The organism is Prosthecobacter sp. Pr1 (assembly GCF_057652315.1).
Map to the genome: position 1 here is coordinate 1 of NZ_JBYFBS010000022.1, position 57,671 is coordinate 57,671.

General features: G+C 61.6%; 47 protein-coding genes and 1 pseudogene (1 of these 48 running past the window's edge). 28 read left to right on the forward strand and 20 right to left on the reverse strand.

Going from position 1 to position 57,671, the window contains the following annotated elements; all coding sequences use genetic code 11:
• The 3 genes from AC24GY_RS25445 to AC24GY_RS25455 all read left to right on the forward strand — a co-directional run.
• The coding region (locus AC24GY_RS25445) for a hypothetical protein (protein ID WP_487688757.1) at positions 1-283 on the forward strand (283 nt) is incomplete at its 5' end.
• A gap of 150 nt (positions 284-433) precedes the next feature.
• Positions 434-2,182 carry a hypothetical protein gene (locus AC24GY_RS25450; protein ID WP_487688759.1) on the forward strand — a complete coding sequence of 583 codons (1,749 nt, stop codon included), beginning with the start codon at positions 434-436 and terminating at the stop codon, positions 2,180-2,182.
• Positions 2,183-2,281: 99 nt separating this feature from the next.
• The gene (locus AC24GY_RS25455) at positions 2,282-3,202 is read left to right on the forward strand and encodes a hypothetical protein (protein WP_487688761.1); all 921 of its coding nucleotides are present in this window, start codon (positions 2,282-2,284) and stop codon (positions 3,200-3,202) included.
• 207 nt (positions 3,203-3,409) lie between these two features.
• Here AC24GY_RS25455 and AC24GY_RS25460 read toward each other — a convergent pair whose 3' ends face one another.
• The 3 genes from AC24GY_RS25460 to AC24GY_RS25470 all read right to left on the reverse strand — a co-directional run bounded on the left by AC24GY_RS25460 (position 3,410) and on the right by AC24GY_RS25470 (position 5,207).
• A complete protein-coding gene (locus tag AC24GY_RS25460; protein ID WP_487688764.1) occupies positions 3,410-4,447 on the reverse strand; it encodes a lipid A deacylase LpxR family protein in 1,038 nt (345 codons plus the stop codon).
• A 220-nt stretch (positions 4,448-4,667) separates the two neighbouring features.
• Positions 4,668-4,811 carry an entericidin A/B family lipoprotein gene (locus AC24GY_RS25465; protein ID WP_397385764.1) on the reverse strand — a complete coding sequence of 48 codons (144 nt, stop codon included), beginning with the start codon at positions 4,809-4,811 and terminating at the stop codon, positions 4,668-4,670.
• 90 nt (positions 4,812-4,901) lie between these two features.
• A complete protein-coding gene (locus AC24GY_RS25470) occupies positions 4,902-5,207 on the reverse strand; it encodes a hypothetical protein (RefSeq protein WP_422321849.1) in 306 nt (101 codons plus the stop codon).
• 289 nt (positions 5,208-5,496) lie between these two features.
• On the opposite strand from AC24GY_RS25470, the gene AC24GY_RS25475 reads away from it, so the two are divergent.
• The 3 genes from AC24GY_RS25475 (at position 5,497) to AC24GY_RS25485 (ending at position 7,794) form a co-directional block, all read left to right on the forward strand.
• Positions 5,497-6,297 (forward strand): hypothetical protein, encoded by an 801-nt coding sequence (locus AC24GY_RS25475; RefSeq protein ID WP_487688767.1) that lies wholly within the window; start codon positions 5,497-5,499, stop codon positions 6,295-6,297.
• Between the two features lie 180 nt (positions 6,298-6,477).
• Entirely contained in the window at positions 6,478-7,341 is an 864-nt protein-coding gene (locus tag AC24GY_RS25480; RefSeq protein ID WP_487688770.1) for a hypothetical protein, read from the forward strand.
• A gap of 6 nt (positions 7,342-7,347) precedes the next feature.
• Positions 7,348-7,794: a hypothetical protein gene (locus AC24GY_RS25485; protein WP_487688773.1), complete on the forward strand. Its 447-nt coding sequence runs from the start codon at positions 7,348-7,350 to the stop codon at positions 7,792-7,794.
• Positions 7,795-8,030: 236 nt separating this feature from the next.
• Here the strand turns inward: AC24GY_RS25485 and AC24GY_RS25490 are convergent, their stop codons facing one another.
• On the reverse strand, positions 8,031-9,725 hold the full coding sequence (locus AC24GY_RS25490) for a hypothetical protein (protein ID WP_487688775.1): 1,695 nt from the start codon (positions 9,723-9,725) through the stop codon (positions 8,031-8,033).
• Positions 9,726-9,938: 213 nt separating this feature from the next.
• Between AC24GY_RS25490 and AC24GY_RS25495 the strand changes: the two genes are divergently transcribed.
• The gene (locus AC24GY_RS25495; RefSeq protein ID WP_487688778.1) at positions 9,939-13,043 is read left to right on the forward strand and encodes a tetratricopeptide repeat protein; all 3,105 of its coding nucleotides are present in this window, start codon (positions 9,939-9,941) and stop codon (positions 13,041-13,043) included.
• 703 nt (positions 13,044-13,746) lie between these two features.
• Here the strand turns inward: AC24GY_RS25495 and AC24GY_RS25500 are convergent.
• Positions 13,747-14,352 carry a hypothetical protein gene (locus AC24GY_RS25500; RefSeq protein ID WP_487688780.1) on the reverse strand — a complete coding sequence of 202 codons (606 nt, stop codon included), beginning with the start codon at positions 14,350-14,352 and terminating at the stop codon, positions 13,747-13,749.
• Between the two features lie 253 nt (positions 14,353-14,605).
• On the opposite strand from AC24GY_RS25500, the gene AC24GY_RS25505 reads away from it, so the two are divergent.
• From AC24GY_RS25505 to AC24GY_RS25515, 3 genes are all read left to right on the forward strand, one after another.
• Positions 14,606-15,751, forward strand: coding sequence for a transposase (locus AC24GY_RS25505; protein ID WP_487688782.1), 1,146 nt, complete (start codon positions 14,606-14,608; stop codon positions 15,749-15,751).
• A gap of 264 nt (positions 15,752-16,015) precedes the next feature.
• The gene (locus AC24GY_RS25510; RefSeq protein ID WP_487688785.1) at positions 16,016-19,120 is read left to right on the forward strand and encodes a tetratricopeptide repeat protein; all 3,105 of its coding nucleotides are present in this window, start codon (positions 16,016-16,018) and stop codon (positions 19,118-19,120) included.
• Between the two features lie 298 nt (positions 19,121-19,418).
• Entirely contained in the window at positions 19,419-19,829 is a 411-nt protein-coding gene (locus AC24GY_RS25515) for a hypothetical protein (protein WP_487688787.1), read from the forward strand.
• 35 nt (positions 19,830-19,864) lie between these two features.
• On the opposite strand, the gene AC24GY_RS25520 is transcribed toward AC24GY_RS25515, so the two are convergent.
• The 3 genes from AC24GY_RS25520 to AC24GY_RS25530 all read right to left on the reverse strand — a co-directional run bounded on the left by AC24GY_RS25520 (position 19,865) and on the right by AC24GY_RS25530 (position 22,037).
• The gene (locus tag AC24GY_RS25520) at positions 19,865-20,281 is read right to left on the reverse strand and encodes a type II toxin-antitoxin system VapC family toxin (protein WP_487688790.1); all 417 of its coding nucleotides are present in this window, start codon (positions 20,279-20,281) and stop codon (positions 19,865-19,867) included.
• A gap of 1 nt (position 20,282) precedes the next feature.
• Positions 20,283-20,531, reverse strand: a complete 249-nt coding sequence (locus tag AC24GY_RS25525; protein ID WP_487688792.1) for a hypothetical protein — start codon at positions 20,529-20,531, stop codon at positions 20,283-20,285.
• 141 nt (positions 20,532-20,672) lie between these two features.
• Positions 20,673-22,037 carry a DUF1501 domain-containing protein gene (locus AC24GY_RS25530; RefSeq protein ID WP_487688795.1) on the reverse strand — a complete coding sequence of 455 codons (1,365 nt, stop codon included), beginning with the start codon at positions 22,035-22,037 and terminating at the stop codon, positions 20,673-20,675.
• Between the two features lie 3 nt (positions 22,038-22,040).
• On the opposite strand from AC24GY_RS25530, the gene AC24GY_RS25535 reads away from it, so the two are divergent.
• The 4 genes from AC24GY_RS25535 (at position 22,041) to AC24GY_RS25550 (ending at position 24,347) form a co-directional block, all read left to right on the forward strand.
• Positions 22,041-22,226, forward strand: a complete 186-nt coding sequence (locus tag AC24GY_RS25535; protein WP_487688798.1) for a hypothetical protein — start codon at positions 22,041-22,043, stop codon at positions 22,224-22,226.
• Between the two features lie 231 nt (positions 22,227-22,457).
• Entirely contained in the window at positions 22,458-23,678 is a 1,221-nt protein-coding gene (locus tag AC24GY_RS25540) for an SGNH/GDSL hydrolase family protein (RefSeq protein WP_487688801.1), read from the forward strand.
• A 75-nt stretch (positions 23,679-23,753) separates the two neighbouring features.
• Positions 23,754-24,047, forward strand: coding sequence for a ribbon-helix-helix domain-containing protein (locus tag AC24GY_RS25545; RefSeq protein WP_487688804.1), 294 nt, complete (start codon positions 23,754-23,756; stop codon positions 24,045-24,047).
• A gap of 3 nt (positions 24,048-24,050) precedes the next feature.
• Entirely contained in the window at positions 24,051-24,347 is a 297-nt protein-coding gene (locus tag AC24GY_RS25550) for a type II toxin-antitoxin system RelE/ParE family toxin (RefSeq protein WP_487688806.1), read from the forward strand.
• 106 nt (positions 24,348-24,453) lie between these two features.
• On the opposite strand, the pseudogene AC24GY_RS25555 reads toward AC24GY_RS25550, so the two are convergent.
• Positions 24,454-24,627, reverse strand: a pseudogene (locus AC24GY_RS25555) (addiction module protein); the annotation flags it as partial.
• A 426-nt stretch (positions 24,628-25,053) separates the two neighbouring features.
• On the opposite strand from AC24GY_RS25555, the gene AC24GY_RS25560 reads away from it, so the two are divergent.
• The gene (locus AC24GY_RS25560; RefSeq protein WP_487688809.1) at positions 25,054-25,269 is read left to right on the forward strand and encodes a hypothetical protein; all 216 of its coding nucleotides are present in this window, start codon (positions 25,054-25,056) and stop codon (positions 25,267-25,269) included.
• 107 nt (positions 25,270-25,376) lie between these two features.
• Here the strand turns inward: AC24GY_RS25560 and AC24GY_RS25565 are convergent, their stop codons facing one another.
• Entirely contained in the window at positions 25,377-25,844 is a 468-nt protein-coding gene (locus AC24GY_RS25565; protein ID WP_487688811.1) for a hypothetical protein, read from the reverse strand.
• Positions 25,845-26,337: 493 nt separating this feature from the next.
• Here AC24GY_RS25565 and AC24GY_RS25570 point away from each other — a divergent pair, with 493 nt between their 5' ends.
• From AC24GY_RS25570 to AC24GY_RS25580, 3 genes are all read left to right on the forward strand, one after another.
• Positions 26,338-29,226: a hypothetical protein gene (locus AC24GY_RS25570; RefSeq protein WP_487688814.1), complete on the forward strand. Its 2,889-nt coding sequence runs from the start codon at positions 26,338-26,340 to the stop codon at positions 29,224-29,226.
• Positions 29,227-29,550: 324 nt separating this feature from the next.
• The gene (locus AC24GY_RS25575; RefSeq protein ID WP_487688953.1) at positions 29,551-30,600 is read left to right on the forward strand and encodes a Fic family protein; all 1,050 of its coding nucleotides are present in this window, start codon (positions 29,551-29,553) and stop codon (positions 30,598-30,600) included.
• Positions 30,601-31,134: 534 nt separating this feature from the next.
• A complete protein-coding gene (locus tag AC24GY_RS25580; protein ID WP_487688816.1) occupies positions 31,135-32,172 on the forward strand; it encodes a hypothetical protein in 1,038 nt (345 codons plus the stop codon).
• 151 nt (positions 32,173-32,323) lie between these two features.
• Here the strand turns inward: AC24GY_RS25580 and AC24GY_RS25585 are convergent, their stop codons facing one another.
• The 3 genes from AC24GY_RS25585 to AC24GY_RS25595 all read right to left on the reverse strand — a co-directional run bounded on the left by AC24GY_RS25585 (position 32,324) and on the right by AC24GY_RS25595 (position 34,784).
• Complete coding sequence (locus AC24GY_RS25585) at positions 32,324-32,677, reverse strand: hypothetical protein (RefSeq protein ID WP_487688819.1); 354 nt, start codon at positions 32,675-32,677, stop codon at positions 32,324-32,326.
• A 16-nt stretch (positions 32,678-32,693) separates the two neighbouring features.
• On the reverse strand, positions 32,694-33,002 hold the full coding sequence (locus tag AC24GY_RS25590; protein ID WP_487688821.1) for a hypothetical protein: 309 nt from the start codon (positions 33,000-33,002) through the stop codon (positions 32,694-32,696).
• Between the two features lie 432 nt (positions 33,003-33,434).
• The gene (locus tag AC24GY_RS25595; protein ID WP_487688823.1) at positions 33,435-34,784 is read right to left on the reverse strand and encodes a hypothetical protein; all 1,350 of its coding nucleotides are present in this window, start codon (positions 34,782-34,784) and stop codon (positions 33,435-33,437) included.
• A 192-nt stretch (positions 34,785-34,976) separates the two neighbouring features.
• Here AC24GY_RS25595 and AC24GY_RS25600 point away from each other — a divergent pair, with 192 nt between their 5' ends.
• The gene (locus tag AC24GY_RS25600) at positions 34,977-36,248 is read left to right on the forward strand and encodes a hypothetical protein (RefSeq protein WP_487688826.1); all 1,272 of its coding nucleotides are present in this window, start codon (positions 34,977-34,979) and stop codon (positions 36,246-36,248) included.
• Positions 36,249-36,834: 586 nt separating this feature from the next.
• Here the strand turns inward: AC24GY_RS25600 and AC24GY_RS25605 are convergent.
• The 7 genes from AC24GY_RS25605 to AC24GY_RS25635 all read right to left on the reverse strand — a co-directional run bounded on the left by AC24GY_RS25605 (position 36,835) and on the right by AC24GY_RS25635 (position 44,408).
• A complete protein-coding gene (locus tag AC24GY_RS25605) occupies positions 36,835-36,990 on the reverse strand; it encodes an addiction module protein (protein ID WP_487688829.1) in 156 nt (51 codons plus the stop codon).
• Between the two features lie 74 nt (positions 36,991-37,064).
• Entirely contained in the window at positions 37,065-37,994 is a 930-nt protein-coding gene (locus tag AC24GY_RS25610; RefSeq protein ID WP_487688831.1) for a hypothetical protein, read from the reverse strand.
• Between the two features lie 2 nt (positions 37,995-37,996).
• A complete protein-coding gene (locus tag AC24GY_RS25615; RefSeq protein ID WP_487688834.1) occupies positions 37,997-38,329 on the reverse strand; it encodes a co-chaperone GroES family protein in 333 nt (110 codons plus the stop codon).
• An 80-nt stretch (positions 38,330-38,409) separates the two neighbouring features.
• Positions 38,410-39,138 (reverse strand): hypothetical protein, encoded by a 729-nt coding sequence (locus AC24GY_RS25620; protein ID WP_487688836.1) that lies wholly within the window; start codon positions 39,136-39,138, stop codon positions 38,410-38,412.
• 297 nt (positions 39,139-39,435) lie between these two features.
• Positions 39,436-41,025: a hypothetical protein gene (locus tag AC24GY_RS25625; RefSeq protein WP_487688839.1), complete on the reverse strand. Its 1,590-nt coding sequence runs from the start codon at positions 41,023-41,025 to the stop codon at positions 39,436-39,438.
• A 107-nt stretch (positions 41,026-41,132) separates the two neighbouring features.
• Positions 41,133-42,254, reverse strand: a complete 1,122-nt coding sequence (locus tag AC24GY_RS25630; RefSeq protein WP_487688842.1) for a hypothetical protein — start codon at positions 42,252-42,254, stop codon at positions 41,133-41,135.
• A gap of 264 nt (positions 42,255-42,518) precedes the next feature.
• Positions 42,519-44,408, reverse strand: coding sequence for an alpha/beta hydrolase family protein (locus AC24GY_RS25635; RefSeq protein ID WP_487688845.1), 1,890 nt, complete (start codon positions 44,406-44,408; stop codon positions 42,519-42,521).
• A gap of 291 nt (positions 44,409-44,699) precedes the next feature.
• Between AC24GY_RS25635 and AC24GY_RS25640 the strand changes: the two genes are divergently transcribed.
• From AC24GY_RS25640 to AC24GY_RS25680, 9 genes are all read left to right on the forward strand, one after another.
• Complete coding sequence (locus AC24GY_RS25640; protein ID WP_487688848.1) at positions 44,700-45,029, forward strand: arsenic metallochaperone ArsD family protein; 330 nt, start codon at positions 44,700-44,702, stop codon at positions 45,027-45,029.
• 205 nt (positions 45,030-45,234) lie between these two features.
• The gene (gene arsD / locus AC24GY_RS25645) at positions 45,235-45,567 is read left to right on the forward strand and encodes an arsenite efflux transporter metallochaperone ArsD (RefSeq protein WP_487688851.1); all 333 of its coding nucleotides are present in this window, start codon (positions 45,235-45,237) and stop codon (positions 45,565-45,567) included.
• Positions 45,564-47,375: an arsenical pump-driving ATPase gene (gene arsA / locus AC24GY_RS25650; RefSeq protein WP_487688853.1), complete on the forward strand. Its 1,812-nt coding sequence runs from the start codon at positions 45,564-45,566 to the stop codon at positions 47,373-47,375. The genes arsD and arsA overlap by 4 nt, the downstream gene beginning before the upstream one ends.
• Positions 47,376-48,382: 1,007 nt before the next feature.
• Entirely contained in the window at positions 48,383-52,009 is a 3,627-nt protein-coding gene (locus AC24GY_RS25655) for a hypothetical protein (protein WP_487688855.1), read from the forward strand.
• Between the two features lie 414 nt (positions 52,010-52,423).
• Positions 52,424-52,633: a hypothetical protein gene (locus AC24GY_RS25660; RefSeq protein WP_487688858.1), complete on the forward strand. Its 210-nt coding sequence runs from the start codon at positions 52,424-52,426 to the stop codon at positions 52,631-52,633.
• 169 nt (positions 52,634-52,802) lie between these two features.
• A complete protein-coding gene (locus AC24GY_RS25665; RefSeq protein WP_487688860.1) occupies positions 52,803-53,342 on the forward strand; it encodes a hypothetical protein in 540 nt (179 codons plus the stop codon).
• Positions 53,343-53,937: 595 nt separating this feature from the next.
• Positions 53,938-57,462 (forward strand): hypothetical protein, encoded by a 3,525-nt coding sequence (locus AC24GY_RS25670; protein WP_487688863.1) that lies wholly within the window; start codon positions 53,938-53,940, stop codon positions 57,460-57,462.
• 15 nt (positions 57,463-57,477) lie between these two features.
• Positions 57,478-57,627 (forward strand): hypothetical protein, encoded by a 150-nt coding sequence (locus tag AC24GY_RS25675; RefSeq protein WP_487688866.1) that lies wholly within the window; start codon positions 57,478-57,480, stop codon positions 57,625-57,627.
• Positions 57,628-57,653: 26 nt separating this feature from the next.
• Positions 57,654-57,671 carry the beginning of a putative polyvalent protein kinase domain-containing protein gene (locus tag AC24GY_RS25680; RefSeq protein WP_487688870.1) on the forward strand. 498 nt of this gene lie beyond the right edge of the window, so the window shows 18 of its 516 coding nt (coding positions 1-18); it begins with the start codon at positions 57,654-57,656; the stop codon falls past the right edge of the window.

The following is a 57,671-nucleotide window of genomic DNA, read 5'->3' on the forward strand; positions in this document are numbered from 1 at the left end:
GCCACAGGGAGAAACCCCGCCGCAGGAAATATTGCCCCTCATCTCCCGCCTCTGGCCGCACAGTGCTGGCGCCGATGCCACACACACCGCACTGCGCCATGCCATGGCCCGGCGCACGCACCAGATCCTCACAACCCATTTGAAATCCCACCCGCTGGACGAGCCCCTGCGCAAAGCCCTGCACCCCCTCGCCACCCAGCTTGCCACAGACCCCGCCCCCGACTGCGCCACCGCCCTGCGCGCTGTGCAGACCGCCCTGGCGACGGGTGAAAAAGCGCGCTGATTTTGCGCCCCCGCCAGCAGCGGCCAAGCGGCAGGCATCCTCATGCCCCATCATCTCCACCGGCATTCCATGCGCTTTTTTTTACCACATCTTACCATTCTCCGGTATTTTTTCACTTGCACCCCCAAATCCAGGCCCAGGACTTTGAGCATGGCCTTCATCTTCTCCACCTCCCACCTTCCTGAATCCCGAGTCCGCCGCCCAGATCACCTCGAAGACGAGGAGGAGGAAAACGACGTCATGCAGCTCATGCCCCGCGCTGGAGGCGTCCGCGCCTTCAGCCACCTGCCGGTGCGTGACAATCCTGCACCTTCCACCGGCCCGCTCCGGGAAGACAGCCCACGGAGAGGGATCGCCCCGATCCCTCCGCGCTCCGCCACACCCTCCACATCCGGATCGTCCATGGCAGAGGCGCAGGATGATGCCCCTCCGCCAGAGGCAGACTCCGCCCCGCAAGACCACGCTGACGACAGCCCCTGGTACATGCCCCGCATCACCGCCCAAGACCTGCCCCCGCAGGACCACCCTGAGGACGCACACGCCCCCGCCCCCAAACCGTGGGAAAACACCGCCCGCAGCTCCGGCTTCGCCGATACCCCTCCCACAGACCGCAGCACATCCAGCACCCGCAGCAGCGGCTTCTCCCCCTCCCCACAAGACCTCCGCGATGCTTTCCACTCCCCCAGAGAGAAAGTCCCAGCCCAGCAAGACCGCCCAACCCTGCCCTACGGCCGCCTGTTTGAAAAACGCCTGCCTCCCGGCTTCAGAGATCCGGGCGCAGTCCTGTTCCAAAGCTTGGCTGACCAAGGCGCATCTCACGACCTTGTGCATCGCTTCAGGGGCAGCCCTGCAGATGCCCAAAGCCGCCTCAAAGACTATTCCCAGCCTGTGGCTGACACCCGTCGCGCTGCGCCTGAAAGGCTCGCGGCCAGGACAGAAGCCTTTGCACATGATGAAGGCCAGCAGCAGCAGCAAGCGTCGGGCTCTGGGACAACGCAGAGCGGCACATCTGTCAGCCGAACATCCGCCGTGAGCCCCAATGCAGACGGGTCTGGAGTGCAGTTTCTCAATAGAGTCCAGCCGCGCGATGAGTCGGCCTACAACAACAACAAGCCGCCAGTTCAAAGGCTTGAGAACCAGGGATCTTCCACCAGGAACAAGTCTCCGGAACAGCATAAAAAAGAAATGGACGCCTTTAAACAGGCCCAGACCAACCATGAGTGGAATGCAAACTCGCAAACACTGAAGGCCTGGGAGAACTTTGACCGGGCTGTTGAACTCATGAAAAGAACTCCAGAAGGAAGGGCGGTGTGGGATCGCCTGAACAATGATAAAGGCAGGTCCTTCCAAGTCATGATGGTCAAAAGCAACGGGGACGAAAACATCTACCCGGAACTCATGCGCCTGGGCATCCGTCTGCGTCAGGGGGAAAACGGCAGATATTCGTATGTGACCACTGTGAATGGCAAGGAGCAGCACGTGATCCTTCTGCTGGAATCCGCCATGTCGGGCCACACGCTCAATCCCGATGGAACCATCAACCCTGATGCAGAATCTTTGGAGCATGTGTGGCATGAGCTCTATCATGCGTCTGAACTCCACCCAAGCGGCGGCATCGACCCTTTGAAGGTCGGCACATCCAGCCCCACAGACTGGGAGAAAAATCCAACGCAGCCTGACAAGGCACCGACCCTTCACCCTCAGGCACATGAAAGGCGCGCCGTAAGATTTGAAAACATCATCCGGCGCAGAAATGGAGGCACACGCGTCAAAAAGCTATACGGTGGAGAGTTGAAAAAAAATCGAGATGGCACCTCGAGCATTGTGAAGCAGTTGAAAGTAACCGACCCCGTGCCGCCACGGCCTCCCCACCTGCCGCCGTTTCAGGTTGTTCCATGAGTGGCAGGCAGCACAGCGACCTGACACACAGGGACGGATGACGGAAAGTGCTCTTGCGCACCTGCAGTGCGCAGGCAGACTGCCCTCATCATCGCACTCATGAAAAACACCGGACATTTCATGCCACAGTTTGTGCTGGCATTCCTCATCGCCTGCGGCAGCGCCACGCTCCGCGCGCAGTCAGATGCTGAACTGCTCGCCGCGGCACGCAAAGAAGAGCACGCCCGTCTCCAAAGTAAGATCGAAAGCAGAGACCCGAAGGACCGGATGCGGGCAGTGGTGGGACTCGACTCTCTTTTCATGGACTATGATCAGCTTTGGAAGCTGATGAATGACACAGACATCGAGGTGCGCACGGCAGCCATTGAGACGCTCCGCCTGTACTTCTGCACTCACCAGGGCGCCCGGCCTCTCCCTGCCGGCCTCGCCAGGGAAATGACCCTCATGCTCGAAAAGGAAGTGACCCAGAAGCGCATGGACGAGGCTTTTCAACCCGGCGCTGTCAAAATGCGTCCCGCATTCCTGGTGGTCAGCTCCGCCATGACGCTGAATCATCTGTACCTGTTTCATTCATTTTCAGGATGCGCCTACGACTACACCTTATGGCAAGGCAACGTACTGCGGCCTCTGGTCACCCTGCTGGTCCATCGAAGCGGGGAGATCGAAGGAGCCCTCTCCACCGCCCAGAATGAGCTGCTCGGTGTCATCAGTGATCCCTCGACGCTGATGAAGACCCTGCAGGTGGTCATGGAAGGGCTGGACAGCAAAGACCTCCCCCCATCTCATTTGCAGGAGACATTGGGGTCTCTCTGGTCCCATCCGCTGCTGGGCAAGGACGCACCGCTGGAGCTCATGCTGGTGGTGCAGCTCAGCCCGCGCCTGGAGCAGCTGGCAGCGCGAATCCTTGGCCCCATGAACAAGGAGGGCAACAAAGATTATGCCGGGCAGTTGATCAACGAGATCACCGCAGCCGTCGTGGCGGCCCGTCAGAAACTGACCCCTCAGCCCGCAGCGAAGTGAGCGCCGCCGCCCGGCCAGTAGCGGCTCAAAAGGCAGGCCCATGACAGTCCGGGGCACCGTTGTTTCCCCGGCCATCGTTCTCGCACTGACCGCCCCCAAGATGGGGTCAGTGTGCAAATTCTTGACACATTTTCACGCCATGATCCTCTCCATTTCAAAGCCCACGGAGCACCTCATTACAATCCGAGAGCCCGCCCGCGCACGCGGCTAAAACGTCCAGTTCAGCGACACGGTGCCAAAGAGCTGCGGCGCGATCTGCGCGTTGAACTCCTTGGTGCGGTAGACCACGGCGTAGGACATCTTGGTGTTGCGCCAGTTGATGACAAAGCCCGTGCTCAGGTCCGCCACGAAGACATTGTGCCCCACGGAGGGGCTGTCGCCAAAGGTGTTGCCGTCCAGAAAGATGTTGTGTGCCACGGCGCGGCCGTCTGCACGCGCAAAGACGTGGAAGCCCAGCGGGAACCAGGAGCGGTCTGCGCCCAGTGCGCCATCCACCGGAGTGGAGGCGGCGGAGGACGGGCCGATGGAGGGCGTGCCGTAGTCGTCCGGCAGATTGAAGCCCATGCGGAATTCACCGCCCACATTGGCGTAGTCCTTCACATTCCCCGCCGTGGCGCCGGCATGCGGGAGGAATTCCCACTCCGCGCCGCTGCGCTTCACGATGTGCGGCCAGCGCCAGGTGCGCTCATACGCCAGGGTGACGCCGATCTCATTGTGCAGCTGGTTGTCCCAGCCGTTCGGGTGGTCAAAGCCGCGCGCATCATGCACGTAGCGCTGCGCCTCCTGCGCATAGGAATACGAGCCCACCACGCCGATGTCCATCACCAGGATGTTTCGCACGCGGTCCGTCTTCCACACCACGCCGTTGGACACATAGAGCCAGCCTGCATAGGGGCGGTCGTTCAGCGCCGGGGTGAAGGTCTCCGTGTTGTCAGGCGTGTAAATGTCCTGCCCGATGGAGTGGATGACGTTCTTCTGGTAGTTGGCGTCATGAATGCCGGGAATCAGGTCAAACAGCGGCAGCATCATGCGCGCATGCGGCGTGCCGCTGAGGCGGGAGAGATCCGGCGAGGTCCAGCTGAGCTTCACCCCGCTGGTGTAGTAGCGGTCCGTGCCGGCAAAGAGATCGTTTTCGAGGTAGATGCCCATCGTGCCGCCCGTATTGGGCGCCTCGGCCCGGGCAGAGGCAGGCGCCAGCGCCGCCAGCAGTAGAGTGGCGGAGAGCGTGGAGAATAAGTGTTTCATGGGTGAATGCAGAGGCGGGGGTGTGTGTTTTGAGAGGCGGTGCGGCGCGCGGATGAGTTCAGGGGGGAGCAATAAAGCGCCAGGCACCTGTCCCAGCGGATCAGGAAATCCTATGAGGAGCACGGTACTGTCCCTCACGCGGCCGCTTTGCCAAGCAAAAGCGTTGCTGAAAAGCCTTGGCGGCTTTCCAACAACGCTTCGAATGCTTGCGCGCTCTGGATTAGCGGGAGGCGTGCTCGATGTGGCCGCCCACATGCTCCACGTCCTGGCCGAAGCCGCGAACGGTGCGGCAGCTGGTGCCGACGAGGGTCAGGGCTGCGGATGCGAAGACGAGAAGGGCGATGCGTGTGATGGATGTTTTCATAGGAGTGGTGTGTGTGTTGTTGGGGTCGGAAGAGGAGAGAGAGATTGAAAAGAGCAGGCCCACGAGGTGGGCGCGCTCCGGGGCGGCAGATTACTTCTGCACGGCATCCACACGGGCCTTGGCGGCGGCGGCTTCGGCATCAGCCTTCTTCTTGTCGGCATCCAGCTGGGCCTGATCCACCGCCTTGTTGGCCTCGATGTTGGCCTTGGCGATCTTGGTGTCGATGTCCACCTGTGTCTTGGCTTCCTTGGCATCCGCAGCCACGGCATCCTTCTGGTGGTCCAGCGCGGTCTGGGTGGCGTCATTTTGCGCGTCGATGGCCTGCTTCTGCTTGTTGCAGCTCACGGTCAGGAAAGTGGCGGAAGAGAAGAGGAGGAGGAAGAGGAAGGGTTTCATAGTATTCGGTTGGTTGCTCAGTTTATCGTTAGTCGAAGGACTGATGCATGGGTGCACTCTTCCGCATATACCCTGCCCTGCCTATGGGGTATAACCCTACCCCCCTCAGGCATGGCCTCCGTCGCGCAGCAGCGGCATTCACAGCTGAGAATTTACCATTATATCAGCGGCGGTGCAAACCGCACGTCCTTCGCGGCAAACCCGCGTCCCGGGTTCAATGCATACCATCAGATACCACATTCCATCACTCTTCACTTGCACTCCGCCAAACGGGCCCAAGCTTTGGAGCATGTCCTATCTGTTTGCCACCTCCCACCTCCCCGAAGCCGAACACCCTGAGCCGCACGAAGCCGGGGAGGAAAATGCGCACGCACACGCGCAGCCCCGCAGCGGCGGCGTGCGCGCCTTCAGCCACCTGCCCGCCGCCCCACGCCGCCCCCGGCCCGCAGGCATGGAGAAGATCCAGATCGATGACGGCGATCCCCGCTTTGTGAAGCTCGTGCGCGCAGCCCTCAGCGCCGAGGCCGCCGAATCCCCCACCGCCGCCGCCCTGCTGCGCCATGTGAGCAGGCTGCCAGGCACCATCACCGTTAAGCAGCAGGAGCACGGCATGTCCCAGACCGTGACGGATGAGGGCGGCCACGTGACCATTCACCTCAATCCCAGCGCGCTGACCGGAGCCACGCTCTCGCACGAGCTCGCGCACGTCATTCAGCAGGTGCACACCCACCACGCGCTGCAGCACCACCAGCGCCAGCGCAGGCAGATCACGCATGCAGATTTGGAAGACGCCATCATGGCCGGGCGCGATGCCCTTCACCAGATCGCCCCCGTGAAGGATGAGCGCGACCCCGGCCCTGAGCACAAGGAAAACGAAGCCATGCGCATCTCCAACATCGTCCATGCCGAGCGCACCGCCGCACAGATGCAAAACCTCCCCGCCGACCAGCGCACCCCCGCCGAGTTCCGCCGCCGCCAGAGCCGCTGTGAAAGCGCCCCCCAGCACCAGCACAACCACCACCCCCTGCCCCCCGGCAGCCTGTATGGCGGGTACGACTTCCACCATGTGAAGCAGCTCCTCGGCCTCTAGGATGGTAGGGAACCGCTGCGCCGGGTCCCAGTTTCCGGGTCTGCAGCCCCCGCAGGCAATCCAAGCAGTGCGCCGTCCTCAAAGCTCCCGGCAGCCGCATCCGTGTCTCCTCACACCATATCCTACCCCGTCATACCACTTTCCACTTGCATCTCAAAAACCGGACCCAACACTTCCCTCATGCACTCTCACTCAAAGCCCCGCCCCCTCATTTTCACCCCCCGCAGCCCCTGGGGCAGACTCCCCCTGAAACGCACCGCCCAGAACCACATGCGCGCGTCTGAGAACAGGGGTACGGTGCCAAACACCAAGCCGGGTGAGTCATTCCGCCTGGCACCGCCCAAGCATCCGGAAAAGGTTAATGCCGCTCTTTACAAGGTCACCGGTGATCCCAAGACACTCGTTGGAACCGCCACCCCGGTGAACCCGAAAGACATCGATCCGAAAAATGCCCAAATCTGGATCAATGGCATGAACAATGATCTCGACCATGCAACCAGACTGGGGCTGGACCACACCGGCAAATCCGAATTCTACATGATCCACAACCCAACCAATGGCTTTGTTCCCGATTCGCTGGAGAGCGGCGCTCAGAAGCTGGGGCTGCGAACACACGTTGCCAATTCAACACGGGATCTGCTGCGCCATTTTGATCTGCCTTCGGCCACTGTCACTTCGCACAGCCAGGGGACCATGATTTTGAACAGCGCCCTGGAAGACCTGCACAAGGAGGGCAAGGACATGAAGGGAATGACCCTGAACCATCACGGTGCGGCCGCCAATTCGGTGCTCACCGCCATGCTGGCTCATCGTATCGGGGCGAACAAGCCGCATTTTGAAGGTCATCCGCTGGACCCAGTGCACAATGTCATTGGGATGAACACGCGTAATCCGCTGAGGATTGCCGGTTCATTGCTGGCAGCCCCGCTGGTATTCAGTTCAGATCCAAACTTGAGCCCGCATACAAGACAAAACGGACATGCCACCAAGCTGCCCAAACTTTTTCAATCCAAGCTTTTCAACGCGCTGGACCCCACCCAATAATGCGGCATGAGACGACTGCTGCGAAACTTGTGCCTTGCTCTCTTCGCCTGCCACGGACTGGTCAGCTGCGCCTTGATTTTATGCGCCATTGATACCAACATCACCCACCAGCCACGATTTGCGCAGGTGACGGGTCGTGAGATACACACCCGGAAAAAGCTTTACCTCTTTGAGCCTAGCATCAGTGGGTCTGAAAGGATGCGTCTGTTTTACGCTCTGAGCGAGGACAAGGTATATTACGGCCAGCAACTCTTCGCGGAAATACCCGCCGGGCACCCGCTGAGGTTTGACAAGGTGATGAGGAAGCATCACATCGAAACAAGCTGGGATGACATGTATGGCGAAATATCCCTCAATGGCAGAACCTATCCGTTGAGACTCTCCCTGGGAGGATCGCTTCGCCCCGATGAATGGCGCCACATTCTCTTCAACTGTTTCGGCATCCGCGAATAAGGCACCTGCCCACTGCGGCGGGGGCCCTGCTGCTTGCCACCCTCCTCACAGCCACAGCAGCGGACGGCCACGACAAAACCAAAGCGGCGGCAGGCACCCCCGCCAGAAGTGCCTGCGGCTGGTGCATCAACTGAGCAAGCCTGAGACCAAGACCTGTGACGATGAAAAGTGAGCCTCGCATCCTGGCACACCCTGATTTTCTCCCGAGCACGCATCACACCGGACACGCATGCCTCCTACCGGGTTAAAGCCTCCAGAGCCTTCTTTTCCGTGCCCTCCGCAGCCCCTGACTGGAGCAGCTCACCGGCAGGCGCAGTCCCTCGCAACTCCTGAGCGTGGTAGAAGCGATCCATCCTCATCATCACCGCCTCCGGCACATGCTGCCGCCATTCAGGAAAGGAGATGAGGCACATGCCGAGGCCGAGGAGCAGGAACGTTCCAGTTGCCAGACTGCGCACTTTAGTGAGCGCGTTCATCATCCACAGATGCTTCGACATCCCGCTCTGCGCATAGCTGTCCCAGTTGTCATTGCGCTTGTGGCTGCAGGCAGCACCAGAAATCGCCAGCATACCCAGACCGCTGCTCGCGATGAAGAGCATCGCCACATGCCACGGCGGCAAGTGGGACCACTGCATGCCCAGAACCAGTTTCAGCGGAACCGGCACAGCATCCGCGTTTTGATACTTCTGCCACATTTCGAAATCAGAGTACCTATCAATCAAGACGGCGCACATGAGAGCCGCCGGCACGAAGATGAGCAGCCTCTGCCAGGGATCATCCCAAGGCCAGCACAGCGCCTGTTTTTGCCGACCTGTTTGATCGGCCTTCGGCACTGGTTTCAACAGATACGCCAACGGCCACCAGAACCAGCAGGTAGCCTTAATGTTGAGACGGTAGAGCAAGGCTGGGAGGAAGAGGCAGACAAGAGCTGATGGCCAGACCACCCACTTCCATACCAGCCTTTCCTCGTGACGCATCCTGTGCACAATGCCATCGAAGGTAAAATGCTCCTTACTTTCGCGTATGCCCGGCAGGAGCTCGGCGGGTACGCAGGAGTCAACCCAGATATTGTTTTCCTGCCAGTTCTCCGCCAGAAGGCACAGTCCTTGAGGCAGATGCTTAAGAGTGGCTGCGACACGAAAAAACAAGGCACGCAGACTGGCCCCAATACCCAGACCTACGCCTGCCATCGCCATCGTCATCGCCACCACAGCTGTACTCGCATCCACACCTACAGTCGCAATTGCAATCGCAATCGCAATCGCAATCGCAATCGCAATCGCAATCGCAATCGCAATCGCAATCGCAACCGCCCCACCAACCATAACCGTCCCCACAACAGCATGCGTCCCCGCAAACGCACCCGCAGCCACACCAGCGACCATGCCAGCAAACACACCGGCCCCCACCCCTTGCCCCTCGCCCACCCCCTCATCCGCACCCGCAAACATACCCGCAAGGGCAAACGCAGTCGCAAAAACAAATGCCAGCGCCAAGCAGCCTGTGAGAGCCGAGCAGACCCATAAATCCCACCCAGCCTGCCCCATCAGCCACAGTCCACACAACCAACGGCCAAACGTATAGGTGGCCACGCCAGTCAGAGCCGCGACTCCCCCCAGCCACAACCAGCGTCGATCCCGTGGCCATTTCTTGTAGCTCCCTAATCCCAACCAATCCTTCAAGAACCACCGCACCCCCAGCTTCATGGACTCCGGCGAGCGCAGCAGCAACAGTGGCGCGATGAAGACACTGCTCAGCAGATGCCAGTGCGTGTCCCAGCGGATGGCGATCCACCAATAGAGCGCGACGGCCACAAACGTCTCCACGCAGGCGAGGACGGACACCTTTCCGGCGGCGCGGCTTTCCACCGTGGCATGCCAGACCCACGACCGTGCGGCGGTATCCGGGGCGCTGGGGGCGGGTTCAGGCATCTTTAAAAACTCCTACGGGAGATACCGCCATCCAAACGAAGCGCGAGCAGGGTTTCAAGCTGAAGGTTGCCAGTTCACAAAATCACCCAAAGACTGGCCTGAATAGCATTCTGTTTCCTGCATGGGTTCGTTTGATATCACTCTTGTCGTCCCCATTATCATCTTGCCACCCATCCGCTCATCCTTCACTCTGGAGCAGCCAGCCCTTCTCCTATGAAGTTTCTCCTATCCACCTTTCTGCTGCTGCTTGCCTCCCTCGGCCCGGGCACGGCCCCTGCGGCAGAGGCCAAAGAAACCACCAAGCCGGCAGCAGACACAGCACCGGACATCAGCCAGAAAGCCTATGACGCCGCCATGGCGCTGCACGACGCGGGCAAAGATGCCGGGGCGGAGCAGGCTTTTCGGACCCTCGTGGAGGCACGCACGCAGGCGCTGGGTGCGGAGGCGCGGGAGACTTTGCTGGCCAGAGCGGCGCTCATCCGCATGGAGATCTACCGAGGCAGGGACACCACGGCGGCATCCCGCATGCAGGCCTTGCTCCCGATCCTCCAGCGTGTCCTCGGCGCGGAAGACCGCGAGACACTGATCTGCCAGCGGCGGCTGATTTACGCCACCTGGGACCAAGGCCGCTACGCCGAAGCAGAGCAGGCATGCCGCAGCCAGCTCCTCATCGACACTCGCGTACTCGGCCCGGAGGATGCGGAGACCCTGGGCACACGCATGCTGCTGGCGCTCGCCCTGTTCAACCAAATGAAGCGGGAGAAACTGGAGGAAGCCGAAAGAGAGCTCCACCAGCTCCTGGCCATCCATGAGCGACTGCACGGAGCCGAGGGCAAGGAGACCTTGAGCGTCCGGTACAATCTGGCGGCGCTGCTGCTGAAGCAGGACAACTGCGAAGCGGCGCAGCCTCTGCTGCGCGGCGTGATCGCCAGCCGCACGCGCACGCTCGGCCCTGAACACCGCGACACCCTGGACAGCCGCTATGCCCTGGCGGTGGCGCTTCGCGACGCAGAAAAATATGCCGAATCAGAAAAGGAGCTCCGCAGCGTGATCCCCATCCAAGCACGCGTCCTCGGCCCGGAAGACCCGGACACCTTGTGCAGCCGGATGAATCTGGCCACAGCGCTGGAGGAGCAGGACGAGCACGCAGCCGCAGAGGCCGAACTGCAGGCGCTGCTGCCCCTGCTCACACGCGTCCAAGGAGCGGAGCATCGCGAGACGCTGAGCACACGCGGTCATCTTGCCACGCTCCTCTTCCATCTCGGAAAATACACCGACTCCGAAACTGAGTACCGCCAGGTGCTCGCCATCCAGCAGCGCGTACTCGGTGCCGAAGATCTGGGCACACTGCTCACACGTAGAAACCGTGCAGCCCCCCTGATCAAACTCGGGAAACTTGCTGAGGCGGAAACCGTATGCCGCCAGGTGCTTGCCATCCATGAGCGTGTGCTGGGCGCGGAAAATCGCGAGACACTGCGCTCACGGGATCTCCTTGCGGCAGCCTTGTACCAGGGCGGGAAATTCACGGAGGCCGAAGCCGAGTGCCGCCGGGTGCTCGCCATCCGCGAGCGCCTGCTGGGGGCCGAGGACAAGGCAACCCTGGACACCCGCTTCAAGCTCGCCAAGACCCTCAGCGCCCAGGATCGGTACGCCGATGCCGCCCCCCTGCACCGCGCGCTGCTGCCGCTGCTCACACGCATCCACGGCGCGGAGCATGAGGACACCCTCGAGTGCCAGACCTACCTCGCCGATTCACTCTCCCATCTGGATCAAAGTGCCGAGGCGGTGGAAATCTGCCGCCGGGTGCTCCCCATTCTCACACGCCTGTGCGGCCCCGGAAGCGAAGACACCCTGCGTCCCCATTGGACTCTTGCCGCAGCCCTGTCGAAGATGGGAAAGAAGGAGGAGTCCGAGCAGGAATTCCGCAAGATACTCGCCATCAGCGCCAGCAGCCAGGGCACAGACACCCCCTACTCCATCGCCACGCTAAACACCCTGGTGGAGACTCTCAGCAAGCAGGGAAAACATGCCGAAGCCGGGCAGTTGGCCGGCAAGCTCATCGCCATCCGCACCCGCGTCCTCGGGCCCACGCACGCCGAAACCCTCAGCGCCCGCACGATTCTGGCACGCGAACTCGCCGCGCAGGGCAAAGCCCTCGAGGCCGGGCAGGAGCTGCGCGCCATCCTTGCCATCCAGGAGAAGGAGCCCGGCGCCCAGACAGATGCCGCCACCTTGGAAAACTACCACACTCTGGCATTAAACCTCAAGGCCCGGAACCAGACCGCAGAAGCCCTGACCTTCGCCCGCCGTGCCCTCACCGGCCGCATCAAGCTCCTGGGCAAAGACGCCAATGACACCGATGCCTCCCAGCGCCTGGTCAACCAGCTCACTTACGCCTCCCCGCCAGGCCCGGAGCTGCAGGCACTGCCCCCCAAGACCCGGCCCGTCGCCATGGTGGATGGCGCGCTCATCTATGCCGCCGAGGTGCAGCAGACCATCGCCGCGCAGCAGGAGGTCATCCGTTACCAGTATCGGAACGATTCTGACAAGATGGAGGAAGAGCTCGCCAAACTCAGCCGCACCCCCTTCGGCGGTCTCATCGACAAGCACGTCCTCCTCAACGAGTTCAGGCGCATCGGTGGCGTCATCAAACAGGAATCCATCGACAATGACCTGAACACCATCATCAAAGACAGCTTCAAGGGAGACCGCGACCTCTTCCTCGCAGATCTCAGCAAAAACGGCCTGACCTTCGAAGAGTTCCGCACCTTGCGCGAGCACATGGCCATCATGCACGCCATGCGCTCCCGCTTCACCGGCGTGGTCACACTCACGGATGAAGAAGTGCGCGACTACTTCGAAAAAAACAAGCAGCGCTGGCTTGCTCCGGAGCAGATCAAGATCCGCACCCTCTCCATCCCCAAGACCCAGGCCGATGCCCGCGAGACGGCCGAGAGCCTGCGCACGAAAATCCTCGGCGGCGCGGACTTTGCCGAGACCGCCCGCGCCAGCAGCCAGGACAGCCATGCGGAAGACGGCGGCGCCTGGGACTGGATCACGCTCTCAGACCTCAGCGATCACGTGCGCAAAGCCGCCGCCAAAACGCCGAAAGGCCGGCTCGGCGAACTCATCGAACAGGAGAACACCTTCATCATCCTCCGTGTGGACGACCGCCGCGCTCCCCCGCCCCCGCCCTTTGAAAAAGTCAAAGCCGAAGTCACCCAGGCCCTTGAGACCGAGGAGGCCGAGCAACGCAACGCCGCCCGCATCAAAGAACTCCGCGACAAAGCGGACATCCGGATGCTGGGTGCGCTGTGAAAAGGCTCGCACCATGCGTTTGACGGACCGCTCTCTTTCACAGTGCCCGTCAGCTGCCCTGTCTTCAACGAGAAGCGTTGCATGAAACCCGCCCCATGCCGGCCGCCGGAAACCACGACCACGGACTCATCCTCCTCCGCAAAGTCCCAGTCCCGGATAAACGGCAGCGCCGTCTGAAAATCCAGCCAGCGTGAGTTTGTGATCATCACACGCAGCACATTGTTCACGGGTTCTCCATACGAGTTGCGGCGGGTGAAGCGTGACCAGCCCACTTTGCCAGAAGCCGACCGCCGCAGCTCCATGCAGCGCCCCAGGCGCGTCCACATCTCAGCGTGCCCGTCCGCAAACCTCACCCGCACATTGCCGATCGGCAGTCCCCAGTCCCGCCGCTCTGCAGGCACATCCACCATCTCCGCCGCCACCGGCCTCTCAGCGGCAGCTCCAGTGAGGACCGAGGCAAGGAACAGAAAGCAGGTGGTGAGCAGTCGTTTCATATGACAACCATCCCATGGAAGGAACGAACGCAGCAACCGCTTTTACGCAGGTCTGTCAGCTCCCGCATGCCATGAGGCACTCGAAAGCGGCAGCTACCGCAGCCGCACACCCAATACGCCTCGCATGGCCATGCCCTCATGTCTCAACACCACAGAAAACGGGGCCCGGGCCTCCCGCCTCTCACAGCATCCCAGGCACGAGCATCAGCTCAAGAAACAGCCGTCATGCGCTCCCCCGTCACCACCCAGGCGCCGTCGATTTTTTTGAGGACATAGGTGTAGGACGCCGCGCGCTCAGGGCTCCTCCACCATCCGCCGGTCACCTCGGCCTCCGCAGCATTCAGAAAGCGGATATCGCGCACGATGAGAAGCACACAGCCGCCCTCTCCACTCGCCCGGTCCTTCACGCCTTTCCGGCTGATGACGCATTCAGAGACACTCGCCACCTTTCGCCCGGCAGCCCGCAATTCCTCAAAAAGGGCATCCGGAATGAAAACCTCCTCCATCACCGGCTCGCGGGGAGGATCTGGAATCTGGGAGCCATGGGAAAAGCGCAGTGGCTCCGCAGGGCGGGTGAACTGCGCCCGGAGAAAGCAGCGCTTCCTGCCCTCAGGCTTCGTCAGGTGCAAAAAGGTGGCCCGCCGGATGGCCCATTCCTCAGCCTTCTGGTTTGGCACCGTGACGCCGGGCTCCTGGACCCGGCACCAGACCACATCGGATTTTTTCTCCGCTCCCGCCGATTTTTGCGGCGTCTTGTCACGGCCACAGGAAACCAGCCAACAACAGATCAGTCCCACCAGCAGGCATGCTTTCATGGCACCTCGCTCCACCTTTGCACCCAGCCAGCACCCACCCCGTGGGGAGAAGAAACAAGTGCCGCCAAAGAAATCATGCAACGAGCCTGTGACAAAACACAACCCGCTCAAGATTGAGTGTGTGACGATTGAGACACACAGCGCAGCGCAGAGCCCCGCCCGCCCCACCAGCGGCAAAGGAATGTCGCACGGTATAAATAATGCCAGGCATTTAGTTGTTGCACCCATTGCCATTTCTCGCACATTCCGCCCCATGAAGCGTGCCCAAACTCCTGATTCTCAAACAATGCCGCCCATCCCGCTCGAAGAGCAACTTGTCGGCGTGAATGCGAAAACCGGCATCTATCCCGGCGCGCGTTCGTGGTCTGGCGGGCGGTTCCGTGTGCTCGGCAAGGGGCCGCTGGAGTCTTATTGCTACCACGTCATGTCACGCACCTGCGGCGGCGAGGTGGTCTTTGATGAGGTGGAGAAGGAGGCGCTGCGCCGCGTGATCTGGCGCATGGCCGAATTCTCCGGCATCAAGGTGGTCACCTACTGCATCATGGGCAATCACTTCCATCTCCTCGCCGAAGTGCCGCATCGCGACACCTGGCTGCAGCGCTTCGAAGGCCCCGAGGGCGAATCAAAGCTCTTCGATCACCTGCGCACCCTCTACAGCCGCGCCTACCTGGGTCTGCTGCGCGATGAACTCGCCGATTTCCGCGCGCGCGGCATGGCCGTGCTGGCCGAGCAGCGGATCGACGCACTCAAGAAGCGCTTCTGCGATCTCTCCCTCTTCGTCAAAGAGGTGAAAGAACGCTTCAGCCGCTGGTTCAACAAACGGCGCGGACGCCGTGGCACGCTCTGGATGGACCGCTTCAAAAGCCTGCTCGTCGAAGGCAAAGGCGAGGCTTTGCGCACCATGGCCGCCTACATCGATCTCAATCCCGTGCGCGCCGGCCTTGTGAAAGATCCGATGGACTACCGCTGGTGCGGCTACGCCGAGGCCCTCGGCGGCAGCCGCAGAGCCCAGCGCGGCCTCTGCAAGGCCCAGGGCAAACCGGTGGACGGCTGGAAGACCGCCGGCGCCGCAGCCGCCTACCGCTGCCTGCTGCATGCCGAAGGTCGCGAGATCAAAGACGCGCAGAATGAGAAGGTGGTATCTCGTGGCATCAGCGCCGAGTCAGCGCGCACCGTGCTGGCGGAGAAAGGCAAACTCAGCCCCGGCGAACTGGTGCGCCTGCGCGTGCGCTATTTTTCCGATGGCGTGGCCTTGGGCAGCAAGGAATTCGTGGAGGGCATCTTCACCGCGCAGCGCGATCAATTCGGCCCGCAGCGCCAGATCGGAGCCCGGCGCATGAAGGAATCCGACGCCCCCTTCTACACGCTGCGCCAGCTGCGGCTCAAGCCCTTGGGCTAATCATCCCCATTCGGCCTTCCGCTGGATCAAAAAGACGCGCATAGGACGGCACCCGGACGCAGAAACTGCGGAAACAAAAGCAGCCGCGTCGCCAATGCACGCGGCCTGCCCAGCAGCCATCCGCACCTTTGGGGTTCCACGGGGCGCGGCGGTCCTGCACATCACCGCTTCTCCCCCTGTCACCGAGTCATTCTCAAAAGATACTTCAAACAAAATCTAGGGTGACACACGGCCTTTCCACGCTTCTCTCGCAGCTTCGGCCCTATGACGACTACCGAAGCCCTGCGTATCCTCGATCTCACCGCCCCCATCACCCGGGCGCAACTCACCACCGCCTACCAGGACGCCCTCCTTGTCTGGTGCGTCGGCCGTTTTGAGGGTCAGCCAGAGCTCATCGCCAAGGCCAACACCCAAAGCGCCGAGGTCAAAGCCGCCCACGCCCTGCTGCAGGCCGTGCCGGACGGGGCCTACCCCTTCATAAAAGCCCAGGCCCGCAAACGCGCCTCGCGCCACTCGCCCTCCTCCCTGCCCCTGCCCGCACCCAAGCGCCCCTTTGCATCCCAGCAACAGCAACAACAACCGCAGCAGCCCTCCTCCTTCTCGCAGCCGCCAGCACCCCCGCAGCAGCCCTGGGAGGCCCCCGCAGCAGCGGCAGCGGCAGCACAGCCCCGCGCCTCCCGTCCGCGCCCTGTTTCCCAGCCAGTCGAGCCCCCGCCGCCGGCAAAGAAACCCGCCAGCACGCTCGCCCGCATCGCCATCGGCCTGTCCGCAGGCGCCGCCGTGCTGGTGCTCGCCTTCCTCTTCCAGTTCCCCTCCCAGCCCCCGGCAGCAGCAGCCGCCACCGCCACCACCACCCCAGAGGCCACCCCTGCCCCGCAGACCACCGCTCCTCCCAGCCCCCTCGCCGATACCACCCCGCTGCCCGAGCTCCGCGCCCTAGCCGAGAAGGGAGATGTGCAGGCGCAGCGCCTCCTCGGCCAGCGCCTGCTCAATGGCGAAGGCGTGCCCAAGGACGCCGCAGAGGCCGTCAAGTGGCTCCGCCTCGCCGCAGACCACGGCGATGGCAGGGCGCAGTACCTCCTCGGCAGCGCCTATTTCCAGGGCAATGGCGTCGCCAAAGACGAGATCGCCGCGCTCACCTGGGTCCGCAAAGCCGCCGCGCAGGGAGATCCCAACGCGCAGTTTGATCTCGGCGAGTTCTACCTCCGTGGCGTCGGCGTGGTCAAAGACTTCACCGAAGGCGTGCGCTGGATGCGCATGGCCGCAGACCAGGGCCTCGCCGATGCCCAGTATGAGATGGGCCTCTGCCACCTCAGCGGCGAAGGCGTGGAGAAAAGCTCCGCCGAAGCCGTGAAATGGTTTCTCAAAGCCGCCGCGCAGGGCGAGCCGCTCTCCCAGTACTGCCTCGGCAAACACCTCAGCACCGGCGATGGCACCACCCAGAGCGACCTCGAAGCCGCCAAATGGTTCCTCAAATCCGCCGAGCAAAACAATGCGCTCGCGCAGTATGAGCTCGGCCTCGCCTTTCAGGGCGGCATCGGCATCCGCCAGGACGATGCCCAGGCCGCCCTCTGGTTTCGCAAAGCCGCCCTGCAGGGCATTGCCGAGGCCCAGACCCGCCTCGGCCAGGCCTGCCTGCGCGGCCGCGGGGTGAACACAGACTACGAGCAGGCCGTGGACTGGTTTCGCAAAGCCATCGCCCAGGGCAATGCCGAGGCGCAGGACCTCCTCGGCCAGTGCTACGCCTCCGGCTTCGGCGTAGCGCTGGACCTTGCCGAGGCGGTGCGCTGCTTTCGCAAAGCCGCCGATCTGGGCGATGCAGGCGGGCAGTATGATCTCGCCTTCCACATCGCCCATGGCCTTGGCACCCCGCTGGATCTGGCCGAGGCCGCGCGCTGGTACCGCAAAGCCGCAGATCAGGACCATGCCGGTGCCCAGAGCAGCCTCGGCGACTGCTACTACAGCGGCAAAGGCCTCACCAAAGACATCGCCGAGGCCGCACGCTGGTACCGCAAAGCCGCAGATCAGGGAATCATGTCCGCGCAGTACTCCCTCGGCCTCTGTTACGCAGACGGCACAGGCCTCCCCATGGACGCTGCGGAGGCCATGACCTGGCTGCGCAAAGCCGCCGAGCAGGGCCATGTCGAATCCCAGGTGGCTCTGGGCATCCTCCTCTATGAAGGCCGCGACCGTGTGTCCGACTACGGCACCGAAGCCGTGCACTGGTTCCGCAAAGCCGCAGACCAAAACAATGCCGACGCGCAGAACCGCCTCGGCATCTGCTACGCCACCGGCACCGGCGTCCCCAAGGACGAATCCGAGGGGCTGCGCTGGATCGAGAAAGCCCTTCAGAAAGGCGACAGGGGGGCGCAGCTCAGCATGGGCCTGTGCTACTACTATGGCGTCCGCTTCCCCAAAGATGACGCCTCAGCCGCGGGCTGGATCCGCAAAGCCGCCGATCAGGGCGATGTCGAATCCCAGGCCGCCATGGGTCTCATCTACAAGCATGGAAGCGGCCAGCCCAAAAACACCACCTTCTCGCTGCAATGGTTTCAGCAAGCCGCCGCCCAAGGCCACGATGAGGCGCAGTACCAGCTCGGGCTCGTCCACCAGCAAGGCCTCTGGCTGCCGATGGACAAAGTGGAGGCCTGGGCCTGGTTCACCCTCGCCGCCACCCAGTGGCACCAGGAGGCCAAGGCCAGCCTGCAAAAGCTGGAGCGTGAGCTGGACAGCGCGCAGCTCTACCTCGCCCGCCAAAAAGTGGCAGATCTGCAGAAGACCACCCCGCCCATGGTCCCCACATTGCTCCGGCCCGCCAGCAGGTACCGGGTCGCAGCCGCAACTGCTCCAGCCACTCCCGAAGCACCACCCACCACCGCCCCGCCGCCCGCGCCACCTCCCACACCCACACCACCGCCCGAACCCGACCTCGAGCACCTCCCCACCGATCAGCGCCTCGCCACCGGCACCATCGTCAAAGACACCCTCAAAGGCCGCGATGGCAAAGGCAAGCTCACCATCGACAACGGGCGCACTGAAGACGTCTTCATCAAAATGATCCTCAGCAAGCAGCTCGTCGCTTCCTTTTACGTGCGCAGTGGCGACAGGTTCACCTTCGACCACATCCCCGACGGCAACTACCAGATCCTCTACTGCTCCGGCTACGGCTGGGAATCCGCCCGCCGCGACTTCTCACGCGGCCGCCACGCCGCCTGCTTCGACTCGCTCTTGGACTACATCACCCAGTTCAAGACCGAAGGCACCTCCACCACCAGCTACACCGACGTCATAACCCTCACACTAGGCAAAACCACCAACGGCAACGCCACCAGCACCGACATCCCCCTCGAAGAATTCGACCGCTACTGAGCCCCGCCTGATGTGATTCGCCCCAGTGACGCAGATCGTCCTCGTCCTCCTGCTCGAACTCGTCCTCGATCCCTCCGCCCCGCCACACCGCAGACATGCGCGCCAAGCCAGGCACGTATTGTAGTCCCGGCTTTAGCCGGTCTGGTCGCGTTACCCAGCGTACTCCTCCTCAATCCTCCAGCGCCACTTTCACAACAGACGTTAGCCGTCCAGCAGCGCCCCTTCCTCTTCCAAGGTCCAACCGTTCCGCTTTGCTCCTCTTAATACCTGGAGCAGCCTCAAGCCAAGCCCACCAGCCGTGACGCACAAACCCATCACCACGAAGCAGTTCATCGTGTGGGCAGTGCTCATCACCCTGGTGTTCGTGTTGTATGTAGCCACTGAGGGCAAAATTCCTTTTCTGTCCCTCCTTCCGGTGGCGTTTTTCGTGATCATGCCACCTGAAACCAGCAAGCAACCTGTGACACTCAGGCAGGTGCTGCTTGTTCTGGGTGGAGCAGCCGCCATGGCCGCATTGATCTGGTGGTTCGTCACTCATCCCACCCCCAAAAGAGATTCATGGGCTCGTTCACTCCTCGATTCATTCAGCCACCCCATCGTGGCCGTCCCTCTCTGGCTCCTCTTCCTCTATCTCGGCTATCGGCGCTGGCGCGTGAAGCCGCTGCTCAAAGATGCAGAAGCAGAAGCAGCCCCCCACGATCAAGAGTAGCCTCAGTCCCAATCAAATCAGCACGTTCTCCGTCCTCAGCCCGCCGGCTCAACGATTTGCAGCGTGGGGAGGATATGGCGAAAGTCGGACGCGTTGCGTGTGATGATGCCTTGAAACCTCTCAGCAAATGCAGCGATCAACACGTCGGCCACCGGGCGCTTCACCACTTGGAGCTGGCGGCGTCTGAGCTGGAACTGATGCCAGAGGCGATGCGCGAGCAGCGTGTCTCCAGGAGTCCAGAACTCCGCCGTGCCGATGCGCGAGGACTTCAGAAAAGCCTCAGCCGCCACATCGTCTCCAGAAAACGACGGGCCAAGCTCCACAAACGTCACGGGGCTGACGACGAGGCCGTCGTTGAGATGAGCTTGCAGACAGGCGGTAGATGCGGGCTCAAAAAGCGGATCGCCCGTGACCAAGTCCACCACCACCGAGGTATCGACCTCCCACGCCATCTCAATCCTCCTCGCCTTCCCGCAGGGCCTTCATGGTCTCCGCAGTCGTGGTCCACGGGCCGCGCGGGGCCTGCAGTCGTGCGGTGGCGATCATCTGCCGATACTCGTTCAGACTCGGCACCGGCGCTGCTGGCGGCACTTCGGAGATCGCCAGCTTCACGCGCGTGCCTTTAGGAAACTGACGAAGCATGTTCGTCACGACGGCAGTCATGTCGTCTTCCAAGTCAAGGGTGGCAGTGATGGCACTCATGGGCGGAGTGTAAGAAACCCCATGGGCAATTTCAAGAGATGCCTGAGAGTTTACAAGCCGCTAGAATCACTGGCATCACCGCCTTCATTCGCACGAGCAGCGCATGATTGCCATGCCTGAGTCAAAGCATCCGCCCCCACCTCAAATCAGCTCCCGGATCGGCTGCGCGCCGTTCTCCACGAGGTAATGCGGGCGCCCTTTGTTGTCAGTCACCGTTGCGGTGTTCACGTCGATCCCCAGGTTCCGATACAGCGTCGCAAAGACTTCGGGGAAGGTCACCGGGCGGCTGTCCGCCTCGCCACCCAGGCGGTCCGTGGAGCCGATGACCTGGCCGTTCGGCATGCCACCACCCGCCAGCAGCGCCATGGCCACGCGCGGCCAGTGATCACGCCCCACCTGCTTGCTGATGATCGGCGTGCGGCCAAACTCCCCCCACACCAGCACGGTGCAGTCCTTGTCCATGCCGCGCTGGTGCAGGTCCTCAATGAGCGCGGTGATGCCCTGGTCAAAGATGGGAAAATCCTCGCGCTCGCGGGAGAAAATGTCATTGCCCGCACCGCCATGCCAGTCCCACTTGCTGTAGTTCACCGTGACCACACGCGCACCGGCCTCCACCAGACGCCGTGCCGTGAGAAAACTCTGCGGCACACGCGGCGCGCCGTTTTCATCGATCCGCTTGACCGTGTCGCCCATACCATAACGTGCCACAATGCGAGGGTCCTCCTTGGAAAGATCCAGCGCATCGGCCAGCTTGGAGGAGGTCAGCACGCCCATGGCCTGCTGCGTGAAGGCATCCATGCCCTCCATGCGGCCGCTGGAGTCCACATCACGGCGAAAGCGGTCGATGCTGGAAAGCAGCCGCGCGCGATCCGCCAGCCGGTCATACGTGATGCCCTGCAGCGTCAGATCTCCCCGGCTCGGCCCCGTGTGCCGAAACGCACTGTGCGCAGAGCCCAGCATGCCGGGCCCCGGCTCGTTGTACGGGCCGTGCGTGCAGTCGTAGCACATGCTGACAAACGGCGGCACCGCAGGATCCAAAGCCCCCTGCAGCTTGCCCACCACGCTGCCAAACTGCGGCCATCCTCCCGGCGGAGCCACACCCGTGGGCACATGCCCCGTGTAGCACTGCGCCGCATCATGCCCCGCCTGCGCACCCACCAGCGAGCGGATGACGGTAAACTTGTCCATCATCTTCGCCATGCGCGGGAAGAGCTCGCAGATCTCAATACCCGGCACATTCGTCCCGATGGGCTTGTGCGGCCCCGCGATCTCCCGCGGCGCATTCGGCTTGAGGTCAAACATGTCCTGATGCGGCGGCCCGCCCACCAGGTAGATGAGAATCACCGACTTGTGCGAACTCCCAATGCCCGCCTGCGATTCCAGCGCGAGCAGCTTCGGCAATGAGAGCCCGATCGATCCAAGTCCGCCGATCTTGAGAAAATTCCGCCGCGACACCCCATCGCACAGTGGACTGGCGTGATCTGCAGGAGCAAGGATTTTGAGCATGACATGAAGTGGTTGCCAAATGCCGCCGATGGCCTCTGGAGCGCGCAAAGATACGCCACCGCCCCGAAGTCTCTTTCCAGCCCCCATGCCACCCGCTCGCATTTGGGCCTCAGCGAACGCGACAGCGTCTTGGAGTGCGGCGGCAAGCCTGGGCGCGACGCCGCTTTCGCAAGCCGGACGGCAGCCTAAGACCGAAGCGAACACTTCACCCCGCGAAAGCGGTGTCGCCGATGCAGGCTTGCGCCGTGCATCTCTGCCACCGCATTGATTCGCTCTGCTCACCCTTCGGGCAGCCTGTGGCTGTCTATCTTCGCTTCGCTACGGTTCCAAGACGCTCACGCATGTCATTGTGACCATCCCCCTCCCCCCCACAAAACCCGCATGCAAACACCCCCACGCTGCGTAATTCCCCCCAATTCCATGAAGCGCTTCCTCACACTCGCCGCCGTCCTGCTCATCACAGTCGCCGCCGCCCTGCTCCTCTCACCGCTGGCCGCACTGCAAGCGGCAGATCCTGCCACCCTCTCCGTCGATTCACCCGCCATCGTCTTCTCTCCCGGCAACTGGACCGGCGACTCCGGCCGCGGCGGCAAGCTCTTCCGCCAGACGTGGAATGCCGGAGCCTACTTCCGCGTCACATGGGAGACCACCAATCCCAACCCCACCGCCAAGCTCCTGCTCGATACCTCCACCTTTCCGCTCCTCTTCAAAGGACCGCAGATCGCCTACTGCATCGATGGCGTGTGGAAATCCAAGATCCCCTGCGCCAATGAAATCGTCATCGAAGACCTCCAGCGCGCAGGGCCGCATGAATTGTGTGTCGTACTCCAGTCCTCGCAGCAAAAAGAACGCTGGGGCAGTGCCGGAAAAAGCGGCCTCAATGTCCTGCGCGTCACCGGCCTGCAGCTCGATCCCGAGAGCCGCCCCGTGCCCGCCGCACCCGCCGCCAAATGGGCCATGATCATTGGCGACAGCATCACCGAAGGCATCGGCGCCACCGAGCTTGCACCCTACTCCCAGCTCATCGGCCAGGCGCTGCAAACCCAGGGCTACGAATACTGCATCAACGCCTGCGGCTGGAGCGGCTGGATCAATCCCGGCGACAACCCACCCGGCGATGTCCCCGGCTACTACGTCATCACGGGTTCCACCAACGGCAAAGGCGGCCAGTACGACGACGCCGCCAGCCGCTGGAACAAAATCGACGGCAACAACCACTCCCTGCTCGATCCCCAGGGCCACCTCAGCGCCGATGGCCAGCCCGGCCACGAGCCCGCCCTCATCCTCATCAATTACGGCACCAACGACGCCCTCCACAAGTCCAATCCCAGCGACACCCAGGCCAGCATCATCCAAAGCCTCGCCGCCCTCCGCCGCAGCGCCCCCGACGCCCACATCATCCTCCTCATCCCCTTCGGCCAGTACTACGCCAAAGAGCTCAAACACGCCGTCGCCACCCATCAGCAAACCCATCCCTCCGACAAAAAACTCACCCTCATCGACCTCGGCCCCACCGTCGCCCGCTCCCTCGCCGTAAAAAACGGCCTCCTCGGCGGCCTCCACCCCAACGACCGCGGGCATGCCCTCTTCGCCGCCAAAATCATCCCGCAGGTGCTGGGGATATTGAACGGCGGGAAGTGAGGTGGGTGCCGACGACTCTCAGCGTTGAATCACTTTCTCGACAAACCGGGCCAGCCTTGATACAATCAAACCACCATGACCCGAGTCGCCATTCAACTTCCCGATGAGCTGAACCAGTTCGTGAACAAATCGGTTCAGGCCGGTGATTTTCACACTGCGGACGAGTTTTTCATCAGCGTCGTGTCCATGTACAAAGATCAGGTCGAAGAAGGACTCAGCGACGCCGAACAAGCAAAGCTCGAAAGTCTCCGCCGTGATATTCAAGTCGGAGTCGATCAACTCGACCGTGGCGAAGGAAGCGAAATGGATTGGGATGCGTTTTTCTCAGATCGTCACCGCGCCTATGCAGATCGTCACCGCGTCTCATAGGCGATGGCTAGAGTCATCTATTCAGATATTGCCAAGGCCGATCTACGCGAGATTTGGGACTACGTTTCTGACGACAGCCAGCTCCAGGCTGACCGGCTCATCGAGCGGTTTCGATCCAAACTCGAACACCTTGCCCAATGGAACACCCTTGGCCGCCCACGGCCAGAAATCTCGGTGAATTGCCGCAGCTATCCCTTCGGCAAATACTGCTTCTTTTTCCGCCCCATCGACAATGGCATCGAGGTCATTCGAGTGATTCACGCCGCGCGTGATCTCGATCAAATCGAGTTCCCTGAATAACACCGGACGAAGACTGGCTTCGTCACCAGCTCCTCATCAATACCACCAAAGTACCAGAGCAATTCATCATGTTCCTGCTGGGCAGACGGATGAATGTTCCATTCGGTCATGGTCTGTAAACAGGACGCTGAACACCCAATTTGGCAAACACGGCATCCGTGCGACGTTCAGACTCCTCAGCCGTGAGCAACTGGACGGTGCCATTTTCGATGTCCTGTACACGAGCATCAATCTCAGCGGCCCACTCGGACTCGACAGATGCTTCTTCATCTGGCTGATCGTCCTCAACAAGCCTCGCTCCTGAAAAAGCTCTCTCGCTTCGTCAGGAGCGAGGCTGTCGATTTCCTTTTTGATGTGTACGACGGTAGCTGTCCTGGCTCAAGTCTGTCGTACTCTGCGGAATTTGTCGAGGAGGTGAATCAACGCAGCGAGTCGCCCTCCCGCACCTCTCGGTCTGCTTGCCGAACATCCGGCACGCGAAAAGCCGCTGGTCGGATACTGGCGCTGACCATATCTAATCTCTCTGATCCTTTCAGGATCGCCCACAAGGACGTAATGGGTGAATTTTGGCGGATTCTCAATGACTGCCTTTATCCAAGTGCCATTCATGCCAGGCCACTTTTTTGTGACCTCACTTCTCTTTGCTTCCGAGATCACAACCGTAGGATGACGAATGACTGGGCAAACAACGACAAAACTGGGCTGGATGAAGCTGCCACTTTGGCTGCTGGCTGCGCCGGTCATCTATGTCCTCAGCTCAGGTCCCATCTTGGCTTTGTATGAAAATCACTGGCTTCCCGAATTCACCGGTGACTGCATACAATCGGTCTATGCCCCCCTCGGCCTGCTTGCCGAACATCCCGCATTCGAAAAGCCGCTGGTCGGATACTGGCGCTGGTGGACCGGCCCCATTCAACCGTGACAGCGACCTGTGCAAAGTTGCCAGGCATTTTGACTGAGGCCGCCACTGGCTGCAGCATGGAATACACCTGCAAGTCGCGCATCAGGGGTTGGCGCGTGGATGCAGATTCACAACAATTGCGTCAAATAATCGTAGGCATCCCGATACCCTTTCATCAGCAAGGCGGCCGATGTGATGCACACGATATCGCTTTCGCCAACATCCTCCAGTGAGGCTAGAAGAAACAATTTCTGCAACGCCTGCTTTTTGATGCTCTCCGAAAAGTTTTCGACCAGGTTTTGCGGCACCTGTGGTGCATTCGGACAGGAAGACAATCCAAGGATTAAGCACGCGGCATGGATCATCTCCGAGCGCGTCTTCAGCGTGATCAATTCATTCTCACAGTTTCCAATTAGAAATGGAACGGCAGCATATCCTGCGGTCGAAGGTGAACTGTCTCGAACAAGATCGCAGAGCAGTTCTGTGACTTCATCGTCATTCAATTGCCCTTCAGCTAAACGATTTAGATCATTCCAAATTGTGACACCATCGGTGTCTATCCCTCGCAGTTGAGACCAATCCTGCATTTCATTCATCGCTGAGCATCTTGTTTCGCTTATCGCTGGGAAAGGATTTGGCAGCAATCCTTTGCCTCATTACGCAGCCTTCCCGTGATTGCAAACCGCAGAGCCCAGCGAGTGTGTGGCGCGGAGCGAATTTGGAGTGCGGCTGCGAAGCTGCCGCTTTCGTGAGTCTCATGAGGCCGAACGTTTCATCGCGAACTACGAAAGTCCACCGGCTTGCGAACGACGGCTGCTTGGGACAAGCAGCCCTACCTCGCGCCGGGCGCTCGAACGACCAACTAGGTCGCGGCGCACAAGGTAGGGCGGGTTGTCCCCAACCCGCCGCGTGACGCCTGAAGGTGTGGAGAGTCTCATCGTGCCAACGAAGCCCGTCCTCCCCAAAACCATCCCCCCTGCAAACTCCCTCCCCCACCCCACGTAAATCATTTGAACCCACCCGCCTCCTGCGGCAGGTGCGCCACCGCTTTCACCTCGATTCCGTCTTCGCCTTCGTCCTGATCCAACCATGAACTACCCAGCCTCCCGCAGTCAGCCTCTGCCTCGTTTTCGATTGAAGTCCGCCCTGCTCGCGCTCGCTCTCGCGTGCCTGGCTCAGGCTGAGCTGGCCCATGGTGCCAAGGACCCCACGGACGTCACCGCCGTCGTCGCGGGTGCGGTGAAGGATGACAAGCTCTCGATCACCTCGGGCAACGATCTCTTTGGCGACACCGCCGCAGGTGTGCCGAAGAAACTGCACATCGAGTACACCCTCGGCGACGAAAAGCTTTCGCGCGATGTGGGCGAGAACAGGAAGCTGGAAATCGCCGCGCCTGCGGGGAAACACCTCGTCATCACCAAGGCCGTCTATGGACCTGCGGATGGCTCGAAGCCGAAGACCGTCGCCGCCGTCACGGAAAATCCCGGCGAGCTGCTGGCAACGCTGCCGGGTTTCAAGGTCGAGCTCGTGCGCAAGGCGGACGCGGCCACGGAAGGCTCGTGGATCTCCATCGCGAAAGATCCCAAGGGCCGCCTGCTCCTCGGCGCGGAACCGAAAGAACCCATCTCGCGCCTCACGCTCAAGGACGGCAAAGTCACCAAGGCCGAGATCCTCAAAATCCCGCTCAGCGAGGTCATGGGCATGCTCTTCGCCTTTGACAGCCTCTACATCAATGGCCGTGGCAATGGCCCCGATGGCAAGAGTGTCTATGGCCTCTGGCGCTGCACCTCCACCACCGCCGAGGAGGCCTTCGACAAGGTCGAGTTCCTCCGCGAATGGCGCGGCGGCGGTGGCGACCACGGCGCGCACACCATCCTGCTCAATCCCGACAAAAAGCACCTCAACGTGCTCTGCGGAAATTTCGTCGATGTGCCTGCCGATGTGCTGCCCACCTCCCCGCACAAAAACTACGCGGACGATCTCGTGCTGCCGCGCGCGGAAGATGGCAACGGCTTCGGCGCAGGCCGCAAGCCACCGGGCGGCTTCGTCGTCCGCATGGACCCCGATGGCAAGAACTGCGAACTCATCGCCAGCGGCGAGCGCAACACCTACGGCGTCGCCTTCAATCACGATGGCGAGCTCTTCGGCTTTGACAGCGACATGGAGTGGGACTGGGGCACACCCTGGTATCGTCCCGTGCGCGTCTATCATGTGACCAGCGGCGCAGACCACGGCTTCCGCGAAGGCGCCAGCAAGTGGCCCGAGTATTACCACGACAGCCTGCCAGCCACCGTGACCATCGGCATCGGCTGCCCCACGGGCGTGGGCTTCGGCACGGGTGCCAAATTCCCCGCCAAGTACCAGCGCGCCTTCTTCATCCAGGACTGGACCTATGGCCGCCTCATCGCCGTGCATCTCACGCCGCAGGGCGCCAGCTACGGCGGCACCTGGGAAAACTTCGTCGCACCAAAATCACTCAACGAAAAATCCGGCAAGACCCCGCTCAATTTGACCGGCCTCACCATCGGCGACGATGGCGCGATGTACTTCACCATCGGCGGCCGCCACACCCAGGGCGCGCTCTTTCGCGTGACCTACGAAGGCACCGAATCCACCGCACCCGCAGACCTCCACGAAGTCGCAGGCGATGAAGCCCGCACGCTGCGCCACAAGCTCGAAGCCTTCCACGGCCACGAAGACGCCGCCGCCGTGGACACCGCATGGCCTCACCTCGCCAGCGAAGACCGCTTCATCCGCTACGCCGCACGCATCGCCATCGAAAGCCAGCCCATCGCTCAGTGGAAAGCACGCGCCCTGGCCGAAACAAACCCCACCGCAGCACTCACCATCCTCCTCTCCGTCGCACGCCTCGGCGGCACCGAGGCCCAGGGCGATCTCTTCAAAGCCATCGCCAAGCTTCCCCTCACGCAGCTCAAGAGCGAGGCCCAGCAGCTTGAGTTCATCCGCGTCATCGAAGTCGCCATCAGCCGCATGGGCAAACCCGCCGCTGAAATCGCCGCGCCCATCATCGCGCTGCTCAGCCCGCTTTACCCCGCGCAGAGCGTCGCGCTCAATCGCGAGCTGTGCCAGACGCTCCTCGCGCTCGATGCACCCGACACCATCGCCCGCACGCTCAAGCTCCTCGCCGCCGCACCCACGCAGGAAGAGCAGCTCAACTACGTCGTCGCCCTGCGCACCATCACGAATGGCTGGACACCGGAAATGCGCCGCCAGTATTTCGCCTGGTGGGCCCAGAAGCGCAACACCACCCAGCACCCCGAAAAGACGCTCAAGTGGTTCACCGATGCCGGCCGCGACTTCAGCGATGGCGCAAGCTTCAGCAACTTCCTCGTCAAAATCCGCCGCACCGCCATGGCCAACGTGCCACCGGAAGAACTCGCCGCGCTGCAGCCCGTGCTCGATTCCTGGATCGAGCCCGCCCCCAAGCTCAAGAAGCCCAAGAAGGACCGCACCTTCGTGAAGAACTGGCAGATGTCCGACCTCATCGGCGATCTCGACAAACTCAGCAAAGGCCGCAACTTCGCCCAAGGCCAGGACGCCATGTACGGCACCCTCTGCCTCATGTGCCATCGCATCGGCGATGAAGGCGGCTCCGTCGGCCCGGATCTCACCGCCGTCGCCAGCCGCTATTCGCCGCAGGTCATTCTCGAAGCCCTCATCGAGCCCTCGAAAGTCATCTCCGAGCAATACGCCAACACCGACATCACGCTCAAAAACGGCACCTTTCTCACCGGCCGCATCGTGGGTGACACCGATGACAAAATCATCCTCCGCCCCAGCATGCTCGCCCCCGACACCAAGGAGATCAGCAAAGCCGACATCAAGACCAAGGAAACCTCCAAGCTCTCCCCCATGATGCCCGGCCTCCTCAACACCCTCACCAAAGAAGAAATCCTCGACCTCCTCGCCTACTTCCAAGCCGCCGGAAAGCCTGAGGGTGCGGCGTTTAAGAAGTAGTGTGACTAGGGCGTGTTTGAAAACCTTGGCTACGCTGGCGCTTTGCGTTTTGGAGTGCGCCGGTCCTCCGGCGCTTTCGAGTGCCTCATGGCCCGCGTAAAGCTCCAGAGGGCTGGAGCACTCCAGGACGCTGTCGCGATCTCCACTATTCTGCGACCTGGAGCACCGCCGAGGTTTTCAAACACCGCCAAGTGTCAGATCAAGACGATCCCCCTCCGCGCGAGCTTGCCCCCATCCCCTCCCCCAAAATATGGGTGTTTACGGGTGTCATTACGGTTGGACTTTTGGGTGTTTATGGGTGTCATTATGGTTTGGGAGACCATGATGCTGAAAACAGATTCCATCCAAATCACGCCGGATTTGCTGGCGTTGATTGCTGAAATTGACGAGTTCAAAGGTGCCTGGCGTGCCCTGGGCACCCTGGCCCCTGAACGCTTGAAGGCTTTGCGCCACGTCGCCACCATTGAGAGCATCGGCTCCTCCACTCGCATCGAGGGCAACAAGCTCACTGACCGCGAGATTGAGCGGCTGCTGGCCAGCCTGGAAATCAAAAAGTTCGACACTCGGGACGAACAGGAAGTCGCCGGCTATGCCGAGGTCATGGAAACCCTCTTCCATGCCTGGCAGGACATCCCCATCACCGAAAACCACATCAAGCAGCTTCACCGCGACCTGCTGCGCCATAGCGAAAAGGACGAGCGGCACCGCGGCGAATACAAGACGCTGCCCAACAGCGTGGCCGCCTTCGATGAAAACGGCAGGCAGGTTGCCATCGTGTTCGAAACGGCCACTCCCTTCGATACACCGCGCCTCATGGCCGAGCTCGTCGCGTGGCTGAACGAAGCGCGCGAACTGAAGCGAACACATCCGCTTTTTGTGGTCGCCGTGTTTGTGGTGGTGTTCCTGGAAATCCACCCCTTTCAAGACGGCAATGGCCGCTTGAGCCGCGTGCTCACCACCCTGCTCCTGCTGCAGGCGGGCTACGCCTATGTCCCTTACAGTTCACTGGAAAGCGTCATCGAGGGCAGCAAGGAGGGCTACTATCTGGCCTTGCGGCAAACCCAGGGCACCATCCGCACCCAGTCGCCCAACTGGCAGCCGTGGTTGCTGTTCTTTCTGCGCGCCTTGCAGCAGCAGAAACGCCGCCTGGCCGCCAAGGTGGAGCGGGAAAAAATCGTGCTCGCGGCACTGCCAGAACTCGCCGTGCAAATCATCGACTACGCCAGGCAGCATGGCCGCGTGACCATGGGCGGCATCATCAAGGTGACAGGAGCCAGCCGGAACACGCTCAAGGAGCACTTCCGCCACCTGCTGGAGCAGGGCCATGTGGTCAAGCACGGCACGGGCAAAGGCACATGGTATGCTCTGCCATGACATACCCTCCTCGCTTTTTTCCAATCCGCCGGCAAACCCGGAGGCCCCGCGTTGAAGCAGCGGGACCGCATGCAGAGGAGCACCTGCGTACGGCGGCAGAAGAGCGGCAGAGAGAGGCTTTGCGCCACGCCGCCACTCCACGGGGCGCACTTTGATGTTCCTCAGCGGCTGCGGCTTCGGGAGGTTGATGCGGAGGTAAACTGCAGAGGATGTACGGACGCAGAGGCCTCCTTTTGAATTCAAGCTTCTGATCTCTGCGCTCGTCCATTCTCTGCGGTTCATCTGATTGTTCGCATTGCCCATTTTAACACCCAAGATGCGTCCTATCGCAGCCCAGGGCCAGCCACATTGCAATGGCCTGACACGCATCTTGAACCGGCCCGCCGTGAGTTTTCATCTGGACACCCCATGGCGGTCTGTTAAAAATGCCGTGGCTTCCACCCAGGAATGCTGCATGCGCTGAGCATCGCTGCCACACCGCACCATGAAATGGCACCTGTCGCAAGAGCGTTCATCCAGATGCCCCTCCACACTATGAAACACCTGCTTCCATTGGCGCTCGCCCTCATCACCCTCTCCGCACACGCCCAGCAGGCCAGTGAGTGGAAAACGATCCTGGCCACAGAGGAGGATCTCAAGGGCTTTCCACCCGGGCAGGTCCATCTGGTGGACGGACTGCTCCATGTGCGCGCCGGCCATGGCATCCTGGTCCCGCAGCCATACGCGGACGGTGCCATCCGCGCACTCTTTCATTTCCGCGAGAAGACCAGCTGGCCCCAGCTTCGCATCCGGCGTACTGCCGATGTCAGGCCCCAGGACAGCGAGTACTACGAGATCATACTCAACATCAAGATGGGAGAGACCTCCATCGACAATCTCTTCCTCAACTTCACCTCGAAGGGCAAGATCAAGCGGCTGGCTGTCGTGCCCCTGCCAAAGCCCTTTGTTTTGGGAGACTACATCGATCTTGAGCTCTCCGCCGTCGGCCAGCATCTGAAAGTCCTGATCAATGGCAAAGCGGCCTTTGAAATCGATGACAAGTCCATTTCCGCCGGCGGGCTCTGGGGCGTCGCCGCAGATCAGGCCTGGTTCTCCAAAATCCAGGTGCGCAGCTTCGTTCCCAGGTCAAGCGACCCACGGATCGCCCAGCTGGAGGACGCCTATGCCGCCGCCATCGAGCGCGACGCCCCTCTCATCCCCCATATCGAAGCCGTCAAAGCCCTCGATGACAAGTATGTCGCAGCGCTGGATCGTACGCTGGATGCCGCCACCCAGGCAGGCAACCTCGATGCCGCGCTGGCCCTGCGCACCGAGAAAAAGCGACTGCAGGACGAAGCCCCGCTGCCCGACGATGACAAAGCCGCGAACGAGACGCTCAAGCCTCTCCGCGCCACCTACCGCAGCACCCTGAGCCAGCTCACCACCCAGCGCGAACAGCGCCTGCAAACCCTGCGCGAAAAATTCCTCCAGGCGCTGGATGCCTACCAGGCCGAGCTCACCCGCGCGAAAAACCTCGATGCCGCCCTCGAAGTGCGCAAACGCCGCGATATCGAAGCCGCCAAAGCCCCATAACCGGGCGGATTGATGCGCAAGTAAACCGCAGAGGATGAACGGTCGCAGAAGACTGCATTTTGAATTCAGGCTTCTGCTCTCTGCGCCCGTCCAATCTCTGCGGTTCATCTCATGTTCGTCTGCGGCTGCGGCTTTGGAAGGCCCAAGCCCATCACGAAAAGAACCTCGAATAAAAAATCCCACGCGTCGCCACAAAGCCGGTCAGCAAGGCGGCTGGTATGACGTAGTAGTAGCCTGCTGCAGCGGCAGGATGGAACTTCGAGAAGGCACCGATGGCAATGAAGCCGAGCAGGAGAAAAATGACACCAATGCAGCCTCCTTCGATGAGGTTAAAGGTCACGAAGACCACGCTCGCGATCACACCGCCGATGAGGCACGGCCACCAGACGCTGGCGAAGGGACGGGGCGCGAGATGCGCGGAGATCAGCCACGCAAAGAACCCGGCCATGGAAAGCAGGATGGCCAGCCACCGGAGCCAGCAAAGGAGTGTGCCGAGATGCTTCATGCGGGCGAAGAGCTGTTCATAGGTGAATGCCGAGCTGGGTCAATTTGCGGCCAAAACCTTCCGCCGTGGCCAGCGTGTGGAGAAAGCTGCCGTCAGAACGTTGATACGAGATCACGCCACCATCCTGAAGGCGAACGACCAGTACGCAGTCCCGCGCCGCAGACGTTGGGAACCGCAGGATCTCCGGCTCGAAGCCGAACAGCTCCGCGAGACTGAACGACGGTAGCCGCCCATGAAGGACGAATCTGCCGGGGCAGTCGCGTATCGGCACCCACACGCCACGCTTCCAAAGCGTCTCGAAGGTCAGCGGCTGTGTGGGGTACATAAGGCTTTCCATTCAGCTACATTCATCCGAGTGATGCAAGGAGGAACAGCTATATAGCGATTCGCAAAACTCATTTCCGAAATGAAGAGGCTGAGGATGTTCGGTTTGCCGCAGAGGGGCCAAGGTGCAAAGGTGGCAGAGATTCAATCTCTTCTCTGCTCCCTCTGCCTCTCCGCCCCTCTGCGGCAGAGTCGAGGCCTCCTCCAGCTTTCAAAAGATTCAGCGGAGCGTGTTTCCCCAGGCGCTTTCCGGAAATCAGTTCTGGAAAACGCCATACCATGGCAAGCTCAAGTGAGGATTCCGGATCCACTGCCTGCGCATTGAGCCCCGCGCATCCCCAAGACTCCAAGACGCCTCCGCTTCTTCTCTTGGAAATCCACGATCCTCCCCCCTGCCCGGACGGCTCACTCACCTGTCAGCACAGCACCTCGCCTACTTTGAAGCTTTCTCCGGGGCCTGTTCCTGCGGCACGGCCTTCGACTTCTCCAGCACCTCCTGATATACCTGCTCAGCCTTCTCGTTGAAGAGACTGCCGTTGATCTCCTGCTTTTTCAGGTAGTCCTTCAGCGTCATTGCGGGAACCTCGTTTTTATCCAGTGCTATCTCCTGGTAGGTCGTGGGCTCTTTGGAGGTCAGGCGTATGGTCCCGGTCAGCAGCACCTTGCCATCGGCGCTCACGTCCATTTGCAGATCTCCCTCCAGCTTTTGCAGGGAGTCATCGTGGTGGTCGTAGTTGTTGATCATGCGCACATTCTCGCGGTCCGCCTTGGTAAAGGTGATCCTCCCCGTCTTCAGCGCCCCCACCTGCACCAGCACCTGTACCGCGCCCCCCGCATACGGGCTCCACGGGCCGCTGGGCACATTGGTGGCCCCCATCTCCAGCATCAGCAGGTGGGCTCCAGACTTGATGCGCAGGTTTGAATCAAGCGTCCAGCCCCGGTCATCCGGCGCAAGGGCGGTGTCCTTCACCAGCACAAACTTCGTCAACGGGATGCGCACTCGTGCATCGACCTGCCGCGTGAGAAACACGGAGAAATCCGCCTCCGTGCGCAGCGGTCCCCTGGCATCGTCCACGCCGGGGATCTTGCCCCAGTCACGGCTGTAGCTGTCCAGGAAATCCAGATGGTCCGTGATGGCTGCGGCCTCCTCCGCAGGAATCTCCCGCCGCCGCTTCATGATCTCAAATTTGGCCCAGTATTCGGCGATGGGAAAGCGCGTCTCCTTCACCACGGCGCCCTCCTTGATCTTGAGCAGCGCCACTTCCGTGGGCCGCACCTCCTCGCGCGGTGTTTTTTCATCCGGGTGCTGATACTTCTTTTTCTTCAGCGTGCAGAAGATGCGCAACTGACCGGTGTACCAGTCTGCAAAGATCCGGCCATCCGCCGCCGCACGCCCGGGGAAAACCTGTCGCAGCACCTCATCCAGCCGTGCCTGCTCCTTCTTCACCACAGCCTCGGCTTCCTTGGGTTTGGATTCCTCCTGCTCCAGAAGGTCGATCAAGCCACTCGGTTGGAACTTCGCCAGATACAGCCGCCCGTCCGTGATCTCATACGTGGCCACATGACCGCGATAGTTCGCCGTGCTCGTCATTTCCAGCGGGTACTTCCCATGCTTGCCGTCTGCGAAGTAAGCCTGGAAGGGTGCGGGAAAAAGCCAGTGAGTCTCCAGCACGCAGCGCTCGCCACGGTAGAGGATGAAGTCATCCTCCTGCTCCGTGGCCGCAGCCTGTGTGTTCGTGAGCAGCAGCAGGGCGGGAAGGATCAGCAGAAGTCGAAGCCTCATGGGAAGATGTGCTTAAAAGAATGGATAATTCATCATTCTACCGAAGCTGATGTGGCATGACAAGAAGCGATTGGCTCATGGATGAGCATGAAAAAGTCGCGCTTCTCACGCCGCTGCCATTCGCAGCATTCGCGGTGGAAGCTTTTGACGGCGCTGGAACGGGCGACTTAGTGATTCAGCGCTTCTTTTGCCATGAATCTCCCCTTCCTCACCCTCACCGCCCTGCTGCTGCTCGCATCCCACGCACTCCTGCCCGCTGCCGATGCCACTCTGCCACAGGCCATCGACCAGGCCCACACCGAACTCTGGCGCCGCTTCGTCGATCCCCATGGCATCATCCGCGACTTCGTGGGCGATCTGCCCACTCCCGAAGACTGCAAGCTCGGCAGGCCCAATGCCATCGGCTGGTGGAGCCCCATCGAAAACGGCCCCATGTTCAACGGCCTCTACCTCCCCGCCGCCTGCGAGCGCGCCCGCCGCAGCGGTGCTGCCGCCGATGCGGAGCAGGCACGCCGCCTCGCCCAGGGCCTCATGAAATGCGCCTCCGTCTCCGATGTGCCCGGCTTCATCGCACGCGGCATCGGCACGGATGGCGTGTGCCACTACCCGCTCAGCTCAGACGATCAGACGCATCCCTGGTTCCTCGGCCTGCACGCCTATTTGAAAAGCGGCCTCCCCACCGCCGAAGAGCGCCAGCAAATCGTGACCAAGGTCAAAGAAGTCGCCACCGCACTCGAGGCCACAAAGTGGCGCATCCCCTGCGAAGGAGATTTCAAAGGTACTTTCCGCGGCGGCTTCACCGGCCACCTCTTCCGCGATGCCGTCCGCTACCTCTACCTCCTCCGCGCCACCCACGAAATCACCGGCGACTCCATCTGGCTGGAGCGCTACCACAAAGCCCGCGCCGAGCGCCCCGCACCCGGCACCAAAACACGCGCCGAAATCTGCGCCGAAGGCTATCCCTACGACCGCGAAGCCATCGCCCACATCGATGAATCCCAGCTCTGGATCTACGTCGGCAGCCAGGCCTCCCTCTCCCAGCTCATCGCCATGGAAAAGGATGCAGCACTCAGCGCCCTCTACCGCACCGGCCTCACCGTCAACGCCACCAATGCCCTCCCCGCCCTCAAAGGCCACACCACCTTCGACAACAACGATAAGAAAATTTTCGGCAACGCCAACTGGCGCGCCGTTTACTCCACCTGGTTCCCCCAGCCCACCCAGGAAGACGCCGCCAAGCTCGCCAAAATCTCCGACAAAACCCAGCGCGGCGAACGCAAAGACTACGAGGCCCGCTACATGAAAAACCCTCTCGCCGCCGCCGCCATCATCTCCCTCCTCCGCGACGGCTCAAACCGCGCCACCATCGAAGCCGCCATCCGCCATTACGACTACGCCAAACTCCACATGGCCGAGCTCTTCTTCGCCGAGTGCGCGTATTATGCGCTGCCTCTGGAAAAGTAGCCCAGTTGCGCCGCAACTGGTCTGCGGTGGTTCATCCCACTGTGCCTCCTTGACCCACCGCTTGTATTTGAAGCGGCACCTCAGCCATCCCGATGAAATCGGAGACCATCGAGGCGGTCATAGAGAAAGCGTCTGTCTGTCGGGTAGTTGGCTTCACTGGCCGCGTAGCCCGTCCCCTCCGGAACAAGCGTCAGCGCCCGTTCCCCGTAATATGACCCAAGACGCAGACGGCCATCTGAAATCTTCTCCCACCGGCCAGCTACGTTAAAGCTACTGATGAATCCTCCCTTCACACCGCATGGCACCCCCGCGTCGAAAGTGCCGCGCAGTAAAAAATAGCCACCACGATGAAGCGAAAGCATGAAGTGCCGGGGGGCCGTCAACGGCAGCGAGCAGAGCCTGCCGCGTGAATGAACTCGTATGCCATACCTCGGCAATCAGGCGCGGAGCAGCGGCCATCATCGCAAAGAGCGTGTAGTCAGTGAACAACCCGAGCCAACAATAGGACCGCGTTGATTCCATGAGTGGAGCAACGAGAACAATATCCCTACGCAGATGAGCCCCTTTGCAATGAGGTTCACAACAGTCATGAGGCGGTCACCTCTTCCAAGATCTCCCGCTTTGCGATGTCCCAGTCTACGTACTTGGCGGTGCCTTCGGCGACTAATGCCTCACGTTCATTCAGCATTTCCTGATGCCACTGCGGCACAGTCAACTGGTCAAGGGCATCCAGGGCGATCATGGCAAAGCGTAAACACCAGCGCTGAACTCGCAACGAGTTTGATGCCCTGACCGCGAGAACCGAGAACTCGAACCCTAATACCTCCCCGCTGACCACGCTGGCCACAGCCCCGTCGGCTTCCGTCCCTGCGGGCGCATGCGCTCCAGCAGCACCAGCGCGGTCTGTGCCTGCTGGTGGATGAGCGATGGCGCGTCCTGGTTGCGCAGGCTGGGGATGTCGTAGTTGGTGATCGTCGGTTTCGCAAAGAAGGCATCAAGCGCCAGAGGGAGGAAGATGGACTCCACAAAGTTCGCCGGCACGGGCAGCGCCACGCCGGGATCAGTGTGGCCTTCATCGTTGTTGTACACATCCGCGCGTGTCAGCTCGCCCAGCGCGGTGCGCGCCTGAAACTCCAGCACCGTGTCCGTGCTCACATAGCCGGAGATCATCATGCGCAGCTTCACCGCGTTGTTGGAAATGGCGGACTCGATGAAGTAGCGCACATCGCCGCCGCAGCTTTGCGACAGCTCCTCACGGCTGCCCGCAGCGACGAGCGTGCGCTTGCTGCCGCGAAAACGCACCGGCTCCAGCACCGTGATGATGTCTCCATCCAGCTCCACGGTGTCCACGTTGACCGTCGCGGTGCCGCTGGTCGTGCCGGACAAATGCGGAAACTGCAGCGTCGCGGTGCTGCCGGTGATGGAAAGGATGCGGTTCATGGCGGGGTCACCCGGCAGATCCACCCAGCAGCCTGCGGCCCATGAGGGAAAGCTCCCCGTGGCCGTCATGCCGCCATGCGTCAGGCCGCTGACTGCCACCGGAGTGGGCGCACGGAAGTAGGCGCTGCGCTGCTGCTTTGCCGCAAAGAGCGGGCCCAGCGCCGCCATCTGCTGCAGCGCCGCATTGCACGCGGCCAGCGCATCTGGCAGTGGATCTTCATAGTCGGAGCCTCCCGCGTAAGGGATGGCGCGCTGCTCCACCCGCAGGTAGCTCAGCATCGTGGCGATGGTTTCACGTACAGTCATAATCAAAGGGTGGTGAGGGGTGTCGTGCGGGGTTCAGGAAGGCTGATGCTCACGTTGTCCAGCGTGGCGATGATCTCCGTCTCAAGCGCGAGCCGGTAGTTGCGGCCCTCGCGCATGAGCTCGCCGCTGGCGTAGCGGCCCACGTAAACCTGCGTGCCGCAGTCCAGCGCGGCCAGTTTGCACTCCGGCCCGCGTGCGACCACGACGGCCTCCATGCGTGTGCTCGCGCCCTGCACCGCCGTGGGCAGCACGATGCCGGCTGCGGTGGTCTGCTCCTGCGGCGTCACGTCCAGCAGCAGGTGATTTGTCAATGGGTGGATTCCAGGTGGTTTCATAGTCATGTGGTTGTTGGTGCTATTTCTTGGTATTTGTGGTCAAAGTAAAAATGTCAGTGTCATCAACTGCGGCGCATCACTCACGCCTTCCGCCTCACCCAGCCCGCATTCGCCAGCTCGATCCGTGAATCCGCATGCCCGATGCCCGCGCGCAGCGCATCCTCCGCCACGCCCAGCAGTGCAGCCAGGGCCTTCAGCCTCTTCGGCGGCTCCACCAGATCATACGCCGCCTCATGCAGCGGCCTGCCGGCAATGAGCGGCGGCACCACGGCCTGCACGCTCGTGGCAGCCACAGAAACGGTGGAGGCATCTGCCACAGCAGCCTGCGCTTTCACATCCGCCTCGGCCTTCAGCGCTTTTTCCTCCGCCGAGGCGGGCGCAACGGTCGGCTCAGCACCCGGCCCAACCACGATTCGGGTGTCAGTGCTCGTGTCCGTTGCGCCCATTTCGGTGAGATTCGTCAGCGGCGTGGGCTTCGCCGCAGTCGGTGCATCCAGCGTCACCACCATCGCGTGCGGCAGACGGCGCTGTTCCATGAGATCATGCGCCAGGCGTCCCTTCCCTGCCTGCCACAGGTGCAGCGGCACACGCAGGATGTGCCCCTCCAGCGCCGACTCAAAGCGGAAGATGTAGGAGCGCGTCCCCTTGTCGTGAAAATCATACGGCGCATTGTTCCCCACGCCCACCAGCTTCACGACGACAAGCGGATCATCCGCGCGACGATGCTTCGCAAGCAGCGCGGAATCAACGCGCGCCGGCAGGGTCATAACAGTGGTGAGAGAGGGACAGGCAGTGGTGTTGGGCTTCATAAAAGGTGAAAAGTAAAATGGGTCTGAGGTATCGGGGGCATTCCTGCCCCTCTTGGAATTCTGTCTCGTCTCCTGTTTCCTCCCTGGGGCTCTGGCCACTGGCCGCACCCGCAAGGGAGGCAGGAGGTAAAATTCTAAAAAGTTAAATCGGTTAGCAGAGTGGTAGTTTCTGGCATCTTCTCCCACTCTTCCTCCCTCGGCCTGGTCATTGCCACCAAGGGAGGAAGAGCGGGAGAAAGATGAGTTGCGAGCCCGCACGGCGCTTTTTCAAGACACCGTGCGGGCCGCTGTGTCGCGTTACGCGCTCAGAGTCGGCACCTCGAGGCCCGGATGCTGGCCGGCGTGGCGCAGCACCGAGTAGCCGCTGGTCTTGCCATCCGTGCGGATGCAAGGTGCCTGGCCAAAGATGGTCTCATAGCCGCCGCCATCCACGAACGAGTAGTCGTCCTTGTCGCCCACGAGGAGGTCATCCCCCACATAGGCGCGCACGGCCGTGTCCTGGCCGAGGATGAGGCTGCACATGTCCACCGCACCATTCGCATTGCAGGGAATGATGTAGGCGCCCGCATCAAACTCCGACGTCCAGACAAAGTCCGGAGAGCAGTTCGATGTGCCGCCCGCACCACCCGCAGCACGGGTGTAGGCCGTGCCCAGGGAGTTCAGGCCCCAGGTGTCCCCGGTGGCGATGAAGTTCCCCAGCGTCGCCACTCCGAGGCCGGAGTTGTCGTTCGTGTTGTCCGGGTTCAGGATCGCGTTCACCGTGATCTGGTTCCCGTTGTTGCCCGTGCCCAGCCAGCTCACAAGACCGACCGAGCCATCCGGATTGATCACCCAGCCATAGTAAGTGGCGGAGGTGATGGCCGAGTAGAAGCTCGACCACGTCACACCGCCGGGAGCAGTGGCCGCGGTGCTCGTGGACTGGCCCTCATACCACTCATAGGCGTAGCCGCCCATCCACGCCATGTAGGGCGTTTTGGTGTCCGTCGCATGGCTCTTGAGAACACAGGCCACGCTGCTGGAGTCCACACCGAATCCGGTGGAGAGCATCGCACGCGGTGCCAGCGGATCAGCGCACTGATCGTTCTCAGGATCCACAGACGCATGCTCAAAGAGGCCCACGCCGTTCCAGTCCAGCAGCTTGCCGGAGAAGAGCGGGTTTTCCTCATTGCTGCGTGCGCCGCCGTGCAGGGCCGCCTGCTCATAGCTGCTGGAGTTCTTGATGCTGGCGATCGCCGCATCAGGAATGTACACCATCGGCTTGTACACCGGGCTGCCATGCTTGCTCGTCACCACGATGCTGCGGCCGCCAAGACGGCGCCACTGCGGGATCGCATTCGTGATGCCCGAAGGCGTCAGCGTGTCCAGCGCATTCAGGCTGGCCAGCGTCTTGCGCGCATTCGGGTAGATGGTGTTGCCCACGCCCTGCAGCTTGAGCGCCATCTTCATGTCGTTCATGCGGCGGCGTCCCAGCTTTTCGCGCAGGGCCAGCAGCACGGCGGATTTCACCCCGCCGCCTCCCGCCATGAACTTCAGCTGCTTTTTGGTGAACTTGAAGGCATCGCGCCAGAAGTCCACCACGCAGCCGAAGGTCTTGAAGTCCACGCTGGACTCATTCCCGCGCAGCGGCTGCTCGCCACGCGCACCGGGGCCGCGCGGCTGGCTCATGACAGTGAATTTGACCTCGTCTCCCGCATGGGCGGAGGCGATGTCCTTGCGAACGATGAAGGGCTTTCCGGAGCCCTCCCCGCCCTCAAACATCGCAAAGTCATCCACCGAGCGCGCACCCTTGCGGAGCTGCTGGGAATAGACCTTGGCGACGACGGACGGATCAGCCGCGACGGCGGCTGCGAGTGTGGATACGACTGATTCAGCGTGATAGGCGCTCATATATGTGTGTCTCTAAACGAGAGGTGTTGTCTGTTGTGTTTTGATTGAAGATTAACGTGTGGTATCTTGCGGCAGTTCATACCATCCTAGGTCCAAAAAAAGGCCGGCTAGTGCCGCACTTTGACGGAGGTCAGCCTGTCCAGACTGTGGATGAACGCGTCCTGCTGCTCAGGTGTCAGCTTGTCGATTTCCGCCATCGCCGTCTGGGGAGACAGAGCGCCGGCGGAGAAACCGGGGCCGACTGGTGAACCGGGCAGCCGCATCGAATGTCTCGGCGCTGGCGGTATCAGAGACGTGCCTTTCGCGTGGCCTGGGCTGTTCGCCGCATGTCCTTTGAAAAACTTGTCGATCACCCGCCGTCCGATCTTCTCAGGCCAGTCAGGATGATTAAGGATTGGGTCGTTTTTTGCCTCTGCAAGCAAAATTTCATCATCACAGTAAGAAACAAATCCAGTGTCCTCATCCGTGATCAAATCCGAGAACTGATCCATCATGCGATTGTGGCTTTCCGACTGCTGGCCCTGCCATTGATGGTTCACCACCGCCGCCTCGCGCCGCGCCTCACGCAAGTCGATTTTGAGATCCGTCATCTGCTCCAGCAGATCTGTCGCCACCGGATCATACGTCTCCTTCGCCTGCTTGTATTGGTGCTGCAGCAGCGCCAGGTGCTCTTCCAGTTCCGCCACCTGCGGCACCTCCATCTGCGTCTGCGAATCGTCAAATCCAGGCGCGTCATCCTGCGCAAAACCATCCCCGGCCTGCGCCTGCCCCGGGCTGCCAAACACCTCCGCAAATGCATCCGCCGGCGCTTTGCCAGCGCGGATCAGATCCAGCGCCTGCACCGTGCGTGCGCGGTCCTCCGGCTTCAGCGCCTTGATGGAGACACGCGCCGGAGCAAACGCAGACGTCTCTTCACCCGTGCCGCCGCGTGGCTCCTCCTGCGGCTGCACGGCCGCCAGCGCCGCCTCCACGCGCTCCGGATCACCGCTCTCAAAGTCCCTGATCTGCGCGTCCGTCATCTGCGCCAGGTCCGCACCCGCCAGCGCCTCGTCCAGCGAGGACAGCCCCGGGATCACCTCCGCTTGCGAAGCAGCTCCCGCGCCCTCGGCGTCGCCTCCGGCAGAAGCCAGGCTGTCGAGCACCGCGCTCGCATCAGCCTCCGAAAGATTTTCAAAAACAGCCCCCGCCTCGGCGGCGCTGGGGGTGGATGGCGTGTAGTCGTCAGGCATGGTATTAAGTGGTTGTTTGTGGTAGTATGATCAAAAGAAAAGGCTGGAGTCGTGGAAAGCTTCGGGCTGCGTCATTCACCCGCCCCGGCGCCCGGCGGGAGATCCCGCAGAGCACATGCTGTGGTCAGGCTTGCATGAGAGAAGTCTTGGGTCCGATTTTCAAGAGTCAAGCAAGATTCTCACAAAATCTTATCCATGGCACTGCAACTGGTCCTTTGTGGTATGCAGTGCCTTGACGGCAAAGCCGCCCACCCCCGCAGTTTCTCACTCCCATTCAAGCCGCACAAACTCCGCCGCGCCGCCATCCCACAGCGCCGCATCCTTCGCCGCAGTGCCCGGCACACGTGCGCAGATCCCCAGTTCATCCATCTGCGCCCAGTCCTTCAGCACCGCGCCCTTGTCAGACACAAAGTCAGACGCAGCCAGCACCACGCTCTGCGCCTCCGTGCTTCCAGTGATCTCACGCGTGCACAGGTAGCTCGCGCGCGGACCGCGATAGCTCCGCCAGTCATTCTCCCGCACCACAAAGGTCAGCCGGTTCGTCTTCGGCATCTTCATCGAGAGCTTCAGCCGCGCCCCCACCGGTGCACGATACAGCGGGTCCGTCACCTTTCGCGTCCACATTTCCTGATGCGTCAGATTCCCCGCATTCAGCACATACCAGTCCCGCAGCCCGTGGGAAAAATCATCCATCACAGCACTCGTCCGCGCCGTCGCCACCGTCCCCGCCGCACGCAGCGCGTCCGGTTCCGCATGCCGCAACAGACTGCTGATGCACACCTCCCGCACCTCAGCCCCCTTCCCCTGCAGCGCCTTCATGGACACCGCCTGCGGCAGCGTGTGATACACATTCGCAAACGCAAAGAGCGGCAGATCCACCGCATGCAGCGGCAGCAGCGCTGTGTAATCCGCCCCCTGCTTCACCACCTCCGCGCTGCGCCAGAAGCGCGCCCGCGGATCTGCATCCACGCTGTAGTAAATCTCCACGCGTGAAACAGGCAGCGCCTTCACCTCAGGCGTCACCTTCACATCAGGCATCACATTCACATCCGGCGTCACCCGCAGCAGCGGCCCCCCATCCGCCGTCTTCAGCACCAGCTCGCTCACAGGCGTCTCCGGCAGCGCCGGGCCTCCTTTGAGAAAATGGTCAAACCACAGCGGCATCGCCACCGCCACCTCAGGGATCAGCCGATGATTCATATGCGGCGCCCAGCTGTACCGCGTCGGCTGCCCCACGATCAGCGCATTCGTCCGATACACATCATCCATCCAGCCATGGAAATCATTCGTCCCGCTCCGGTGCAGCACCGGGCACTGAATGTGCGGCGCATAGCTCTCAAAGCTCAGCGTCTTCCGAAACACCTCCACATCTCCCGCAATCTTCTCCTGCTGCGCCGTCCCGCCCGCAAACGCATGCGCCTCCCAGCGATACCCCTGCCCGCCCACCGCAGGCACCGCCGCCTTCACGCGGTCATCGCTGCCCGCCACATACATCGTCAGGTTTCCTCCCATTGAAAACCCATGCACGCCTAGCCGCTGCGCATCCACCTCCGGCTGCTGCTCCAGAAACGTCAGCCCCCGGCGGCACCCCAATGTTAGAAGATACCAGTTGTTGTTCTTCGGGTGCTCACGGTCCTCGTAGAACTGCTTCGGCCCCGGCAGCATCGAGGTGTAGCCCGGCACATTCAGCTGCGTGGGATCCACCGCGCCCCAGTCCGTGTTCGGGTCACCCGGCTGCGCGCCCTCCATGCTGTTAAACGGCGGCTTCCCATCCCCGTCACCGCCCCAGTTCACGGACAGCGCCGCATACCCGCGCCCCACCAGCAGCTTCACCTCGCTCAGAGACGCCCGCTGTCCCCCGCCATGGATGTGCATCACCCCCGGCACCTTCCCCTTCACCCCGTCAGGAAACCCATAGATCGCCGCCATCCGCGCCGGCTTCCCTTTGAAGCTGCCAATGAAGTAGCGCACCTGCCTATAGACCCCGCCCTCCTCCTTCCACTCCCGGATCACCTCCGTCTCCAGCGCATCCCTGCGCGGATCAAAATCCGCCCACAGCTCCCCCACCGATCCCGGCACCTCCGCCGCCGCCTGCACCAGCGCAGCGCTGATTAGCAGCAGAGCAGAAAACAAAACAAAGCAGGCGGGTTTCATGTGGGGGATTGGGAAGGAAAAGGATAGCACGCAGCATGAACGCGCCATGGGCATCGTTTTGCGCAGAGTCCGGCCTGTTTGTGCTGCTTTTTGGGCGTTCGAATCACGCGCCGTCACACTGACTCAGCCCGGCGGCAGTCCCGGCTTGAAGCCCACCCCCCATGACAATCCACGCACAGTCTCCGACATTTACCTAACGCCCCCACCCCATACCGTACCACCTTATTCAGGATACCACCCTGTCCCATAATCCACCACGCACTCAGCGCCGCGCTCACGCCACTTCATCCCATGAAAAGCATCCAAGTCTTTGAGCCGCCCATGCGCTTCACCACCGGCCCCAGCAGCTTCGATGTGGATCCAAACTTCGTGACCTTTGACGACATGCTCCTGCAGTTCCGCATCAGCGGCATCCGCGTCGAGCGCTTCAATCTCGCGCAGCAGCCCATGGCCTTTGCGCAAAATGACACCGTGAAGGCTCTCATGATCAAAGAAGGCACCGCCGTCCTCCCGGTGGTCTTCTTGGATGGAGAGCTCCACCTCAAAGGCCGCTACCCCAACCAGCACGAGCGCCACGCCTGGTTTCGCGCCGCCTCCACGCACCGGAGTGCAGCCGCATAAGCCTGCGCAGCGCCCCGGCCCTGCCGCTCCCTCCGCCGCGCACGTCCTTCCCCGGCGCATTCGTCGTTCCTCCCTGCTCAAAGACAATCCCCGCACACTCGCCGCCATTTACTTGGCGAATTCACCAAATAGTATTCCCTTGGCCACGGGAGGTCTCCACCCCATGGTATCTTCCCACGCAGCAGGCATCTTCACCCCTCTCCCCATGAAAAGCATCCAAGTCTACGATCCACCCATGTGCTGCTCCACCGGCATCTGCGGCACAAACATCGACCCCGACCTCGTGAACTTCGCCGCCATGCTCGCGCAGTTTCACAAAGCAGGCATCAAGGTCGAGCGCTACAATCTCGGCCAGCAGCCAGGGGACTTCGCGTTGAACGATGCCGTGAAGGCCCTCATGCTCGCCGAAGGCACCGAGGTCCTGCCCCTCATCTTCTGGGATGGCCAGCTCCATCTCAAAGGCCGCTACCCCACCAAGGACGAGCGCCCCGCGTGGTTCCAGGCAGCATTCCCACACGAGGAGGCCGCCACATTATGAGCCTCCCCCTCTACCAGCCCACGGCCGCCACCACCACGCGCTTCCTCTTCTTCACCGGCAAAGGCGGCGTCGGCAAGACGTCCCTCTCCTGCGCCTGCGCGCTCCGCCTCACCGAGGCCGGCAAGCGCGTCCTCCTCGTCAGCACAGATCCCGCGTCCAATCTCGATGAAGTCCTGGAGACCACCCTCACCAGCGCCCCCACGCCCATCCCCGGTGCACCCGGCCTGTACGCGCTCAATATCAATCCCGTCGCCGCCGCCGCCGCGTATCGTGAGCGCCTCATCGGCCCCATGCGCGGCATCCTCCCCGAGTCCGCCCTCCGCAGCATGGAGGAGCAGCTCTCCGGCTCCTGCACCGTCGAGATCGCCGCCTTCGATGAATTCTCCGGCCTCATCGGCGATCCCGCCGCCACGCGCGACTACGATCACGTCATCTTCGACACCGCACCCACCGGCCACACCCTCCGCCTCATGAGCCTCGCCAAGGCCTGGGATCAGTTTCTCGATACCAACACCAGCGGCACCTCCTGCCTCGGCCCCCTTGCCGGTTTGGAAAAGCAGCGCGTCATTTACGAGGCCACCGTGCATACCCTCGCAGACGCCGCCCTCACCACCCTCGTCCTCGTCAGCCGCCCCCAGGCCGCCGCCCTGCGCGAGGCCCGGCGCACCTCCGCAGAACTCCGCGACATCGGCGTCGGAAATCAATGCCTCGTCATCAATGGCACCTTTGAAACCCTCTGCCCCCAGGACATCACCGCCCAGGCCATGCAGCAGCGCGGTGCCGCCGCACTCGCCGCCGCAGACGACTTCATCCGCAGCATGCCCAGCTACACCGTCCCCCTGCGCCCCATCAATATCCTCGGCATCCCCGGCCTCCGCATCCTCCTCGCACCCGCAGCACCTGAGAACGATGAAAGCCCCGGCGCAAAGCCGCAGCCGCAAAGCTGGACGCCCCCGCAGATGGAAAGCCTGGAGAGCCTCGTCACCACCCTGGAGCAGCAGGGCCACGGCGTCATCATGACCATGGGCAAAGGCGGCGTCGGCAAGACCACCGTCGCAGCCGCCATCGCCGTCCTCCTCGCCCAGCGCGGCCACGCCGTCCACCTCAGCACCACAGATCCCGCCGCGCACCTCGCGCAGACATTGCACGGCCAGGTGCCCGGCCTCACCCTCAGCAAGATCGATCCCGCTGCCGAGACCGCCACCTATCAAAGCGAAGTCATGCAGGCGCAAGCCAGTGCCATGGATGCCGCAGGCCGCGCTCTATTGGAGGAAGACCTCCGCTCCCCCTGCACCGAAGAAATCGCCGTCTTCCGCGCCTTCGCACGGGAGGTCGGCCAGGGCACGCACCGCTTCGTTGTGCTCGACACCGCCCCCACCGGCCACACCCTTCTCCTGCTCGATGCCAGCGAAGCCTATCAGCGCGAGCTCGAGCGCCAGGCCCGCAGCACCCAGCCCGAAGAAGTCCTCCGCCTCCTCCAGCGCCTGCGCGATCCCGCCTACACCCACATCCTCCTCGTCACCCTCCCGGAGGCCACCCCCGTGCACGAGGCCGCCGCCTTGCAGGAAGACCTCCGCCGCGCCCGCATCCAGCCCTTCGCGTGGGTCATCAATCAAAGCCTCCTCCACAGCCACACCTGCGATCCCCTCCTCCAAAGCCGCGCCCACTCCGAGCACCGCTACATAGACGAAGTCGTCGCCCACCACTCCCCCCGCACCGCCTGGCTCCCCTGGCAGCCCGAGGAACCCGTCGGCCCCGCCGCCCTCGCCCGCCTCGCCACCACCGGCGTGCAGCATGCGCTGGTATGATGTGTCACCCGCTGTGAGGCAGCCGTCCAAAGTTGACCCGTTGCGCCGCAACGGGTCTCACTCCGTCGCACCTCTCACCGCCGCCCCCCCCTTCGCACTGGTCCTGCGACGCAGTTCAAACCTCATGCCCCGATCGCGCACTCGGAAGCCACCAAGAACGCTCCTCTATGGAATGCGGTTGAGCCGCGAGGCACAGTCTGTCCTTCCGAATCACATATCATCAGCTTTTCTGAGTACGTAGTTGGGGATCGCAGCCCGTTCTGGAAGCCCCGCGTCTCCCCAGATCTGCAACCAGCCAGCGCATGTTTTGTAGTCCCGGCTTTAGCCGGAATCTGGAAGCGTATTTCGTGCAAACTGCTTCAGCCCCCTGATAGTCTCTTTTCCACACTCTACCCGCCTTGAGTTCAAGTGCGCCCGAGTCACTTCCACCGTTGAATCTGATCAGTTCCGGCCTCTGATGATTGAGACTTGCGCATAGACTGACGCTCCAGCCTTGAAGGCCAACGGCCTTCCGTATTTCAGCCCAGGGGTGCCGAGCTTTAGCGAGTGCTCCCCTGGGTTTGTCCGCACGACCCGGGAAGCAAACCCATCGCTTTCTTGGCACACCGCGCTCACCAGCAAGCCTGACCTTCGTAGCGCGCAGCGCGAAAAATGGGCGTCTTCACGCCATTCCGCCGCAGGTCTGTGCCCCGTATGTTTCAAAGCTCCCGCATCCAGATTTCACACGCATCCCATTCGTGTCGGCCCATTGCGTACGCCTCAATAAAAGGGGTGATGCATCCCATTCACCGCCATCCCATAGGCCCGGGCAGGATTCAGCACCCCACGCCAAATCCTGCATTCCAAGCCCGCCCATGAATACCACATCCCACCAGATTAAAACATTTTTAAACTTCCCTGTTGCATTCCCAAATCACGGCCCAATGCTTTTGCCGACCCTCTGAAACAACCTGACGCTGTGAAGAACACGGAAGGTGCCACCGCCGCCCTGCGGCCACGCATCCGCCATGTTCTACACTCCGCCATCTCTTTTCGATCCACCCACCTACCCGCGCAAAAAGCTGCCCCTCGCAGGCAGCGCGCCAGAGCAGGCCCAGTCTCAGCCCCAGCCTGAGCCGACAGCGAAGGTTCCCTATCGCCCCACTGAACAGGCCAGTCCCCGCCCGCCGGGGAACACCATCCCGCTCATCTTCAGAGCCCTGGCCCATCCTTCTCTGCGCCGACCAAACGCAGCGGCAGCAGCTTACTCAGACGCCTTCCCTGCGCTGCAGAGCCAAACCCAGCCAGCATCCGCGCCTGCGCCATTTCAGTCACCGGCACAGCCGCCGCTGACACCACCCACTGCCAGCCCAGCCACACAGAGCACCGAGGAAAACCCGAAAGCCGCAGCCCCCGAGTCCACCCTCCGCGACCAGTCACCCACGGCCACCGCAGCGCCAGGCCAGCAACTCTCCACCAAGCCCGCCGACTCCACTCCGCAGAGCCCTTCCCAGCCACCCTCCACACCTGCGTCGACTCACTCACCTGCACAGCCACCGCAGACACCATCCACCCCCAGCCCAGCACCGCAAAGCACCGAAGAAGACCCCAAAGTCGCGGCTGCCCTCAAAGAAGCCGCAGCACCGCAGTCTCCCAACACGCCTGCCCCTCCCGCACCGCAAAGCCCTTCCCAGTCGACCACCCAGCCCGCGCCATCGCAGCCTCCTGCCGCGCCGACGCAGACACCACCCGCCGCCACCCCAGCGCCGCAGAGCTCGGAAGAAATGGACCCCAAGGCCGTCGATGCCGTGAACAAGGCCGCAGCCCAGGAGGAGGCGGATACAGCCCGGCAGAAGCGGGACGCCCAACTGGCCGAACTCGAAGCCAATGGCATGGCGGAGCATGCGAAGGCCCTGCGCGCACTGGATGCCGAGATGGCGCAGCGCCGTGCCGACCTCGAGAAGAAGCACCCTCAGCACGATGCGCATTACGAGGCCGGCATGCGGGAGCTCGAAAAGGAAAAAGAAGCACGCCAGGCACCCGTGATGGAAAAGGTCCAGGCGTTTAAAAGAAAGGAGCGTGCGGATAATCTGCGCGCGGCGAAAATCGTCGCAAGCCGTGAAAGCAAGCTGCCAGCAACTCGTGGCAAGACCGAAGAGCAAAAGCAGGCCGAATGGAAAGCCCAGATGGAAAGAGTGGGGCTCGATCCCAACAATCACGACCATGTCAGCGCCTATTGGGATGCGAAGAGGCTGCACTACCTGAACGACGGGCGCTACGCAAAGTACGACTGGGATGGAAGCACTCCAAAAAGGGAGGGCTTCGGCTCTGCCGTCCTGTCTGACGGCAGCCTGCACGTCGCCCCGGAGTTCATCCACAACGACAAAAAATACGCCGCCGTGGTGGCCGCCAGTGGTGCCAGCGAGGCAGAGAAAGCCCGCGCCATGGCGGATCTGCCGCGCCTGCAGCAGGCCTACGCAGAGGCCATGCTGCCCATCCTCAAGCAGGCCGGAAGCACCCGTGCCGCACAGTGGATCCCCGGCATCGCCTCCTTCCAGAAGTGGCAGTCCGAGAAGCCGCGCCAGGGCTCCGAGGCGGAGCAGGCCAACGAGTACCTCAAGGAAATGAATCAACGCGGACTGTGGAGCAAGGCCACGGACAATGTCCTGCGCAATCTGCTCGTCGGCTTTGGCAATATGGGAACCATGGCCGCAGGTCTGGCAGGCATGGCTGGCATCCCGGGCGCCTCCGAAACAGCCGCCGAGTGGTCAAAGAGCGGCAGCGATTTCCTGGCCCCCATTGCCGCTGAAGGAGGAAATTCCGGAACCACCTCCGCCATCTTTGGCCACGTGGCCGGCATGATCGGCCCCATGGCCGCCTCACTGCTCCTCACACGCGGGCTCGGCGGAGGTCTGGGCACCATGTCCGCCATCTCCGGAGCCCAGACCGCAGGCCTCCAGTACGCGGAAACCTACGGACAACTCCGCGAAGAGGGCAAGACGCATGCCCAGGCATGGATGGCCACCGCCCCCTTTGCGCTGGCATCCGGCCTTGCCACCGCGTTTCTCACGGCAGCCGGCGGCCGCACCGGCTTTGAGGCCGCCCTCGCCTCCAAGGCCGGCACGCAGACCGCCAAAGACGCCGCCCAGGGATTTTGGAAAAACCTCCTGCTCAATGTGCCAAAGCACGCCCTGGCAGACATCCCCCAGGAGCTGCCAGACGAGCTCTTCAGCCAGATGATGTCCGCGCTGGCCACCAATCACGACGCCGACCTCGGCAAGGTCGTCGGCGACTTCATCAAGAACTCACCCCAGCTCATCGGCGCCATCGTCCTCATGGGCGGAGCCGGCGGTGCCATGAAAACGCGCCAGGATGCCAGGAACAGCCCTGAACAGACCCAAGCCGATGCATCCGAGGACGGAAAGCCCCTGGATGAAACAAAGCAGCTGCCATCGTCAGAGCAAACAATACCAGAATCTACCACTGATAACGAGATTCCCAGCTTCGATGAAGCCTTCGCCGCCAGCCAGACCATCGAAAAGCTCAAAGCCCAGAAAACCCCGCTGAGCCTGGAGCAGCAGCAGGAACTCGACACCGCGGAGAAAACCTTTGCCAGAAGAACCGAAGCCAACATCCTCGCCCAGAAGGCCACCCTGGAGAAACGCGGCGAAAAAATACACCCAACCACTGCCGCAGCCTTGGCAAAGGCTCAGGCGACGCTGGCGCGCCCTGCACCCCGTGATCGCGGCCCTCTGCCCACGATCCCTGATGCACGGAAGACTATTCAGGATCTCTCAGGCAAGGCTGCCGCAGGCACTCTCAGCGCCGATGAAGCCCACCAAATGGCGCATGCCCAGCGCGCCATCGCCCAGCAGCGCGTCAACGATCTCGCTGCCGCTGAAGCCAACGGCACGCTCACCCCTGCGCAAAAAAGGGAGCTGGAAAGATTCCGCGAAATCCTCGCCGCATCCCCTTACGGCACAGAACTGCCAAAAGGGCCGCCGCCAGGGTATGATCCGCGACCACGCGGATCCATTCCAGGCAACCAGAATCCTCAGCATCATGAATGGTATCCGCCCATGGGCGCCAAGCCTGTTCATCCATCGCCCCATCACTTTAATGCTGAAGCCATATCACTTTCTGAGGCTGATATTGAGGCCAACATGAATCGCATGAGAGCCGAGGGACATGCAGTAGGCCGTCATTCAGCTAATCTGACAGATGGACAGCTCAGTGATCGTTCGATGTGGGGAGTTGATCCAATCACCCAGACAAAAAGAGATGGCGTACATGATGAAGATCATGGTTACTCGAGGCACGCCACACAGTTTACGAGTGACAGAGCAATGGTTCAGGCGCTTAAGGCTGTGGAAGGAAGCTCTGAGTTTCGCGACGCCCTTAAGAATGCAAAAGAACATAATCTAGCGCATCCTGAAGCACCAGAACATCAAATTGTAGTGAGAATTCCTCTCCAAGATGCACTGGGGACGGACTATGAAAAACATGTCCGGGGGCGCTCTCGTGTAGGAAGCGCCAAAAATCCCACGGGATGGGTCCCGACAGATCTAAAAAATGGAACTGTTTTTGCCCTTTACCGCTATGATCCGCAAACTAGAAAGTACAACTTATACACCATGTATCCCGATAAACCATGAATTCTCATCGATCTAAATCTATCTTGGAATCAATGATTTCCTCTCACCTCAACGTGGAAGCTTATGCGTTTAATGAGCTTGCAAGATGGTGCCAAGCCGCGTGGCCATCTTCTAGCCGAGCACGAGATTTCAAAGATCAGCTTCGCAAGGCATTAGAGAATCCCGGTCTAATCACGCCCGAAGTTTACGAAAGCTGGACGAGCGACGATAAACTGGAGACACAAGACGCAGTGGACAATCGTCTCACAGAGCTTTGGAATGCCTGCTTTCCAAATGAGGTCATCGATTGATGCCATGAACTAGACTGAACATCCGACAACGACGTTAAAAGAGAGTTTTACCACATATCTGACGGCGGATATCCATGCCCCGGAGCGCTTGACCAAATGGTGCAAAAGAAACATTTGAAATGACATGAAGACTAATCGACCATTATCAGCAGTGGATAAACAGGAGCTTTTCATCAAATCCTTAGCCATCAAAAATGACTATCGTTCAGGCAAGCGCTCGGCTAAAGACTGCATTGCAGAACTGATGGGAGCGCCATATTATTATCCATCATCGTCATGGGCCATGCGCTTTTTAGATCCAGGCCCTCCGCAGGCAGCCCCGCCGAGGGGCTGAAGTCTTGACTGCTGAGTTCCACGGGAAATGGAGTTAGTTCATAAGGCTATGGCATGAATGGCACTCGGTTATACTGAGCGCATGGATCGCGGCATTAAACGTATGTGATTGATCCATTGCCGTCCTCCCCCTCCATCGCAGCCGCCCAAACCGCCTTCTCATTAAACAAATGCAAACGAACATGGATGTAGACCCCGACCATCCGACAGATCAATTTTCTTTCGTGGTGCTGACCACTGATGTGCAAACATTTCTGCCTGAGTTGGCAGAATCGCTACAGCTTTTGGCGCAATCGCGGCAATGGCTGATCGCACCGCCAGCGCTCTTTGAGCTCGAATCAGCAGATGAAGAAATTTTGTCAGAGAAGAATGTGGATGGCGCGTCTGAAGAAGACTATCCTTTAGGAGGCTATCTGGATGTATATTCCGCACTTCAGGGGCCACCTTTGCCGTATGAGGTCGACCAATGCCATTTCGAGGAGGTCACAGCGCTCATTCATCTGCTGGAGCGTTTCTCCATCAAGCATGGCCTGGAGATTGAATTTTATCTAGGCCCTGAGTTGATCGGAAATATTGTATGGGGCTTGCAAGATGAATCGCTTCGCGAAGGCCTTCTGGAGGAATGGAGCAACACCCTGAAACTGAGAAAAGAACAGGAAGCCGAAGACCTCACGCCAGAGGATGAAAAAGCCAACATAGATCGACAATGAACCCACGAGCCAACCAATAGCGCGGGATGTGCCAGCCTATTTACAAAATAAAGTCAGGACAGCTGCTCGGTGATGAATGCTCCTATGATTGAAGCCGCCTCAAAAAGAGAAATCGGTCGGTGTTCAGCTTTGTGACCGATGCTCTCTCCCTGAAACGACAACGCTGTTGGCGGAACCAAGTTAACCTACGTCTAACTGAACATGCCAGCACCTTGCCCTCCTCGGAGTGCGTTCCCTGATCACTCTGCCAAAGTGCTGACGAACGCATGGGGCGGTCAGTTTCGGCAACAACTTCGGTAGGCATGCGACCGTCCTGATGATGTCTGCGGCTGTTTGCCACAAACATGCCTTAAAAGCAAGGCGTCGGAAACTCGAAGCACGAGCCTGCCTTGCACGCATCTGCATCCCGCCCACGCCTGCCCCATTTCTCAGCCGCCGTCCCCACCATACTTGATTACCATCATCTACCATCTCCACACATTTTCCCATTGCATTCCCAAATCACGGCCCAATCCTTTTTCCGACCCTCTGAAACAACCTGACGCTGTGAAGAACACGAAAGGTGCCACCGCCGCCCTGCGGCCACGCATCCGCCATGTTCGACATCTCCAAATCCATTTTCGATCTCCCCACCTACCTGCGCAAAAAGCAGCCCCTCGCAGGCAGCCCGCCAGAGCAGGCACTGCCCCAGCCTCAGCCGCCAGTCAGGGTCCCCTATCGTCCTCCCGAACAGGCCAGTCCCCGCCCGCGCATCTTATCACCGCTGGCCCATCCTGCTCAGCGCCAGCCAATAGCAGCGCCAGCAGCTCCCCCATCCGCCGCCCCTGCGCCGCAGGTCTCTTCCCCGCCGCCCACCCAGCCTGCGCCATCGCTGCCGCAGCCCGTCAATCAGCCGGGTCCACAGGTGCTCGCGCAGCAGAGCGCGCAATCTCAACAGCTGCCAGCCCCTCCGCCTGCCACGCCCACGCCCGATCCGCAGCGGCATTTGAATACCATTTCACAAAATATATTACCACTTCCTGCTACCATTTCCCCTGCTGCCACAGATCAGCCCACCGCGCAGACCCAGGCCGGAGCAGAATCCAGCCAGGCAGGCCAGCAGGCGCATGAGTCAAAGCCGGACGCCCCCTCACAGCAGGCGGCAGATGCCGCTGCTGCCGCCAGGCTGGAGAGCAGCCTCAGTACCACCCCCGGCTACGCCCAGGCCATCCCCGCCTTGAAGGCGCTGGATCAGGAGGCGAAATCCCGCCTCGCAGAGCTTCAGTCCCGGCACCCTCAAGGCCCGCCCCCTGAGGCCGTACAAGCCCTCCATGCGGATCTGGCCCAGCGCTCCTCCACCATCCTCGCCCAGTCCCAGCAAAAGCTGGCCGCAGCCCAGTCCGCCTACGCCGGCCTCAAAGCCGCCATGAACACACAGGCAGAGAACGCGGTGCGCCCCACCATCGCCAAGAACCTCGCCGAAGCCCTCCGCATCCCCACGGAGGAAGCCGACAGCTTGATCGAGGACATGCGAAACCTCGACTGGAATGACCACATCGCCCAGGATCACAAGCCCAAGACCCCCGAGGACTATGCGCGCGAACACGAAAAAATCCAGGAGTCCAAATCCATCTCAGGCTTCATCCACGCTCTAGGCGCCGGAGCCAAGGAGCTCTGGAACGGCACCCAGGACAAACGCCAGACCCGCACCCTCACCAACGGCGCCATCATCGTCAATCCTGCCATCACAGGAGAAAAGGAATACCAGGACGCCATCGCAGCCTCCACCGCCAGCCCGGAGGCCAAGGCAGCCGCACTGCAGCGCTACCCCGAAATACGACAGGCCGCCGGCCAGAACGTGCTCGATAACATCCAGGAAATCGCCGACACCTTTGGCACAGAGCACATTCAAGACTGGAAAGACTTCGCCAGCCAGCGCCCGCCGGACGTGCCAGAGCAGGAGTGGGCCATGCGCTTTGCCGAAAAGCTCAAGACCGACGCCGCAGCCTCCCCCTTCGCCTCCAAGCTCAAAGAGATCAGCCGCTCCCTGGCCGAAGGCACGAACGAAGTCGGCCAGCAGGCCGCAGGGTTCATCGGCGGACTCACCGGCAGCCAGGGTGCCATGGATCTCGCCGCCCAGCTCACGCGCAGGGCCCACGCGTATGGAATCACCAAGCACCTCGATGCGACCGAAAGCCACGGCATGCTCTCCCGCGCAGTATTCTCCCAGCTGCCCCGCCTGCTGCCCTCGCTCATCCCCGCCTCACGTGCGGCAAAGCTCATCCAGGGCGGCACGCGCATGTTTGCCGCCACCAGCATCGGGCAGCGTTTGTTGCCCGCGCTCGGGGCCACCATTCAGGGAGCCGCCACACCCGCCCAGGCCGTCAAAGCCATCGAAACTCTGACCCGCGCCGGCCTGGCAGGCTCCGCAGCCATGGGCGGCGCACAGACCTACGGCTCCCAGATCACAGACATCTACAACACCCTCCGCAGTGAGCACCCGGAGCTCAGCCATGAGCAGGCGCTGCACGCAGCGCAGGCACCCGCCATCGTCTCCGGCCTCGCCACCGCCGCCCTCACCACCCTGGGCGGCTCCCAGGGTGTGCAGCGCCTGCTCACCCGCCCGGCGGAAGCCAAAGCCGCCATCACCCAGGTCTTCACCTCCCGCATGCAGCAGCTCGGCCACCTCGGCGGAGACTTCACCAAAGGCGCGCTCAAGGAGAACATCGAAGAAACCGCAGACGGGCTCGTCTCAGCCATCGCCAAAGCCGTCGGCACCGGCCACAGCGTGCAGCAGGCGGTGGGAGACTACATCAAGCAGATCCCTGAAAACGCCATCGTCACCTCCTTGGTCGGCGGAGGCGGAGAGGCCATCCCCGCCGCTGGCGAATCCACCGTACGCCGTCCTCCGAGCCAGACCGCCGCCACTCCCCCAGCCCTGCCACCAGCCCCGCAGCAGCACAGCGCCGCCGCCGTGGCCGCCCCTGCCTCACAGCATCCAATACCAGATGCTACCACGCCAAACACCACCGGCTCAGCTCAGCAACCGTCAACCACAGCCAACAACAGCCAGCCATCGTCAACTCCGCCCGCCGCCCTCCCCGTGCCCACATTCGAAGAAGCCGGCACGGCCAAGGAGACCATCGACAAGCTCAAGGCCCAGAAGGGCCCTCTCAGCCCGGATCAGCAGCAGACGCTGGATGCCGCAGAAAAAACCTTCGCCAGGAGAACCGAGGACAACATCCTCAAGCAGCAGGCCGGCATTGAGAAGCGCGGAGGGAAACTTCACCCCACCACCGCGAAGGCGCTGGAGGTCGCCCGCGCCACCCTGGCCCGCCCCGCCCTGAGGGAAACCCGGACAGCGTCGGCACCCCAGACAAAACCACCTCCTCCACGGCGAGTTCCAGCGCCCCCCTCCCACCCGCAGACACCGCCACCACCCAAGGCGTCACACCGCCCGCAGGCATCTCCACAGGCACCCGCACCAGCACGGCCAACGCTGACGGCACCACCGTCACAGCCAGTTCCGGTGCCACCACCTCCCCCGGCGGCAGCACCCACACCACCAACGGCGTTGCAGCGCCTCCGGTCGGCTATGGCAACCGAATACCAGAGGATACCACACACCCGGAGCACATCGACCTCGCAACCAGGCGGGTGGAGAACCTTGGAAAAATCGCCGCCAAGCGCAAGCTCAACCCCCATGAGCAGGGCATCCATGACAACGCCCTCCGCGTCCGCCACCGCAACGCCCCCGCCCAGCCCGGCGACCGCAACAGCCCCAATCCCCAAGACCTCGTCATGGCCGGTGGCGACACCCCCATCAGCCAGACTCAAAGCGCTGCCGCAGACGCACCACCACCCGCTGCCCCAGCGCAGCCTGCAAATGCCATCGGCTCCACGATCAACGGCCCCAGCACCACAAATCCAGATACGCCCCGCGCTTCGGTCAATGACAGCTCCAATGCAGGCACACCCGGCGTGCCGCAACCGCAGCAGTCATTTCCTTCGCCAGGCACAAGCCCACCAAATGATGCAACAAACGGCAACGGTGATTTCAACAAGGATCGTCCTCATGATAACTCTACCACAAACTCCAATAAAGGAGACCCCAGATTTCTTGACAATAAACCCCTACTAGGAGACTATTACTTACATGGACAAGACGCCCTCCAAAAAGCCCACGCCACCTTCGGAGATCATCAAGGCCTTGCGCGAAGCGCGGCAGAAACAGTTGGCCACTCAGGGACCTATGACGCTGGAAGCAGTTCGCCAACTACAAGCAACCATGAAACCGACGCGCTGACGCGCTTTGCACGTAAATCCGGCCTCATGCTGGACGCTGAAGGT

What these genes read in the sequence shown, in the direction of transcription:
- AC24GY_RS25675 (WP_487688866.1), top strand. Translation starts at nt 57,478, where the DNA reads ATGGACAAGACGCCCTCCAAAAAGCCCACGCCACCTTCGGAGATCATC.
- AC24GY_RS25585 (WP_487688819.1), bottom strand. Translation starts at nt 32,677, where the DNA reads ATGAAGCATCTCGGCACACTCCTTTGCTGGCTCCGGTGGCTGGCCATC.
- AC24GY_RS25620 (WP_487688836.1), bottom strand. Translation starts at nt 39,138, where the DNA reads ATGAAGCCCAACACCACTGCCTGTCCCTCTCTCACCACTGTTATGACC.
- AC24GY_RS25480 (WP_487688770.1), top strand. Translation starts at nt 6,478, where the DNA reads ATGCACTCTCACTCAAAGCCCCGCCCCCTCATTTTCACCCCCCGCAGC.
- AC24GY_RS25475 (WP_487688767.1), top strand. Translation starts at nt 5,497, where the DNA reads ATGTCCTATCTGTTTGCCACCTCCCACCTCCCCGAAGCCGAACACCCT.
- AC24GY_RS25500 (WP_487688780.1), bottom strand. Translation starts at nt 14,352, where the DNA reads ATGAAAGCATGCCTGCTGGTGGGACTGATCTGTTGTTGGCTGGTTTCC.
- AC24GY_RS25580 (WP_487688816.1), top strand. Translation starts at nt 31,135, where the DNA reads ATGAAACACCTGCTTCCATTGGCGCTCGCCCTCATCACCCTCTCCGCA.
- AC24GY_RS25575 (WP_487688953.1), top strand. Translation starts at nt 29,551, where the DNA reads ATGCTGAAAACAGATTCCATCCAAATCACGCCGGATTTGCTGGCGTTG.
- AC24GY_RS25470 (WP_422321849.1), bottom strand. Translation starts at nt 5,207, where the DNA reads ATGAAACCCTTCCTCTTCCTCCTCCTCTTCTCTTCCGCCACTTTCCTG.
- AC24GY_RS25465 (WP_397385764.1), bottom strand. Translation starts at nt 4,811, where the DNA reads ATGAAAACATCCATCACACGCATCGCCCTTCTCGTCTTCGCATCCGCA.
- AC24GY_RS25530 (WP_487688795.1), bottom strand. Translation starts at nt 22,037, where the DNA reads ATGCTCAAAATCCTTGCTCCTGCAGATCACGCCAGTCCACTGTGCGAT.
- AC24GY_RS25510 (WP_487688785.1), top strand. Translation starts at nt 16,016, where the DNA reads ATGACGACTACCGAAGCCCTGCGTATCCTCGATCTCACCGCCCCCATC.
- AC24GY_RS25630 (WP_487688842.1), bottom strand. Translation starts at nt 42,254, where the DNA reads ATGCCTGACGACTACACGCCATCCACCCCCAGCGCCGCCGAGGCGGGG.
- AC24GY_RS25545 (WP_487688804.1), top strand. Translation starts at nt 23,754, where the DNA reads ATGACCCGAGTCGCCATTCAACTTCCCGATGAGCTGAACCAGTTCGTG.
- AC24GY_RS25590 (WP_487688821.1), bottom strand. Translation starts at nt 33,002, where the DNA reads ATGTACCCCACACAGCCGCTGACCTTCGAGACGCTTTGGAAGCGTGGC.
- AC24GY_RS25595 (WP_487688823.1), bottom strand. Translation starts at nt 34,784, where the DNA reads ATGAGGCTTCGACTTCTGCTGATCCTTCCCGCCCTGCTGCTGCTCACG.
- AC24GY_RS25605 (WP_487688829.1), bottom strand. Translation starts at nt 36,990, where the DNA reads ATGATCGCCCTGGATGCCCTTGACCAGTTGACTGTGCCGCAGTGGCAT.
- AC24GY_RS25600 (WP_487688826.1), top strand. Translation starts at nt 34,977, where the DNA reads ATGAATCTCCCCTTCCTCACCCTCACCGCCCTGCTGCTGCTCGCATCC.
- AC24GY_RS25640 (WP_487688848.1), top strand. Translation starts at nt 44,700, where the DNA reads ATGAAAAGCATCCAAGTCTTTGAGCCGCCCATGCGCTTCACCACCGGC.
- AC24GY_RS25670 (WP_487688863.1), top strand. Translation starts at nt 53,938, where the DNA reads ATGTTCGACATCTCCAAATCCATTTTCGATCTCCCCACCTACCTGCGC.
- AC24GY_RS25560 (WP_487688809.1), top strand. Translation starts at nt 25,054, where the DNA reads ATGAAGCTGCCACTTTGGCTGCTGGCTGCGCCGGTCATCTATGTCCTC.
- AC24GY_RS25485 (WP_487688773.1), top strand. Translation starts at nt 7,348, where the DNA reads ATGAGACGACTGCTGCGAAACTTGTGCCTTGCTCTCTTCGCCTGCCAC.
- AC24GY_RS25610 (WP_487688831.1), bottom strand. Translation starts at nt 37,994, where the DNA reads ATGACTGTACGTGAAACCATCGCCACGATGCTGAGCTACCTGCGGGTG.
- AC24GY_RS25450 (WP_487688759.1), top strand. Translation starts at nt 434, where the DNA reads ATGGCCTTCATCTTCTCCACCTCCCACCTTCCTGAATCCCGAGTCCGC.
- arsD (WP_487688851.1), top strand. Translation starts at nt 45,235, where the DNA reads ATGAAAAGCATCCAAGTCTACGATCCACCCATGTGCTGCTCCACCGGC.
- AC24GY_RS25525 (WP_487688792.1), bottom strand. Translation starts at nt 20,531, where the DNA reads ATGAGTGCCATCACTGCCACCCTTGACTTGGAAGACGACATGACTGCC.
- AC24GY_RS25455 (WP_487688761.1), top strand. Translation starts at nt 2,282, where the DNA reads ATGAAAAACACCGGACATTTCATGCCACAGTTTGTGCTGGCATTCCTC.
- AC24GY_RS25535 (WP_487688798.1), top strand. Translation starts at nt 22,041, where the DNA reads ATGAAGTGGTTGCCAAATGCCGCCGATGGCCTCTGGAGCGCGCAAAGA.
- AC24GY_RS25665 (WP_487688860.1), top strand. Translation starts at nt 52,803, where the DNA reads ATGCAAACGAACATGGATGTAGACCCCGACCATCCGACAGATCAATTT.
- AC24GY_RS25570 (WP_487688814.1), top strand. Translation starts at nt 26,338, where the DNA reads ATGAACTACCCAGCCTCCCGCAGTCAGCCTCTGCCTCGTTTTCGATTG.
- AC24GY_RS25550 (WP_487688806.1), top strand. Translation starts at nt 24,051, where the DNA reads ATGGCTAGAGTCATCTATTCAGATATTGCCAAGGCCGATCTACGCGAG.
- arsA (WP_487688853.1), top strand. Translation starts at nt 45,564, where the DNA reads ATGAGCCTCCCCCTCTACCAGCCCACGGCCGCCACCACCACGCGCTTC.
- AC24GY_RS25490 (WP_487688775.1), bottom strand. Translation starts at nt 9,725, where the DNA reads ATGCCTGAACCCGCCCCCAGCGCCCCGGATACCGCCGCACGGTCGTGG.
- AC24GY_RS25460 (WP_487688764.1), bottom strand. Translation starts at nt 4,447, where the DNA reads ATGAAACACTTATTCTCCACGCTCTCCGCCACTCTACTGCTGGCGGCG.
- AC24GY_RS25540 (WP_487688801.1), top strand. Translation starts at nt 22,458, where the DNA reads ATGAAGCGCTTCCTCACACTCGCCGCCGTCCTGCTCATCACAGTCGCC.
- AC24GY_RS25495 (WP_487688778.1), top strand. Translation starts at nt 9,939, where the DNA reads ATGAAGTTTCTCCTATCCACCTTTCTGCTGCTGCTTGCCTCCCTCGGC.
- AC24GY_RS25625 (WP_487688839.1), bottom strand. Translation starts at nt 41,025, where the DNA reads ATGAGCGCCTATCACGCTGAATCAGTCGTATCCACACTCGCAGCCGCC.
- AC24GY_RS25520 (WP_487688790.1), bottom strand. Translation starts at nt 20,281, where the DNA reads ATGGCGTGGGAGGTCGATACCTCGGTGGTGGTGGACTTGGTCACGGGC.
- AC24GY_RS25660 (WP_487688858.1), top strand. Translation starts at nt 52,424, where the DNA reads ATGAAGACTAATCGACCATTATCAGCAGTGGATAAACAGGAGCTTTTC.
- AC24GY_RS25505 (WP_487688782.1), top strand. Translation starts at nt 14,606, where the DNA reads ATGAAGCGTGCCCAAACTCCTGATTCTCAAACAATGCCGCCCATCCCG.
- AC24GY_RS25635 (WP_487688845.1), bottom strand. Translation starts at nt 44,408, where the DNA reads ATGAAACCCGCCTGCTTTGTTTTGTTTTCTGCTCTGCTGCTAATCAGC.
- AC24GY_RS25615 (WP_487688834.1), bottom strand. Translation starts at nt 38,329, where the DNA reads ATGAAACCACCTGGAATCCACCCATTGACAAATCACCTGCTGCTGGAC.
- AC24GY_RS25565 (WP_487688811.1), bottom strand. Translation starts at nt 25,844, where the DNA reads ATGAATGAAATGCAGGATTGGTCTCAACTGCGAGGGATAGACACCGAT.
- AC24GY_RS25655 (WP_487688855.1), top strand. Translation starts at nt 48,383, where the DNA reads ATGTTCTACACTCCGCCATCTCTTTTCGATCCACCCACCTACCCGCGC.